This window comes from Mycobacterium sp. SMC-15 (assembly GCF_045310925.1).
GTDB lineage: Bacteria > Actinomycetota > Actinomycetes > Mycobacteriales > Mycobacteriaceae > Mycobacterium.
On sequence record NZ_JBJIAJ010000012.1, the window covers coordinates 1 to 57,671 of the forward strand.

Here is a 57,671-nt window from a genome sequence, read left to right on the forward strand (position 1 = left end):
AAGGTCACCGAACTGGTCAACGTGGGCCTGGCCTACGGCATCCATGTCGTGGTGACCACGCCGAGCTGGCTGGAAGTGCCGTTGGCGATGCGCGACGGTCTCGGACTGCGCCTGGAGCTGAAGTTGCATGATGCCCGCGACAGCAATGTGCGGGTGGCAGGGGCCCTGACGCGTCCGGCCGAAGCGGTGCCGGCCAACCAGCCGGGTCGTGGTCTGACGATGGCCGCCGAGCACTTCCTGATCGCGGCACCGGATCTGACCCAGATCGAGGCGATCAATGCCCGCCATCCCGGGTTGGCGGCGCCGCCGGTGCGGTTGTTGCCGACCAACCTGGCCCCCGAAGAAGTCGGTGTGGCCTATCCCGCCATCGATCATGTGGTGATCGGGGTGCGCGAAGAAGACCTGGCCCCGGTACAGGTGGACTTCACCGCCAACCCGCTGCTGCTGGTGCTCGGGGACGCCAAATCCGGCAAGACCACCTTGCTGCGGCACATCATCCGCACCGTGCGGGATCACTCCACGGCCGATCAGGTGGCGTTCACCGTGCTCGACCGGCGCCTGCACCTCGTCGACGAACCCCTGTATCCCGATAATGAGTACACCGCGAATGTGGATCGGGTCATCCCGGCCATGCTCGGGCTCTCAGCGTTGATCGGCTCACGCCGGCCCCCGGCAGGATTGTCGGCCGCTGATCTGGCCAGCTGGAGCTATGAAGGGCACACCCATTACCTGATCATCGACGATGTTGATGCCATCCCCGACACCCCGGCCCTGACCGGCCCCTATGCCGGGCAGCGGCCGTGGACCACCCTGATCGAACTGCTCTCCCAAGCAGGCGATCTCGGATTGCGGGTCATCGTCACCGGACGGGCCACCGGCTCAGCGCACGCGTTGATGACCAACCCACTACTGCGCCGGCTCAACGACCTACAAGCCACCACCCTGATGCTCTCAGGCAACCCCGCCGACAGCGGCAAAATCCGCGGCCAACGCTTCGGACGCCTCCCGGCAGGACGCGCAATCCTACTAGCCGACAACGACGAACCCACCTACCTACAACTAGTCAACCCAACATTCAGCGAAACCTTGACGCGCTAGGAGAAGAACCCATGTCCCTTCTGAAGTTGAGGACCCCGTGATGGCCAACGCTGTGATACCGATCGTGCGGATTGCTGTGCTGGCCGAGAGCCGGCTGACGGAGATCGCTCTGCCCGCGGACCTACCGCTGCGCGAAATCCTGCCCACCGTCCAGCGTTTGGTTGTGCCAACCGCTGCCGACGAGGCTCAAGACAGTGCCGGTAGCACGGACCGGCTCAGCCTTGCGCCGATCGGCGGCGCACCGTTCAGCCTGGATGCCAGCCTGGACACCGTCGGCGTGGTCGACGGGGACCTGCTGGCCCTGCAGCCGGTGCCTTCCGGGCCCTCGGCGCCCGGCATCGTCGAGGACGTCGCGGATGCCGCGGTGATCTTCTCGGCCTCCCGGCGCAAGCCTTGGGGGCCGCGGCACATCGGGACCGGGGCACTCGCGGCCGCCGCCGGATTGATCCTGGCGGCAACGGGTCTGGCCGTCACCTACCGGGTGGTCACCGGAGCGCCGGCAGGCCTGTTCGCGGCCGGCGCGATCGCCGTACTTGCCGTGCTCGCCGCGTTGGTCGCGCGCCCACCGTATGACGGGGCGTTGTCCATCGCGGCGCTGGCGCCGATCGGCGCGGCACTGGCGTTGGTGGTGCCGGGGCAGTTCGGACCGGCGCAGGTCACGTTGGGCGCCGCCGGCATTGCTGCGTGGTCGTTGATTCGCGTCATCGGCTCGCGCCGCGACCTCGGATTCTTCACGGCGACAACCGCGTTCGGCAGCGGCGTTGCCCTGGCGGCTGCGGTCGAGGCGCTGTGGCCGCTGCCGCTGCGCAGCATCGGCGGTGGGCTGGTCGTGCTGGCCCTGTTGCTCACCGTCTCGGCTCCCCAACTGTCTGCGTTGTGGGCACGGTTGCCGTTACCGGTGATCCCCGCGCCCGGAGATCCGACCCCGGCCGCACCATCACTGCGGGTGTTGGAGGACCTGCCGCGTCGGGTACAGGCCGGCGAACAGTACCAAACCGGATTCGTCGCCGGTGGTGTGCTGCTCGGCGCCCTGGGTTCGTTTGCGATTGCCGCGCAGCCCGAATCGGTTCCGGCGTGGGGATGGTATGTGGTGGTGGCCAATGCGGTCGCGGCTGCGTTGCGTGCACGGGTGTGGGACTCGGCCGCCAGCAAATTCTGGCTGCTGGCCCAGCCTTACCTGGTGACGGTGGCGCTGCTGGTGTTCTACGGCGCGACGAACCGCTACCTTGCCGCGCTCCTCGCGGTAGCGGTGCTTGCCGTGCTGGTATCAGCATGGATGTTGGCCTCCGCGTTTCCGGCAGTCGCCGATCCGCACAGCTATTCGTTGCCGGTGCGCCGGCTGGTCGGTTTCCTTGCCTCGGGACTGGACGCATCGCTGATACCGGTAATCGCCTACCTGGTCGGCATTTTCGCCTGGGTCCTCGATCGATGAGCCGTTCTCGAATCGGCTCGGCACCGGAGTTCTCCAGGGCGATCCGGCTCGGCGCTGCGGCCGTGGTCCTGGCCGCGGCGCTGGGGACATCCCCGCCGGTCTTGGCGATCACCCCGCCGAGCGTTGAGCTGGGGGCCGTGCCGCCCAGCGGGACTCCGGGGCCGGTGCAAGCTACCCAGCAGAACGGCGAGTGCAGCATCACCGGGCTCATCGGCGGGGCGGATGTGTTGGCTCCCGCTCCCGGGCAGCGACAGCTTGATCTGCCCGCGGCGTGGCAGTTCTCCCGCGGCGACGGCCAAACGGTGGCCGTCATCGACACCGGGGTGCGGCCCGGCCCGCGCCTGCCTGCCGTCGAGCCCGCCGGCGATTACATCGGCACCACCGACGGCCTCACCGACTGCGACGGGCACGGAACGCTGATCGCCGGGCTCATCGCCGGTCAACCCGGCGAGGACGGATTCGCCGGCGTCGCACCGGCGGCACGGCTGCTGTCGCTGCGCGCCACGTCCGCCAAGATCACACCGGCAACCTCCAACCGTGATCCGGAGTTGGCGCAGGCGGCCTTCAACGTGACGGCCCTGAGCCGGGCGATCGTGCATGCCGCGGATCTCGGTGCGCGAGTGATCGCTGTCTCGGCAGTGCACTGCCTGCCCGCAGACCGCAACGTCGACCAGTCCGAACTCGGTGCGGCCATTCGCCATGCGGCGGTCGACAAGGACGCCGTTGTGATCGCCGCCGCCGGTGACAGCGGCGCCACCGGGCCGGCCGGCGGCGGAACCGGTTGCCAGTCCAACCCGCTGACCGATCTGAGCCGCCCCGACGACCCCCGCGGGTGGGGGACCGTTGCATCGGTGTCGATCCCGTCGTCCTGGCAGCCCTATGTGCTGTCCGTGGCATCGCTGGCGCCCAACGGTCAGCCGTCGAAATTCACGATGGCCGGGCCTTGGGTGGGGGTCGCCGCGCCGGGCGAGAACATCGTGTCGGTGAGTAACCGCGACGATGGTGGCCTCGCTAACGGGCTTCCGGGTGCTCGCCAACAGTTGGTGCCACTGGCCGGCACCGGCTACGCGTCCGGGTACGTGGCCGGTCTGGCAGCCTTGGTCCGGAGCCGATATCCGGAACTGAACGCGGCGCAGGTGATTCACCGGATCACTGCCACCGCGCACAACACGGCGCGGGCACCATCGAATATCTTGGGCGCCGGATCCGTTGACCTCGTCGCTGCCCTGACATGGCAGCTACCCACCGAATCTGTCCCGGGCTCGCAGCCGGCGAAGCGGGTAGCCCCGCCGCCGCAACCGGCACCGAAGGACTACACGCCGCAGCTCGTCGCATTGGGCGGCACCACGGCGCTGGCACTGGCCGTCGGGGGCGCCGCAATCGTGACGCGCCGTAGAAAGGAGAGCACCCTGTGAGTACCTACCGATCAGCATTGCCCGGTACGGGGCGAATCACCCTGGTGCTGTTGGCCGTTGTGGCAGCGGCCACGGCCTACCCCTGGCAGTCGGCGCGCGAGCGCTGGATGTTGGGCATTGGCGTCGTCATCGTGGTCGCTTTGTCGGCGCAGTGGCGTGGACTGCCCTTGACAACGATTCTGCGACGCCGGGCAACGATCAACAGCCCCAAACACGGCGAGCGCCGGACAGGCACCAGGCCCGTCGCCGACCCGCGGGTCACCGCGCTGCTGAGTGTCGCAGCGCCGCAGGAAGAACCCGACCTGCTTCCACTGCCGCTTATCGCCCGCTACCTGGACCGTTACGGACTGCAGGCCGACGCGGTCCGGGTCACCAGTCGAGACGTCGGTGATCATGCCGGTGCGCGTGAGCGCACAACGTGGATCGGCTTGACGTTCGCCGCTGTCGACAATCTCGCGGCGCTGCAGGCGCGTTCTCCAGAGCTTCCGCTGCACCAGACCGCCCTGGTCGTGGCACGCCGCCTTGCCGATCATCTCCGCGAATCCGGCTGGGTGGCCATCGCGGTCGAGCCCGACGACATCCCAAGGCTGGACGTTGGAGAGTCCCGCGAGACCTGGCACGGGTTGGCGCAGGAGGGCGGGGATTACCTTGCCGCATATCGGCTTGCACCCGGACACGACTTGCCGGACGTGCTCGCGAAGGTCTGGTCCTATCCGGCACCAGAAACCTGGACGGCCCTGGAGGTCGCCGGCTCCGGCGACCATCAGACGCTGGCGTTCGCGACCGCATTCCGCAGCGGCGCCCAGCCCGCGGGTGTCCCGGTAACCGGTCTGAGCCCGCAACCGGGGAATCAGCGGGTGTCGTTGGCGGTGCTGCACCCGTCGTCGGTACAGCGGCTCGACGGCCATGCCGTCGCACAACGCGACGTATTGACTCGGCTCCGGTGGCCGAGCAGCACCGGGCGTTCGCCGGCTGATGCCACCGTGGGCTGAACAGCAGCTGGTCTTGAGTGGGCCGTGTCGAATGCATTGGCGACTCTGTCCATTCAATCCGAATGCAGAGGCCGAAATACCGCGAAGGTTCACTAGTCGCTACGGCTGGCCACCACGCAAGCGGGCCAACGAATCACTTGCCCTGGTCTGAAGGCAATCGGGGGTGGCTATTCTTTGCCGATGGACAGCCAAACATCCGGCAGCCAAGGGCCATTCTTCGAGGAACCGCCAGAGCAGCCGGCAAGTGACGCTGCCACCCCGCCCGCACGCCCATGGCTTCCAGTGGCCATTGCTGCCGCCGCTCTCGTTATGGCCATTGCCCTGATCGCCGCTGCGCTGGTCGCCGCTGCGCTGATTGTGAATCGCCGCGGCCATGAGGCCGAGTCATCTCATCCCTCAATGAGCGGAGGGTCTGACAGCTCGTTGTCGAGCAGATGCAGCCCGAGCGCGGTGCCGCTCGCCAACCTCGACCACCGCACTGCCGACGAGCCCAGGCTGGCGCTGCCCCAACCGCCCGGCTGGCGCTTCGACCCCACGCCGAGGCCGCCAGCAGTTCGGACGGTGATGCAAGGACCGGGAATTGAGGCCAACCGTAACCAGCCTAACGCCGTTGTGACACTGGAGAACCTGACCGGAACCGTCGGAACTCCGCAAGAAGCACTCGATTGGGAAATCCAGGGGTTATCAAAGGTTGGCGTCCTTGTTGACCGCATCCCCAGCACAGTTTGCGGCTACCCCGCCGTGACGCTTACCTACGACATGGGCCTGGCCAATCACCAGGCAACCTGCCTGATCGTTGCGGGTCGGGACAGCGACGGCAAACTCTGGGCGGCCATGGTTACCGTTCAGGCTTTCGATACCAGTAACCCGGCCTACGTGAGTGAAAAACACGCCATCCTCAGTGGCTTCCAATTCGCCTTCGCCGGTGACTAATCGGATTGCAGGGCGATGCGCAACGCGTCGATCTGGTCGAGCTCGGCTTGCCCGGCCTGTACGTGGACCGCATGCAGAGCGCCATTCCAGGGGAACGGGGGCTGGTAGTCATCGGCAACCGGCAGGCCGCGGTCGTAGCCGAGGGTGAGGTGTGTGCCCCCGTGCTGCCAGATGAACGGAAGCGCATGGTCGGTCGCGGCGGTCGCGACTACGGAGTCGTCGACCACCGCGTCGATGGCGACGCCGCCGGACTCCAGCCGTAGCACGCAACCGACGAGGTGGCGCCCCGCAGGCAGTTGCTGTTCGGACCGCAGCTGCAGGGGGCCACTGGGCAAGGCCACGGCGACGTGGAGCCTGCCGTCGACGACGTAGCCGGCCAGGCCTCCGTTGCGGTCGCCGATGGCGAACAACACCCCACTGGGCGGCTCCTCCGGCGACACCTCCACATCGGCGAGGATGTGACCTCCGCCGGCCAACATCGGCAGCGCCTCGTCGAGCACTGGGCCGGCTTGTGGATAGAGCGTGACCTTGAGGCCGACCGGATACTGCGGCTGGGCTGCGGCCGTCAGCCGCCCGATCAGTGAGTCAAGCAGCGGCAGAACATTGTTCGCGGCAGCTTCGTTGGACCACTGTTCGGACAGTTGTGCGACGACCTCGGGATGTTGGTCTGCGAGATCGTGGAACTCCGAGAAGTCCTCGTCGAGGCGGAACAGCGACCACCGGTCGGTGTCGAAGTCGCGGCTACCGGTCAGCAGCAGGTCCTCGTCCATCACGCCGACCGGAACGTGGTCGGTGGTGGCTTTCCAGCCGTCGGCGAAGATCGCCCGCGAACCCATCATCTCGAAGTACTGCACCGAACGCGGGTTGGGTGCCGCAGGATCGGTGAACGAGGGCAGCAGGCTGGCCCCCTGAACGGGCTGCTGTGCGATCCCGTCGACGGTCTCCGGGACGGCTACTCCGCACGCATCGAGGACGGTCGGAAGGACGTCGATCGCATGGGCGAACTGCCCACGAACGCCACCGCCCTCGCCAATCCCCTTGGGCCAGTGCGCGATGAACGGAACCCGGGTACCGCCCAGCCACGTGTAGCGCTTCCACAACCGAAACGGCGTATTGCCGGCCCATGCCCAGCCCCACGCGTAGTGCGGATAGGTCAGCGGTCCGCCCCAGTCATCGAGCTGCGCGAGGTTCTCGGCGAGATCGTCGCGCACCCGATGGGTGAACCGATGCTCGTTGACGGTTCCGGACACGCCGCCCTCGGCGCTGGCGCCGTTGTCGGACATCAACAGAATCAAGGTGTTGTCAAGCACCCCAATGCGTTCGAGGATGTCGACCACCCGGCCGATCTGTGCGTCGGTGTGGCTGAGGAATCCGGCGTAAACCTCGTGCATGCGGGCATACAGTCGACGCTCGTCCACGCCGAGGTCATCCCAGGCCGGCACCCAGGGCGGCCGGGGAGTCAGGGCCGTAGTAGCCGGGACGACGCCGGACTCCACTTGACGAGCGAACAGTTGGTCGCGCCATCGATCCCATCCGACGTCGAACTTGCCGGCGTAGGCGTCGGCCCATGAGCGCTCCACGTGGTGCGGTGAGTGCATCGCTCCCGGGGTGAAGTACAGGAAGAACGGCTTGCCGGGGGCGCTGGCCTGTTGACTGAGCACCATCCGAATCGCTTCGTCGGCCAGGTCTTCGGTCAGGTGGTAGCCCTCGTCGGGCCGGGCTGGTGCCTCGACGAACGAGTTGTCGCGCACCAGTTCCGGCGCCCATTGGTTGGCGTCGCCCCGGAGGAATCCGTAGTAGCGCTCGAACCCCTGCCCCAGCGGCCATTGGTTGTAAGGTCCTGCTCCGCCACGTTCGCCGCGCGGCACCAGATGCCATTTGCCGGTCGCCAGCGTGCTCCATCCCGCGTCGCGCAGGATTCGTGGCAGGGTGGCCGCCGAGCGAGGAATGTGCGCGGTGTAGCCGGGATGAGTGGTGGGCAGATCGGCGAGGAACCCCATGCCGACTGCGTGGTGGTTGCGACCGGTCAGCAGTGCCGCCCGAGTCGGCGAGCACAGGGCAGTCACGTGAAAGCGGTTGTAGCGCAGTCCTCCGGCGGCCAGCCGGTCGATGTGCGGTGTCGAGATATCGGAGCCGTAGCAGCCGAATTGAGCGAAACCGAGGTCGTCGAGCAGGATCACCACGACATTGGGCGCGTCCTGTGGCGGGCGCTGGGGCTGGCTCATCTCGGTGTCGCCTTTCGCTATGACCTGCATGTAGTCAAGTGACTACATCTGTTGAGAACATTATTGAGCGATCTTGTGGATCGCAAGGTGCAGAGGGAAATTCGCCTGATCAAGGGGTGATCACGGCTCGCTGCGGCGGCCTAGCCGGCCACCGCTTGGCCGGCTACGGCCGTAGCGCCGGACCGGCGGTCCGAGCGGTAGGCGGGGTCGAAGCGGCGGACTGTCACGACGAGCAGCAGGGCGATAACGGGCGCGATGACGCCGTACAGCGCCGGCACAGTGCCGATTTCGGCGCTGTCGAGGAGTTGCGGACTCAGGGCTATCGCGGTGGCCACCATCGCGTTGTGCATCCCGATTTCGAGGCTGATGGCAATCGCCTGCCGCGGAGCGAGTTTCATCCACCGGGGCACGAGGTAGCCGACGGTCAAGCTGACAGTGGCGAAGGACGCGACGGCTCCGGTGAGCGTGCCGAGGTTGTTGAGCAGTGTCGATTGCCCCCCGACGATCGCCGCGATGGAGATCGCGACCAGCAGCGTGGCCGCGGCGACCCGCACCGGCCGTTTCAGGCGACGGGCCAGCTCGGGGACGCGTTCGCGAATGGCGACACCGATTGCGGTGGGAATGAGGACCAGTCCGACTACTGCGACGAACTTGTCCAGCTGCAGCGGGATGCTCCTGCCTTCGCCGGTGAACCAGCTGATTGAGAACGCCAGGATCGCCGGTAGGGAGGCGATCGAGATCACGGCATTGACACCGGTCAGCGTGAGGTTGAGGGCCAGGTCGCCATTGACCAAGTGGCTGAATACGTTGGCCAACAGGCCACCGGGTACCGCCGATATCAACATGAGACCGACCGCCAGCTTCGGCGGGAGGTCGAATGCTTCGGCGATCAGCAGGCAGAACGACGGCAGCACGATCGCCTGGCAGATCAGGGCGACCGCCAGCGGGCGCCTCAGCGCAGCGGCTCGCCGGAAGTCGGCGACGGTGAGGGTCATTCCCAGGGCGAGCATGGCCGTCACAACGACCAACGGGAAGAACCGGTTATCCATGATTGCTCCGCGGTGTTCGTGCGCAGATGCCATGACGACTAAGGAGTTCCGGGCGCCGGCGCGATGATGCAGTGATTGCTCAGCTTGCCGCAATCCATCGAGATTCGGCCCGCGCACCGACGCCTCCGCGGGGCTGTGCACACCGCCGGATCGACGCGCCGAGCAAACGGATTCAGGGCTGCGCCCAGCCCTTGGGTGCCGATACGCGTCGCCTCGATTTGCTTACGGCGGCCCCCTGGCCGACAGTCACCGCGTTGCCGTATGTCATGGCTACGGATCGTCGCCGAGACCGCGCCTCGTGTGGAATCGCTCGCTTGCGGGTCAGCGTAATCCGCGGCGGTGCAAGATAATTCCGGAATGTAACCCCCGGGATGCTGGGTAGGGTGTCGCATGGCATGTCGGCGCGGACACGCGGCCGGGCGTGCGCCCGATAGTCTCGCCGACCCGAAGTGGCGGCTCCAGATCGACGATCGCGGCGGCCGGAGGACGCTGGCATCCCGGCGCTGCGGAACATCGGCTGGCTACACCCCTCCGGACCGCGTCAGCGGGCTGGAATCTATTTGAGCCGAATCAGTGCCGAGTCGCCTAGGTGGGCCGCCTGAGTCCAGGGGCGAGAGCCCGCAGCGGTTTTCCCGACATTGTGCGCGGGTATTTCCCCAGGGCCCGCGTAGACTCACCGCGCGAACTTTTCATCAGAAACAGTGAGGTAGGGCATCCGATGAGCGGCCATTCCAAGTGGGCTACCACGAAGCACAAGAAGGCCGTCATTGACGCTCGTCGTGGCAAGAACTTTGCGCGGTTGATCAAGAATATCGAGGTCGCGGCGCGGGTTGGCGGCGGGGATCCGTCGGGCAATCCGACGTTGTACGACGCCATTCAGAAGGCGAAGAAGAGCTCGGTTCCCAACGACAATATTGAGCGGGCGCGTAAGCGTGGTGCTGGTGAGGAAGCCGGCGGGGCTGATTATCAGACCATCACCTACGAGGGTTACGGGCCCAACGGGGTGGCGGTGCTGATCGAGTGTTTGACCGATAACCGTAATCGTGCTGCGAGTGAGGTGCGGGTGGCGATGACGCGTAACGGCGGGACGATGGCTGATCCGGGTTCGGTGGCGTATCTGTTCAGTCGCAAGGGGATGGTGACCTTGGACAAGAATGGGTTGACCGAGGACGACGTGTTGGTGGCGGTGCTGGATGCCGGTGCTGAGGATGTCAATGACTTGGGGGAGAGCTTCGAGGTGATTTCGGAGCCTGGGGATTTGGTTGCGGTGCGTAGTGCGTTGGTGGATGCCGGTATCGATTACGACTCTGCCGAGGCGAGTTTTCAGCCTTCGGTGAGTGTGGCTGTTGATGTTGAAGGTGCTCGCAAGGTGTTCAAACTCGTCGAGGCTCTAGAGGACAACGACGACGTGCAGAATGTGTGGACCAACGTGGACCTGTCCGACGAAGTACTGGCCGTCCTCGAAGCCGAATAGGAGCCACGTCGTTGTCGACCATCCATTTCATCTCCGGTCTGCCGCGCTCAGGTTCGACCCTGCTGGCCGCGCTACTGCGGCAGAACCCGCGCTTTGAGGCCGGGATGTCGGGTCCATTGGCAGGGCTGTTCGGCGCGCTGCTCGGCGAGATGAGTGCCCGCAATGAGTTCTCGGTGTTCATCGACGACGCGAAGCGGGAACGGATCTTGCGCGGCCTGTTCGACAGTTTTTATGCCGATTGCGACGCCGAGGTCACCTTCGACACCAATCGGGCGTGGTGCGGCTGGATGCCCGCGGTCTCGCGACTGTTCCCGAGCGCCAAGATCATCGCCTGCGTACGCGAGCTGCAGTGGGTGGTCGACAGCATCGAACGATTGATCCAGCGCAACGTGTTCACCCCGTCGTCGATCTTCGGCTTCAACCCCGGCGGCACTGTCTACACCCGCGCCAACGAGATCGTGGCGCAGGACGGAATGGTCGGGGCCCCATACGACATGCTCAAACAGGCTTGTTACGGCGCGGAGCGGGACCGGCTGCTGGTCGTGCAGTACGAGACGTTGACGACCGACCCGGCGACCACCATGCGGGCCATCTACGACTTCATCGGCGAGCCGATGTTCGACCACGACTTCGCCCATGTCGATTACGACGTCACCGACTTCGATGAACGGGCCGGCACGCCGGGCCTGCACACCGTGCACGGCGAGGTCCGGGCCACGCCCCGGGAGTCGATACTGCCGCCGGACTTGTTCAACCGGTTTATCCACGACGCGTTCTGGCGCGACCCGCGGGCCGTGCCCGCTGGTTTGCGGGTGGTCTAGCCGAACAACGGTTCTAAACTGACGCCGTGTCGGCGAGCGAGCGGCAAGAGTTCGGCAGGTCCCGACGGAAGGCGCTGCCGCGGTCCGGGCTCGGGGAGTATGTGCCGTCGCCGCGACGCCTGGACCCGGTAGCGCTGCTGGAATCGCAATCCAGGACTCGAGTACCGGAGCTGGTGCCGATCCGATACGCCCGCATGTTGGCGTCGCCGTATGCCTTCTTCAGGGGCTCGGCGGTGATCATGGCCGCCGACCTCGCCGCCGGCCCGCACACTGGACTACAGGCACAGTTGTGCGGGGATGCGCACCTGTCGAACTTCGGGATGTTCGCCTCCCCGGAGCGGCAGCTGATGTTCGACCTCAATGATTTCGATGAGACGCTGCCCGGACCGTGGGAGTGGGACGTTAAGCGGTTGGTGGCCAGTGCCGCGGTCCTATGCCACAGCAGGGGATTCGGCCGCGCCAAGCAAGAATCGGTTGTATCGGCCTGCGCCGAGGCTTACCGCACTCAGATGCGTGAACTGGCCCGGCTCGGCGAGCTCGATGTCTGGTACGCGCAATCGGTCATCGACTCCGAACTGCTGGCCGCCGTGGAACCGGTCTACGCCAAGGCGATCCGGCGTACCGCGGTCGGTGCGCTTTCCCGCGGACGGCAGCAGGCCGTCGACAAACTCACCTGGTCGCACAACGGCCGCCTGCGCCTGATCAGCGATCCGCCCCTGATCGTGCCGGCCGGTGACTTGGTCAGTGACACCGTGGCGCAGCTCTACAACAAGTACATGCGGAAACTGATCAAGGACTACGTTTCCAGCCTTCCCGACGACCGGCGGGTGCTTGCACGGCGATACCGGTACGTGGAGGTGGCCCGCAAGGTGGTCGGTGTCGGCAGCGTCGGAACCCGCACCTGGATCGTGCTGCTTGAGGGCGTCGGCCGCGGAGACCCGCTGCTCATGCAAGTCAAAGAGGCACGCACCTCGGTGTTGGAGGCCCACCTCAAGCGCAGCCGATACGCCAACGCCGGTGAGCGCGTCGTGGCAGGGCAGCGGCTGATGCAAGCCACCAGCGACGTCCTGCTGGGCTGGCTGCACGCCATCGGCCCCGACGGGCACCATGGCGACTACTACGTGCGTCAACTCTGGGACATGAAGGGATCCGCCGACGTCGAATCGATGAGCCCCAAAGTGCTGACCGCCTATGTGCAGGCATGCGGGCATGCGCTTGCCCGGGCGCACAGTCGTTCTGGCGACCGGGTCGCGATCGCGGCCTATCTCGGCAAGGGAGATAACGCCGACCGGGCACTGACCCGGTTCGCCTTGGCGTACGCCGAACAGAACCAGTGCGACTACCAGGCGCTGCAGACCGCCGCGGACAGCGGCCGGATCACCGTCGCGTGATGATCGGGCCGGGGGACAGGGCGCGGCGGCAGCGTGTCGCGCCCGCCGGTGTCGCCTGTCCCCTCTAGACTGTCGAACAGTTGTTCGGTACTGGAGAGGATTCCGATGCGGGTGATGGGCGTCGACCCTGGACTGACGCGGTGCGGTCTGTCGGTGGTCGAAGGCGGGCAGGGGCGTCAGGTCACCGCTTTGGATGTCGACGTGGTGCGCACCCCGGCCGATCAGCCGCTGCCGCAACGGCTGCTGACCATCAGTGACACCGCCGAGCACTGGCTCGACACCCACCGCCCCGACGTGATCGCGATCGAGCGCGTATTCGCCCAGCAGAACGTCTCCACCGTGATGGGCACCGCGCAGGCCGGCGGCGTGATTGCGCTGCAGGCCGCCCGGCGCGGCATCACCGTGCATTTCCACACCCCCAGCGAGGTCAAAGCGGCGGTGACCGGCAACGGTTCGGCTGACAAGGCGCAGGTGACGACGATGATCACCCGCATCCTGGGGCTGCAGCAGAAGCCGACTCCCGCCGACGCCGCAGATGCGCTGGCGCTCGCGATCTGTCATTGCTGGCGGGCCCCGATGATCGCCCGAATGGCCGCAGCCGAGGCACTGGCGGCCGAACAGCGGCGCAAGTACACCGCCAAGCTCAAGGCGGCCCGGGCATGATCGCGTCGGTACGTGGCGAGGTCATCGATATCGCGTTGGACCATGCCGTGGTCGAGGCGGCCGGGGTCGGCTACAAGCTGATGGCCACGCCGGCGACCCTGTCGACGCTGCGCCGCGGCAGCGAATCCCGGTTGATCACCGCGATGATCGTGCGTGAAGACTCGATGACCCTCTACGGATTCCCCGACGGTGAGGCACGCGATCTGTTCCTCACGCTGATCGGGGTCTCGGGCATCGGACCCAAGATCGCCCTGGCGACTCTGGCGGTCTATGACGCGGCCACCCTGCGCCGGGCGCTCGGCGACGGGGACGTCACCGCATTGACCCGGGTGCCCGGGATCGGCAAGCGCGGGGCCGAGCGGCTGGTGCTGGAACTGCGCGACAAGATTGGTGCGGCGACCGCATCCGACGGCGCCGTGTTCGGCGGCCACGCGGTGCGCGCTCCAGTGATCGAAGCCTTGATCGGTCTCGGTTTTGCCGCCAAGCAGGCCGAAGAGACCACCGACAAGGTGTTGGCCGACGCTCCCGACGCGACCACCTCCGAAGTGCTGCGTACCGCGCTGAGCCGACTGGGGAAGACCAAGTGAGCCAATCCGGTGAGCCCGGCGATCGTGAAGACCGTGAGGTGTCGCCGGCCCTGACGGTCGGCGAGGGAGACATCGACGCCGGGCTGCGTCCACGCAGTCTGGCCGAGTTCATCGGGCAGCCGCGGGTACGCGAGCAGTTGCAGCTGGTGATCGAGGGCGCCAAGAACCGCGGCGGCACACCCGATCACATCTTGCTGTCCGGCCCCCCAGGGCTGGGCAAGACGTCGCTGGCGATGATCATCGCCAGCGAACTGGGCAGCTCGTTGCGGGTCACCTCCGGGCCGGCGCTCGAACGTGCGGGGGACCTGGCCGCGATGTTGTCGAATCTGGTCGAGCACGACGTGCTGTTCATCGACGAGATCCACCGTATCGCCCGGCCGGCCGAGGAGATGCTCTACCTGGCGATGGAGGACTTCCGGGTCGACGTGGTCGTCGGGAAAGGCCCTGGGGCGACGTCGATTCCGCTGGAGGTGGCACCGTTCACCCTAGTCGGAGCCACGACCCGTTCCGGTGCGCTGACCGGCCCGCTGCGCGACCGGTTCGGCTTCACCGCGCACATGGACTTCTACGAGCCGGCCGAACTGCAGCGGGTGCTGGCACGCTCGGCGAAGATCCTCGGGATCGAACTGGGGACCGAAGCAGCGGCAGAGGTCGCGCGGCGCTCCCGCGGTACGCCGCGTATCGCCAACCGATTGCTGCGCCGGGTGCGTGACTACGCCGAGGTCCGTGCCGACGGGGTGATCACCCGCGACGTTGCGAAAGCCGCACTGGCGGTCTATGACGTCGATGAGCTGGGCCTGGACAGGCTGGACCGCGCGGTGCTCTCGGCGCTTACCCGAAGCTTCGGCGGCGGCCCGGTCGGGGTCTCCACGCTGGCGGTTGCGGTGGGGGAGGAAGCTGCCACCGTCGAAGAGGTCTGCGAGCCGTTCCTGGTACGCGCCGGGATGGTCGCGCGCACTCCTCGGGGGCGCGTCGCGACGCCGGCAGCATGGACGCACCTGGGCATGGTGCCGCCGGCGGGGGCCGGGGGATTGGGCCAACAGGGGTTGTTCGAGTAGGTCGGGCTACAGCTTGCCCAACTCGGCAGCCAGCACGTCCAAACCTTCCGAGAGCAGCGCGTCGCTGATGGTCAACGGCGGCAACAGCCGCACCACATTGCCGAACGTTCCGCAGGTCAACACAATCACACCCGCCCGATGACATGCCGCCGCCAGGGCGCTGGTCAGGGCCGGGTCGGGCTCGCTCGTGTCGGGCCGCACCAGCTCGACGGCGATCATGGCGCCGCGGCCTCGCACATCGCCGATGCGGTCGTCGTCGGCCTGCAGCCGGCCCAGCCGTTCGAAGACCAGTCGCTCGATCTGCCGGGCCCGGCCCACCAGGTCGTCCGCCTCGACGGCGGCCAATGCCCCCAACGCTGCGGCGCAGGCCACCGGGTTGCCACCGAAGGTGCCGCCCAGCCCGCTGACATGCGGGGCGTCCATGATGTCGGCGCGCCCCGTCACCGCCGCCAACGGCAGGCCCCCGCCGATGCCCTTGGCGGTGCAGATCAGATCCGGTGCCATCCCGGTCGGGCCCTCATGGTCACAGGCGAACATCGCCCCCGTTCGCGCGAAGCCCGTCTGTACCTCGTCGGCGACGAAAACCACGTCGTTGTCGCGGCACCAGGCCAGCAATGCGGGCAGAAAGCCGGGTGCCGGGACGATGAATCCGCCTTCGCCCTGGATCGGTTCGATCACCAGCGCGGCCAGATTGTGGGCGCCGATCTGGTTCTCCAGGATGCCGATCGCCCGATCGGCGGCCCGTTCCCCGTCGCTGCCCAGCTCTTTGTCGATCAGACTGTCGCGGTAGGGGTAGGACGCCGGCGCGCGATAGATGTCGGGGGCGAACGGGCCGAATCCGCTCTTGTAGGGCATGGACTTAGCGGTGAGCGCCATCGTCAGATTGGTACGGCCGTGGTAGCCGTGGTCGAACGCCGCCACCGCGGTTTTGTGCGTGTAGGACCGGGCGATCTTGACGGCGTTCTCCAGGGCCTCGGCGCCGGAGTTGAGCAGCACCGACCGCTTCTCGAACTGACCCGGGGTGATCCGGTTCAGTGCTTCAGCGACGGCCACATAGCCCTCGTAGGGCGTCACCATGAAACAGGTGTGGGTGAACTCGGCGACCTGCTGCTGCACCGCGTCCACCACCCGGGGCGCGGCGTTGCCCACGGTGGTCACCGCGATCCCCGAGCCCAGGTCGATCAGTCGATTGCCGTCGACGTCTTCCACGATGCCGCCGCCGGCCCGAGCCGCGTACACCGGCAGCGTGCTGCCCACCCCGCGTGCCACGGCGGTCGCGCGCCGGTGTGCCAGCTGAACCGAGCCGGGCCCGGGAATCTCGGTGGCCAAGTGACGGCTCTGAAGTAGCGGCGGCACTGACATGTGGGGTGGGCCTCCTTAGCGGTGCTTTCCGCGGCTCAGATCTGGCCGAGTGGCCGGCACGCGTTGCCGAAGGGTTGCCAATATTCGCCGGGCGGGCAGTCCAGCGGCGTCGGGCCTTGGCCGAGCGGCATGCAGGTGTTGGTGCTCGGCTCCCAGTACTGGCCGCCGGGGCAGGCGAGCGGCGTCGGGCCTTGGCCGAGCGGCATGCAGCTGTTGGTGCTCGGCTCCCAGTACTGGCCGCCGGGGCAGGCGAGCGGCTCCGCGGATCCGATGGCGGGCATGGCGATCGCTCCCACCGCCAGGGGAGCCGCTGCCAAGGCAACGGCGGTCGCCAGACCACACGCGAAATTTTTCATCGGCCAACTTTCCCTTGAGAATCCTGACCCCCTGTCACCGATAGCCTAGGGGGTGGACGGCGGTACCGAAGCACGGTCGCCGGACTCAGTGGCACACTGTTGTCATCACAGTGGCCCGCCACACCTCAAGTGGTCCGGTGCCGAAGACTCATTCGAACAAGTCGAAAGATCGGTTGTCGTCATGGAAAACATGGTTGCCTTCCTGCCGCTGCTCCTTGTCATGGGCGCGTTTATGTTCTTCGCCTCGCGGCGGCAGAAGCGTGCGATGCAGGCCACCATCGACCTGCATGAATCGTTGCAGGTGGGCGACCGGGTGCACACCACCTCGGGGCTGCAGGGCACCATCACCCGCATCACTGACGACGACGTCGACCTGGAGATCGCGGACGGTGTGGTGACCACCTGGATGAAGCTGGCCGTGCGCGACAAGATCGAGCCCGAAGAGCTGACGGCCGAGGCCGCAGTCGAAGAGGCCGTCGAAGGCGCATAGCGGCTCGCCGCCTTCGGGCTGGCCGGCTGACACGCCCGACGCGCGGAACGCCCGCCCAACGATCGTCCCGGCCAGCCGGGCACGTACCCTTTTGCGGGTGCAGTGGTACTGATCGCTGCGGGCGGCCCGCGCACGGGCCAGCCTCGACGATCACGAGAGCGCATTGCGCAATGAGCGAAGGAGACTCAACAACGTGGCATCGCCTTCGGCGCCGGTGCACCCTGCCCGCAACCTGGCGGTGTTCCTGGCATTGCTCATCGGCGTCTACCTGCTGGTATTCCTGACCGGAAACAAGCTCGCCGAACCCAAACTTGGTATCGACCTGCAGGGCGGCACTCGTGTGACGCTCACCGCGCGCACCCCGGACGGCTCCACGCCGACCCGTGACGCGCTCAATCAGGCGCAACAGATCATCAGCGCCCGGGTCAACGGACTCGGTGTGTCGGGCTCTGAAGTGATCATCGACGGCAACAACCTGGTCATCACGGTGCCGGGCAGCGACGGCAACGAGGCCCGCACCCTCGGCCAGACGGCCCGGCTCTACATCCGCCCGGTGATCAACGGTGTGTCGGTGCAGGAAGCTCAGGCAGCTGCCCGGATGCCCGGCCTCGGTGGTGGCGGTATGCCCGGCGTCCCAGGCTTGCCGCCCGGCGCCGGTGGTGGTGCTCCCGGTCTGCCGCCGGGTCTTGGCGGTGGCGGCGTTCCCGGCTTGCCTCCCGGTCTTGGCGGTGGCGGCGTTCCCGGTCTGCCTCCGGGTCTTGGCGGTGGCGGTGTTCCCGGTCTGCCTCCCGGTCTTGGTGGCGGCGGTGTTCCTGGTATGCCCCCGGGCGCCGGCGGGTCCGTCCCGCAGCAGCCGCTGACTCCGCCGGCCCAGCCGCGGCCCTTCCCGCAGGAGCCGACCCCGACCCCGGGGACCACCTCTTCGAGCCCCGGCTCCGAAAACACCAGCGAGACCGCCACTCCCGGCACCTCGACTGTTCCGGCGCCAGGATCGCCTGCCGAGGCGCCCGGCGCCGGTCCCCAGATGCCCGCCTTACCGGGGCTGCCTGGCCTGCCGGGTCTGCCCGGGATGCCTGGCCAGGGTGATCAGGCCCAGGGCTTGGCGGCCCGCATCGCCGCCGAGAAGCGGTTGCGCCAGAGCGACAACAAGGTGGTCCAGGCGCTGGCCCTGCAGATCCAGGCCGGACGGTGCGACAAGGAAGACATCCTCGCCGGCAACGACGACCCGGACCTGCCACTGGTGACCTGTTCGCAGGACCAGCAGACGGCCTACCTGTTGGCGCCGTCGATCATCAGCGGCGACCAGATCGCCGACGCCAGCTCGGGCATGGACCAGCGCAGCGGCGCCAACATCGTCCAGGTGCAGTTCAAGAGCGGCGCGGCCGACGTCTGGGCCGACTACACCGCCGCCCACATCGGCACCCAGACCGCGTTCACGCTGGACTCGCAGGTGGTCAGTGCCCCGCAGATCCAGGAAGCCATCCCCGGTGGCCGCACCCAGATCACCGGTGGCTCGCCGGGGTTCACTCAAGACGGTGCCCGCCAGCTGGCCAACGTCTTGAAGTACGGATCGCTGCCGCTGTCGTTTGAGGCCTCCGAAGCCGAAACCGTCTCGGCCACACTGGGAATGACTTCGCTGAAGGCGGGTCTGATCGCCGGTGCGATCGGTCTGGCACTGGTGCTGGTCTACTCGCTGCTCTACTACCGCGTCCTGGGCGTGCTGACCGCGCTGTCACTGGTGGTGGCCGGAGCCATGGTGTACGCGATCCTGGTGTTGCTGGGCCGGTACATCAACTACACGCTCGACCTGGCCGGTATCGCCGGTCTGATCATCGGTATCGGAACCACCGCCGACTCGTTCGTGGTGTTCTTCGAACGCATCAAGGACGAGATCCGCGAGGGCAAGTCGTTCCGCTCGGCGGTGCCGCGCGGGTGGGCGCGCGCCCGCAAGACCATCGTCTCCGGCAACGCGGTCACCTTCCTTGCTGCGGCGGTGCTCTACTTCCTGGCGGTCGGCCAGGTCAAGGGCTTCGCGTTCACCCTGGGGCTGACCACGATCCTGGACCTGGTGGTGGTGTTCCTGGTGACCTGGCCACTGGTCTACCTGGCGTCGAAGTCTCCGACGCTGGCCAAGCCGTCCTACAACGGCCTCGGCGCCGTTCAGCAGGTCGCGCGCGAACGGCGGGCGGTCGCCAAATCGGGAGGCACAACGGGCGGCAAGTCCGGGGCCAAAGCGCGCACGCGGGTAACCGCCCAGTCGACGGAACAGGGATAGCCAGATGGCCAAACCGAGCACCAGTAGCGGTACGAAAGCCGCGAAAAACGACGCCGCCGCGGGCGAACTCACCAAGGGCCGCAGTGCCGTGGAGGCGAAGCCTCGCAAGACCGCGGGAAGCACCAAGGCGCCCAAGCACAGTTTCCTGTCACGGCTCTACACCGGTACCGGCGCGTTCGAGGTCATCGGTAAGCGGCGGATGTGGTACGCGGTCAGCGGTGCCATGGTGGCCATCGCCATCGTCAGCATCCTGATCCGCGGATTCACCTTCGGAATCGACTTCGCCGGCGGCACCAAGGTGTCGTTCCCGCGCGGCGACACCAGCGTCACCCAGGTCGAAGAGGTGTTCCGCAAGAGCGTCGGCAGCAGCCCCGAGTCGGTGGTGGTGGTCGGCAACGGCAACTCGGCGACGGTGCAGATCCGTGCCGAGACGCTCACCAACGAGCAGACCGAGAAGCTGCGCGACGACCTGTTCGACGCGTTCCAGCCCGTCGGCCCGAACGGTGAGGCGAGCAAACAGGCGATCAGTGACTCGGCGGTCTCGGAGACCTGGGGCGGGCAGATCACCCAGAAGGCCGTGATCGCGCTGGTGGTGTTCCTGCTCCTGGCGTCGCTGTACATCACCGTGCGCTACGAGTGGTACATGACCATCTCTGCGATGATCTCGATGGTCTTCGACATCCTCGTCACCGCTGGGGTGTATTCGCTGGTCGGATTCGAGGTCACGCCGGCCACTGTCATCGGCCTGTTGACCATTCTCGGGTTCTCCATCTATGACACCGTCATCGTGTTCGACAAGGTGGAGGAGAACACCAGCGGCTTCGAGCACAAACCCAAGCTGACTTACGCCGAACAGGCCAACCTGGCCATCAACCAGACTTTCATGCGATCGATCAACACCAGCCTGATCTCGGCGTTGCCGATCATGTCGCTGATGGTGGTCGCCGTGTGGCTGCTCGGTGTGGGAACGCTGCAGGACCTCGCGCTGGTCCAGTTGGTCGGTGTTGTGGTCGGCACCTATTCGTCGATCTACCTGGCCACTCCGCTGCTGGTCAGCCTGCGGGAGCGCACTGAGCTGGTGCAGAACCACACTCGCCGGGTGATGCGGCGGCGCAACGCCGCGGCCGGTTCGAAAGCGGCAGCGGCCGGCACGGACGTCGCGGAGGACCTCGACGGCACCGAAGACACCGTTGCCGGCGCAGACGCGGGCGCGGCGGCGACCGCGTCGGGCGCCCCGGCTCCCGGCGCAAAGCCGGTCCGCCCCACCAGCCGGCGCAGCCAGCGTCCGACCGGCAAGCCGGGCGCCGGTCGGTAACCGGCGATGGCGGCCCGCTGTCGGCACGCCGCGGCGTGGGTGGTGGCGATCATCACCGGCCTCGGCGCCTGGTCGGTGTCGGCGTGCACCAGTGCCACCGTCGATCAGATCGACTACGCCGTCGACGGCGGTCTGATCACCTACAACAGCACCACCGTGGCCGGTGCGGCGTCGGCAGGACCGCAGGCGTTCTCCCGCACCCTGATCGGCTTCGGCTACCACGGTCCGGATGGCCAGATCGTCACCGACCACGACTTCGGCAGTATCTCCGTGGTGGGCCGCGCCCCGCTGGTGCTGGACTATCAGATCGCCGACGCGGCGGTGTACTCCGACGGCAAACCCATCACCTGTGACGACCTGGTGCTGGCCTGGGCGGCCCAGTCGGGCCGCTTCCCGGGTTTCGACGCCGCAAGCCGAGCCGGTTACCTCGACATCGAGAACATCGAGTGCCAGCCCGGTGAGAAGAAGGCGCGGGTGTCGTTCTTCGCCGACCGCAACATCGTCGACTACGAGGAACTGTTCACCGCGACCTCGATGATGCCGTCGCACATCATCGCCGACAAGCTCGGTGTGAACACCACCGACGCTGTGCTGGGCAAGCTCGGGCCCGCCGATGAGGTCATCGCCAAGATCGCGCAGGCCTGGAACACCACCTGGCAGCTCGGCCGCGACGTTGACCTGCGGCACTTCCCGTCGTCGGGGCCCTACAAGATCGACTCGGTGCTCGAAGGTGGCGCCGTGGTGCTGGTGGCCAACGACCTGTGGTGGGGTGCCAAGCCGGTCACCAAGAGGATCACGGTGTGGCCGCAGACCGCCGACATCGCCGACCGGGTCAACAAACGCGTCATCGAGGTCGTCGACGTGGCGACCGGATCCGCGGGGTCGCTGATCACCCCGGACGACTACCAGAGCAGTGACAGTCCCTCGGGTGGGATCGAGCAGCTCATCTTCGCCCCGTCCGGCCCACTGTCGGAGACGCCCGCGCGCCGAGCGGTGGCCTGGTGCACCCCGCGCGACATCATCGCCCGCGATGCGGGGGTTCCGGTGGTCAATTCCCGGCTCAACACCGCCATGGACGACGCATTCGACCAGGCCGAGAACGTGCCCGAGGCCGAACAGTTCGCTCGGGCAAACCCCGATGCCGCCCGCGACGCGCTGGGCGGGAAGCCATTGACGGTGCGCATCGGCTACCGCGGTCCCAACACTCGGCTGGCCGCGGTGATCGGGGCGATCACCAGCTCATGCGCGCCTGCCGGCATCACCGTCACCGAGGTGGCCTCCGACAGCATCGGCCCGCTGGCACTGCGGGAAGGACAGATCGACGTGTTGCTCGCCAGCACCGGGGGATCCACCGGTAGCGGGTCGAGCGGATCGTCGGTGGTGGACGCCTACGAGTTGTTCAGCGGCAACGGCAACAACCTGTCCGGTTACCACAACGACCAGATCGACGGCGTCGTCTCCGCGTTGGCCATCACCGCCGATCCCGCCGAGATGGTCCGGCTGCTCGGCGAGAGCGCTCCGGTGTTGTGGGCCGATATGCCCACCCTGCCGCTGTATCGCCAGCAACGGACCCTGCTGTCGTCGAAGAAGACCTACGGTGTTGCTGCCAACCCCACCCGGTGGGGTGCGGGCTGGAACATGGACCGCTGGGAGCTGCAACAGTGAATCAGGCCGGGCCCGCGGCAGGCGCCGGTGAGATCATCGCGTCGCTCATTCGCGAGGTCGCGGACTTTCCCACGCCGGGAATCGCTTTCAAAGACCTGACCCCGGTCTTCGCCGACGCGGCCGGGCTGGCCGCGGTCACCGATGCGCTGGCTCGGGCCGCCGCCGGTGCGGATCTGGTGGCCGGTATTGACGCGCGGGGATTTCTGCTGGCCGGGGCGGTCGCCGACCGGCTCGGGGTTGGTGCGCTGGCGGTCCGCAAAGGCGGCAAACTGCCACCGCCGGTGCTCTCGGAGCGTTATCAGCTCGAGTACGGAACCGCGGTGCTGGAGATACCGGCCGACGGACTCGAGTTGGCCGGGCGCCGCGTGGTGATCCTCGACGACGTGCTGGCCACCGGCGGTACCCTGGCCGCGACGCAGCGTTTGCTGTGTCGGGCAGGAGCCGAGGTGGTTGCGGCGGCAGTGGTGCTGGAGCTGGCGGGGCTGGGCGGACGCGCCGCCGTGGCACCGTTGCAGCTGGCCAGCCTGCACCTGATTTAGTCGATATTCTCGTGGTCGGAGGTGAACACAGTGGGCCCTGAACAAGGCTTAGCGCAGGGCTCCGATCAGGGTTCAGGCCCCGAGCGGTATAGCGCTGACGCCAGCCAGCCGGTGGCGGTGTCGGAGGGGGTTGCCCAGGACGCGCCCTCCGAGCGCACCGATCTGCTGAAGGTCCCGACCAGTGCCTCCCGGCGGGTGCGGGCCCGGATCGCCCGGCGTATCACCGCCCAACGCGGTGCGCTGAGCCCGGTGCTGGAGCCGCTGGTGGCGGTGCACCGGCAGTACTATCCGAAAGCCAACCTGGCACTGCTCCAACGTGCCTACGAGGTCGCCGAGCAGCGGCACGCCTCCCAGCTGCGTCATTCGGGGGATCCCTACATCACCCACCCGGTGGCTGTCGCCACCATCCTGGCCGAACTGGGCATGGACACCATCACGCTGGTGGCCGCGCTGCTGCACGACACCGTCGAGGACACCGGCTACACGCTGACCGCGCTGGCTGCCGAGTTCGGTGACGAGGTTGCTCACCTGGTCGACGGGGTGACCAAGCTGGACAAGGTGGTGCTGGGCACCGCCGCCGAGGCCGAGACCATCCGCAAGATGGTCATCGCGATGGCACGTGACCCCCGGGTGCTGGTGATCAAGGTCGCCGACCGGCTGCACAACATGCGCACCATCCGCTTCCTGGCGCCCGAAAAGCAGGCCCGCAAGGCGCGCGAGACACTGGAAGTCATTGCGCCGCTGGCACATCGGCTCGGGATGGCGAACGTCAAATGGGAGCTCGAGGATCTGTCGTTCGCGATTCTGCACCCCAAGCGCTACGAGGAGATCGTGCGCCTGGTGGCAGACCGCGCGCCGTCCCGCGACACCTACCTGGCCAAGGTGCGCGCCGAGATCGTCAACACGCTGGCGAAGTCGAAGATCACCGCGACCGTCGAGGGCCGCCCCAAGCACTACTGGTCGATCTATCAGAAGATGATCGTGCGCGGCCGCGACTTCGACGACATCTACGACCTGGTGGGACTGCGGATCCTGTGCGACGAGATCCGGGACTGCTACGCCGCGGTCGGCGTCGTGCACTCGCTGTGGCAGCCGATGGCCGGCCGGTTCAAGGACTACATCGCCCAGCCGCGCTACGGGGTCTACCAGTCGCTGCACACCACGGTGATCGGCCCGGAGGGCAAGCCGCTGGAGATCCAAATCCGCACCCGGGAGATGCACCGCACCGCCGAATACGGCATCGCCGCACACTGGCGTTACAAAGAGGCCAAGGGCCGCAACGGTGTTCCGCACCTGAACACCGCCGCCGAGATCGACGACATGGCCTGGATGCGCCAGCTGCTGGACTGGCAGCGGGAAGCCGCCGACCCGGGTGAATTCCTCGAATCGCTGCGCTACGACCTGGCCGTCAAAGAGATCTTCGTGTTCACCCCCAAGGGCGACGTGATCACGCTGCCCACCGGCTCCACGCCGGTGGACTTCGCCTACGCCGTGCACACCGAGGTCGGTCACCGCTGTATCGGTGCCCGGGTCAACGGCCGGCTGGTGGCGCTGGAGCGCAAGCTCGAGAACGGGGAAGTGGTCGAGGTTTTCACCTCGAAGGCACAGAACGCCGGGCCGTCGCGGGACTGGCAACAGTTCGTGGTGTCGCCGCGCGCCAAGGCCAAGATCCGCCAGTGGTTCGCCAAGGAGCGGCGCGAGGAGGCCCTGGAGTCCGGCAAGGACGCGATGGCCCGCGAAGTGCGCCGGGCGGGTTTACCGCTGCAACGCCTGGTCAACGGCGAGTCGATGGCGGCGGTGGCCCGCGAACTGCACTACAGCGATGTGTCCGCGCTCTACACCGCCGTCGGCGAGAACCACATCTCGGCGCATCACGTCGTGCAACGGCTGGTGGCCCAGCTCGGTGGCGTGGACCAGGCCGAGGACGACCTGGCCGAGCGCTCGACGCCGCTGACCATCCCGCGCCGCGAGCGTCACACCGACGATGTCGGCGTCGCGGTCCCCGGCGCCACCGGGGTGCTGACCAAACTGGCCAAGTGCTGCACCCCGGTGCCCGGCGACGAGATCATGGGTTTCGTCACCCGCGGCGGCGGGGTGTCGGTACACCGCACCGACTGCACCAATGCCGACGCGCTGCGCCAACAGGACGAACGGATCATCGAGGTCAAATGGGCGCCGTCGCCCTCCTCGGTGTTCTTGGTCGCCATCCAGGTCGAGGCACTGGACCGACACCGCCTGCTGTCGGACATCACCAAGGTGCTCGCCGACGAGAAGGTCAACATCTTGTCGGCCTCGGTCACCACCTCACGCGACCGGGTGGCGATCAGCCGGTTCACCTTCGAGATGGGCGACCCCAAGCACCTGGGCCACCTGCTCAATGTGGTCCGCAACGTCGAGGGCGTCTACGACGTCTACCGGGTGACATCAGCGGCCTGACCGGGCTTCAACCCGCCGCGAGCGTGCGCAGTCGTACACGTGACGACGGCGTGTCGCCGTGCAGACGCGCACGCTCGCGCGAAAGGGCGCGCTAGTCGGCCCGCACCGACTTGACGGTCACCTTGGTGGCCGGTGGGCCGTCTTCGCCGCCGCCCTGCACGCCGGCCGCAGCGATCTTGTCCAAGGTGGCCAGGCCGTCGTCCTGGATCTTGCCGAACACCGTGTACTGCGGCGGCAGCATCGAGTCCTTGTAGACCAGGAAGAACTGGCTGCCGTTGGTGCCGGGCCCGGCGTTGGCCATCGCCACCGTGCCGCGGGGGTAGGTGACCGGCTGCTGAGCGGCGCGGTCGCCCAGGGAGTACTGGTCGGTGGGATATTCGTTATCGAACTCATAGCCCGGGCCGCCGGTGCCGTCGCCGGCGGGATCCCCGCATTGCAGCACGCTCAGCATCGGCGACGTGGTGAGCCGGTGGCACTGAGTGTCGGAGAAGAAGTCCTTGGCCGCCAGGCTGATGAAGCTGTTGACGGTGCAAGGGGATTGGGCGTTGGTGAGCATCAACCCGATGGGGCCCTGGTCGGTCATCATCGAGACGCTGACCTCGGCCGGGTCGGTCGGGACTTTGCCGGACCGCGGCGGGTCGACGGGCTTGGTGGCCGGACGCGCCTTCGGGTACTGGCAGTCGGCGCCCAGCTGAGGCGATGCGGTGAACTTCGGCAGCTGCCCGGCGCTGCCGGTCGGTGCTCCGGAAGCGTCGGAGGAGTCCGCGGACTCCGAGGTGCTCGATTCTGTCGAGCCGCTCGCGTTGACGTTGCCCGGATCGTTGTCGCGCAGCACGACGAACACCACCCCGGCGATCAGCAGCACCGCCGCCACGGCGCCGACGATCATCAGCAGTCGGCGCTGCTTGCGGGCTGCCTCGGCACGTTGCTGCACCTGTTGGTCCAGATTGCGCTTGGCGGCGGCACGCCGCTCTGAATTCGTGGGCACCGGCGGGAACCTCCTGGCTCGCTGACTGAGTCGGCCCTCAAGTCTGCCAGAGCGCGCCTGTGCCGCCCGCGTCACCGCCGACCGGGCATGCAATGGGAAACTGGTCGGCGTGTTGGTCACCGGATTCCCCGCTGGGATGCTGGCGTGCAACTGCTATGTGTTGGCGCAGCGGCAGGGCTCGGACGCGATCGTCGTCGACCCCGGGCAGCGTGCGATGACCCGGCTGCGTCGTGTTCTCGACGAGAACCGGCTGACGCCGTCGGCGGTGCTGCTCACGCACGGGCACATCGACCACATCTGGTCGGCACAGAAGGTCTCCGACACCTACGGCTGTCCTACCTACATTCATCCCGAGGACCGATTCATGCTCACTGACCCGCTGCGCTCGCTTGGCACGGTGCCCGGACAGGCGCTGTTCGGTGTGCTGAGCAAGGCGATGTTCTCCGAGCCCAGGCAGCTGATCGAACTGGATCGCGACGGTGACAAAATCGGCCTGGGCGACACCACCATCACCGTCGACCACACACCCGGGCATACCCGCGGTTCGGTGGTCTTCCGGGTCGAAGGTGATGCGGCCGAGGTGGTGTTCAGCGGCGACACCCTGTTTCAGAATTCGGTCGGCCGCACCGACCTGCCTGGCGGCAGCGGCCGCGATCTGTTGACCTCGATCGTCGATAAGCTGCTGTGTCTTGACGACGGATGCGTGGTGCTGCCCGGCCACGGACCCAAGACCACCATCGGCGCGGAGCGCCGTTACAACCCGTTCCTAGAAGGGCTCAGTGCGTGAGCACGTTTGCTGCACCCAAAGGGGTGCCCGACTACATTCCGCCGGCCTCGGCGGGCTTCATCGCGGTGCGTGACGGACTGCTGGCGGTCGCTCGCCGCGCCGGTTACGGCGACATCGAGCTGCCGATCTTTGAAGACACCGCACTGTTCGCCCGTGGGGTGGGGGAGTCCACCGACGTGGTCTCCAAAGAGATGTACACGTTTGCCGATCGCGGCGACCGTTCGGTGACCCTGCGGCCCGAGGGCACCGCGGGCGTGATGCGTGCGGTGATCGAGCACGGTCTGGACCGCGGTCAGCTGCCGGCCAAGCTCTGCTATTCGGGGCCGTTCTTCCGCTATGAGCGCCCGCAGGCCGGCCGTTATCGGCAGCTGCAACAGGTCGGGGTCGAAGCGATCGGGGTGGACGATCCGGCGCTGGACGCCGAGGTGATCGCCGTCGCCGATGCGGGCTTCCGCTCCCTGGGCCTCGATGGTTTCCGGCTGGAGATCACGTCCCTGGGCGACGACACCTGCCGCCCCGCGTATCGAGAGCTGCTGCAGCAGTTCCTGTTCGGGCTCGACCTCGACGAGGACACCCGCCAGCGCGCGCAGCTCAATCCGTTGCGGGTGCTCGACGACAAGCGCCCGCAGGTGCGTGAGATGACCGCTGACGCCCCGGTCATGCTCGACCATCTCTCGGACGCCGCCCGGACGCACTTCGACACCGTGCTGGCACACCTGGATGCGCTCGGGGTGCCGTATGTGGTCAACCCGCGGATGGTGCGCGGCCTGGACTACTACACCAAGACCACTTTCGAATTCGTGCACGACGGGTTGGGCGCGCAGTCGGGGATCGGTGGTGGCGGACGCTACGACGGGCTGATGCGCCAGCTCGGTGGACAGGACCTGTCCGGGATCGGCTTCGGCCTCGGGGTGGACCGCACCCTGCTCGCGCTGGCCGCCGAGGGCAAGACCGTCGGGCAGAGAGCCCGGTGCGAGGTGTTCGGGGTGGGTCTGTCCGAGTCGGCCAAGCTGCGGCTGGCGGTGATCGGCGCGCAGTTGCGGGCCGCCGGGGTGCGAGTGGACCTGGCCTACGGGGACCGTGGCCTCAAGGGCGCGATGCGCGCCGCCGACCGCTCCGGGGCGGTCATCGCGCTGGTCGCCGGGGACCGCGACCTGGAGGCAGGCACCGTCGGCGTCAAGAACCTGGCCACCGGGGAACAGGTCGACGTGCCGATCGACGACGTTGTCGCCGACGTACTGCGCCGAATGTCGCCTTAATGCACGGTTATCCACAGAACGGGTGACAGAAGTCGACACTCGGCACTCGGATGACGGCCCGAGGCGGCACTGTGACTGCCATGCCGATCCTCATACCGGATTCCACGTGGCCCTTCCTCGGCACTGAGGCGTTGGCGGCAGGTAGCGTGACGCGGCGGACGTTACGCAGTCGGTATCGGTCGATCTACCGCAACGTCTATCTGCCGAACGGCCAAGAGCTCACGCCGGTTACGCGTGCGGTGGCAGGCTGGCTGTGGTCGGGACGGACGGCGACCGTGGCCGGCTTGTCCGCGGCGGCCCTGCACCGATCACGGTGGCTCGATGCGCGGTTGCCGGCGGAACTGAACCGGAAGGCCGCCTCTGACGCCGAGGGGATTCTCATCCATCGTGAGCGGCTGGAACCCGACGAGACATGTCTGATCCGAGGGATACCGACCACCACAGCCGCACGGACCGCTTTCGACCTGGGCCGCAACAAAGGGCTGACCGGTGCCGTCATCCGCCTCGATGCCCTGGCGAATGCGACGAGGCTGGTCGCGGACGACATTTCCGCGCTGGCGCAACGCCACAGGGGTGCTCGCGGCCTGTTGCAGTTACGGCGCGCGATCACGCTGATGGACGGCGGCGCGGAATCCCCGCAGGAAACCCGGACGCGGCTGTTGCTGATACGCGGCGGACTCCCTCGCCCGATGACCCAAATCGTCGTGCGAGACGGCTTCGGCCGTCCCTGCGCTCGCATTGATATGGGCTGGCCCGAATACCAGGTCGGTGTGGAATTTGACGGCGCCCAGCACTGGACCGACCCCCGTCAGCGGACCGCTGACATCGATCGCTACGCGGAGTTGTCCGCACGCGGCTGGGTGATCGTCCGGGTCAGCAGCGACCTCCTTCGGTATCGACCGGGTGTGGTGCTTGCGCGGGTCAGGGCTGCGCTCCGGGCTGCCGGTTATACCGGGACGGATTTGAACGTCGACTTATTGCACACTCAGCACCTCGGGGCGTGACGCAAACCGACACTCTGCAACGCAGACCAGCCACTTGTGCCCCTCCGGTAGCGTGGCGCGGTATGACGATCATGCGGAACGTGACAGTCAAGTTCGGGACGGTGCTGCTGATGGCCGCCGCCGGAGTGGCAGCCAGCCACGCGACGTCACTTGCGGACCCGGAGACCAGCCCAGCCTCGCCCACCGAGAACCCGGCGGCATCGCCCACCGAGAATGCGGCACCCTCGCCGACGCCCACCCCGACGGAGAACGCGACCGAACCGTCGGCTGACGCCCCGAAGAAGAGCGCGACCGGCGGCCACGAGGTCACCTACACCATCACCGCCACCAGCGACCTGACCGGCAACATCTCCTACATCAAGACCGACCCGCCCAGCATGGCTGCCTACAACGCCAACTCCTCGGAATACCTCGAGACGGTTCGGGTGCCGATCGGCGGGGGATCACCGGTGGTCTACACCACCACGCTGGCCGACCCGAGTCAGTGGGCGCTGGTCACCGCCAGCGGTGGCTTGCGGATCAACCCGGAGTTCCACTGCGAGATCGCCGTCGACGGCGAAGTGGTGGTGTCGCAGCAGGGCGGCAGCGGAGTGTCCTGCTCTACCCGACCCTGGTGACGGATCCGGCTCAGCCGGCGAACACGTACACCCAGGCTTGCACGCCCGAACGCAGCGGCACCGAGATCCGCCGGTAGGCGTCGACTTCGTACTCGTCGGCGGCCGCCAGGTCGGCGGCGCTGATCGCGAAGACCATGCCGGGGACCGACGCGTCATGCGCGTCTGACGGACGCAGGATCGGATGACGGTCGCTGCCACTGACGGCCACCACGTGCGGATCGGTGATCGTCACGTAGTCCAGTTCGTAGCCGACGATCGCGTCGGGCCGGCCGTCGACTTCGCGCCCGAACGTGCTGCGTTGCACCTCCGGTAGCTGCAGGGTGCCGTAGGAGAACAGCAGTTCGGTGCTCACTGCGCTTCGGTTTCGGCGATGACGAGCACCTCGGCGGGATGCGGTCCGACCGTGCGGATGCGGTGGCTGATCGCAGCGTCGAAGTAGGCGCTGTCACCGGCCGTCAAAGTCCAGGTCGCATCGCCGTATTCCAGGTGGATCGTCCCGGCATGGACGAACACGAACTCCTGACCGTCATGCAGCGCGTGCAGGGGCTGAGCGTCATGGGTGGGGCGAACCATGAACGGGGACATCGATTTTCCCAGCATGTTCACGGCCATCGCCCGGTAGCGCTGCCGATCCTCGCTGCGGTCCGCGGCCCGGTCCACGGCGATCTTGTCTTCGTCGCCGCGCTCGGAGAACAGCTGCGCCACATCGACGTCCAGGGCCTGCGCCACCTTGATGGCCACCGCGATGGACGGTGTGCTGCGACTGCGTTCGATCTTGGACAGGTAGCTCTTGGTCAGCCCGGTCCGCTCGGCGAGGCCTTCGAGGGTGAGGCCTCGCTGCTTGCGGACGGCGCGCAGCAGTTGCGTCATGCATCCATGATGACACAGGAGATGACACAAAGTGTCCTATCGGCTATGGTCGTGTCATCCACTTCCGTCACCGAGGAGCTGCCATGGGCACCACGTTCGACGATTCCAAATCCGATCTCATGCATCGCGCGGAGCAACGCTTCGCGGAGAACTTCACCGGAGGTCAGTGGTCCACGCGCCAGAAACTGGCGCTGACCTGCCGCGCGCTGTCCGACCGCGGTCATGACTCCGGCCTGGCCGGACAGATCACCGCCCGTGCCGAGGCACCCGGGACCTACTACACCCAACGGCTCGGCCTGGGATTCGACGAGATCACCGACGCCAATCTTCTGCTCGTCGACGAAGACCTCAACGTGATCGAGGGCGAGGGGATGGCCAACCCCGCCAACCGATTCCACAGCTGGATCTACCGGGCTCGTCCCGATGTCCAGTGCATCGTGCATACCCACCCGTTTCATGTCGCGGCGCTGTCCATGCTGGAAACCCCGTTGATCGTCTCGCACATGGACACCACGCCGCTCTACGACGACTGTGCCTTCCTGCCGCTGTGGCCGGGGGTCCCGGTCGGAAACGAGGAGGGCGAGATCATCTCCGAGGCCATCGGTGACAAGAAGGCGATCCTGCTGGCGCACCACGGCCAGATCGTGGCCGGCGCCAGCGTGGAGGAGGCCTGTTCGCTGGCGGTGCTGATCGAGCGGGCCGCCGCACTGCAGCTGGCGGCCATGGCCGCCGGGACCGTCAAAGAACTCCCAGAGAAGCTGGCCCGCGAAGCCCACGACTGGACGTTGCTGCCCAAGCGCAGCCAGGCCAACTTCGCCTACTACGCCCGCCGGGCTCTGGCCGGCCACCCCGACGCGATCACCGGATAGAAGGAGTCCCACGTGGCAGCACAGTTATATGGAGTCATCGGCTACCCGGTGACGCCGTTCCGCGACGGCGGAATCGATACCGCGCTCCTGACCACCGTCATCGACCGTCTCGTCAAGGCCGGGGTGCATGCCATCGCCCCGCTGGGCAGCACCGGCGAGCTCGCCTACCTCGATGAGGACGAGTTCGACACCTGCGTCGACGCGTCGATCGCCGCGGTCGCCGGGCGCCTGCCGGTGCTGGTCGGGGTGTCGGATCTGACCACCGCGCGTACCGTGCGCCGCGCCCGCTATGCCGCGCAGGCCGGCGCCGACGCGGTGATGGTCTCGCCGGTGTCGTATTGGAAACTGTCCGAGCGCGAGATCACCGCGCACTACGCGGCCGTCTCGGACGCCATCGACATCGACATCGTGGCCTACAACAATCCGGCCACCTCCGGGATCGACATGAGGCCAGAGCTGCTGGTGGCCATGTTCGAGGGCATCGAACACGTGACCATGGTCAAGGAATCCACCGGCGATCTGAGCCGGATGCTGCGGATCGCCACGCTGTCCGACGGGCGCCTGCCGTTCTTCAACGGCAGCAATCCGCTGGTGCTCGATGCGCTGCGTGCCGGGGCGGCCGGCTGGTGCACCGCGGCACCCAACCTGCGCCCGCAGCCTTGCCTGGACCTCTACACCGCGGTCACCGCCGGTGAACTGGACAAGGCCCAGGCGTGCTACGACGACCTCAAGCCGCTGCTGGAGTTCATCGTGGCCGGCGGGCTGCCCACCACGGTCAAGGCCGGTCTGGAGATGCTCGGGGTGCCGGCCGGGGACCCGCGTCGCCCGCTGCTGCCGCTCGACGAAGCGGGCCGGGCCGAGCTGCGCGGGCTGCTTTCGCTGTGACCGGGGGCTAACCCAGGTCAGCGGCGGCGAAGGTGTCGCACTGGTTGGGGTCGCCGGTCTGATAGCCGACGGTGAACCAGTGCTGGCGCTGAGCCGACGCACCGTGGGTCCAGGACTCCGGATTGACCCGGCCGGTGGCGGCCTGCTGGATGCGGTCGTCACCCACCGAAGACGCCGCGGACAGGGCATCGCGGATGTCCTGGTCGGTCAGCGGCTGCAGGAACGGAACTCCGGTGCTCTCCTGCTTGGTCACCGACGCATAGTGCGCCCATACCCCGGCATAGCAGTCGGCCTGCAATTCGGTGCGGACCCCCGCACCGGTCGCGCCCTGCGCGCCGGTCTGGGCTCGGCCGAGCACGCCGAGCAGGTTCTGCACGTGGTGGCCGAACTCGTGGGCGACCACGTACTCCTGCGCGAGTGGCCCGCTACTGGAGCCGAACCGGTCGACGAGCACCGTGAAGAAGTCGGTGTCGAAGTAGGCCGTCTTGTCCGCGGGGCAGTAAAACGGTCCGACCGCGCTGCTGGCCGCGCCGCAGGCGGTGGACGTCTGTCCGCTGAACAGTTCTACGCGCGGACGCGTATAGCCGCGCAGCAGGTCCGACCACACCGCATCCACCGAGTTGGCCGTGGCAACCACCCGGCACTGCACGTAGGTGTTGGCGTCCTTGCCGGTACGGCATTTGTCGAGGTCGAAGCCCGGTGCCGTGTACTGGCCCGCATCGACGGGCTGCTGGCTGAGCACTTCGCCGGGGTCGGCCCCCAGCAACAGCGCCACCACCAGGATCACCAGTCCGGCAACGCCGCCGCCGATCGCAATCCCACGCCCGCCACCGCCCGAGGAGGTGGTGCTGGTATCGATCTGCATACCTTCGTTGAAGGTCATTGCACACTCCGTGGGGTTGTCCGTAGTTGCTGTGGCCCGCCGACCGATGGGGCACCTTAGCTTCGCATACCGGCAGCCGCCTCGATGCCGGGTTGAGCCCGGTTGAACGCGACAAATCCCACGTCTTGGCTAAGTGAAGACAGCGTTGTCTGACCAGATCCCAAACCTTTACTGAATGTTTGTTGCGCCGCTGTACCGCGAGGTCGCGGCGGTGTTACGTTCTGCATCCGGCCGCAATGGGACGCTTCCTACGACGGCCGCCGCAGCTATCTGCCCTACATTCCAGAGAGGTCGTCTGCTCGGTGAACGTTTCAACTCGCGCCCGCAGGGCTCGCCGGTGCGCCGGCGACGAGTTGTCGTTCGCCTCGGGCGCCCCAGCTTTATCAGACCGTTATTACAACTGTCCGCTAGAGTGACGCACGTCAAATATTGACGCAGACTTCGAATGCCCAACAGTTCACCGAGACGCTTGCAGGCCCCCCAGGAGGAACAATGTCGTTCGTAACCGCTCAGCCAGAGATTCTGACGGCGGCCGCCGGAAGCCTTTCCGGAATCGGCGACTCGATGACCGCCGGGGTTACCGCCGCTGCTATTCCCACCACGGGTGTGACCGCGCCTGCCGCCGACTTGGTGTCGGCGATGACTGCTGCCCAGTTCTCGGCCCACGGATCCCTGTTCCAGGAGGTCAGCGCGCAGGCGGCGGCGGTGCACCAGCAGATCGTGGCCACCTTGGGTGGCAACGCGAACGCTTACGCCTTCACCGAGGCTGTCAACGCCACGGCTGCTGGCTGAAGCGGGGCGCATCGATGAGCTTCAGCGTCTTTCCGCCCGAGATCAACTCCGGGCTTATCTATACCGGGCCCGGCTCGGGTCCGTTACTGGAAGCCGCGGCGGCGTGGTCCCAGCTTTCCAGCGAGTTGATGACGTCGGCGACCGCGACGCACTCGGTGATCGCCAACCTGGACTCGACCTGGACGGGAGCCGGCTCGGCTGCGGCGACGGCTTCGACCGCGCCGTATGTGGCCTGGCTGGAGCAGGCCTCGGCCACCGCCGCCACCAACGCTGCGCTGGCCACTCAGGCGGCCGGCCTGTTCGAGGCGGCGCGGGCCGCGTCGGTGCCCCCCGCGGTGATCGCGGCCAACCGGGCGATGCTGCTGGCACTGATCTCGACCAATTTCTTCGGTCAGAACACGCCGCTGATCCAGGCCACCGAGCACCAGTATGAAGTGATGTGGGCGACCGACGGCGCCGCGATGGACACTTACAGCGGGTCTGCGGAGGCCAATAACAACGCGCTGCAGCAGGTATCGAACCCACCGCAGTCCGCGAAGGCTTCGGCGACGCCGGGATCTGCCGAGGGCGGTCCCAACCCTGGCACCGGTACCGGCACCCCCACCACGCCCGGCTACGACTTCGCCACCGTCGGTGGGTTGCTCGACGCGATGGGTCTCCCGACGACGCTGCTCGGCGAGAAGGCCGCGGCCACCACGATCAACTCGGTGATGTCGCCCATCAGCTCGGCGAGTATGCCGATGATGATGTTGGTGAGGTTGCTGCCGATGCTGATGCAGTTCGCCCGAATGGGTGGTGCGGCCGGAGCGACGGGCGCGCTGGCCGGACAGACGGCCGCCGGGGGCGCCGGCACCCTGATGACCCAGATCGGCGACTTCGTCAACGACAAGCTCCAGGGCGCTGTCGGCGTGCTCGCCGGCCACTTCAGCTCGGCCACCAACGCCATCTCCGCCAAGCTCGGCCAAGCCGCCTCGATGGGCGCGCTGAAGGTGCCGGGAGCCTGGGCGTCGGCCGCCGACGGTATGGTCCGCGCCGCGCCGGTACTGCCTGCCACCACGGTCAGTGCCCCGATCCAGACCATGTCGGGAGGACTGCCGGGCGGCCCGTTCGGCCACGCCATGATGGGCGCGATGGCCGGCCGTGGAATGGGCGCGATCGCCGCCAAGGCCCCCAAGGTTATGCCCCGTTCGCCGGCTGGCGGGTAGCGGAAGGGGCCTGAACACACACGTGTCCGCCGGGTCGGCGCCCGGCTACCACAACGAATTGAAGAGCAAGAGGGAGAAGACCATGGCAACACGTTTTATGACTGATCCGGACGCGATGCGTTCGATGGCGGGCCGTTTTGATGTGCACGCGCAGACGGTGGAGGACGAGGCTCGTCGGATGTGGGCGTCCTCGACGAACATCTCCGGTGCGGGCTGGGGTGGTCTGGCGGAGCGGACCTCGATGGACACCATGGGTCAGATGCAGACCGCGTTTCGCAACATTGTGACCATGCTGCACGGTGTGCGTGATGGGCTGATTCGGGACGCGAACCACTACGAGCAGCAGGAAGCTGCGTCGCAGCAGATCCTGTCGGGCAGCTAGGCAGAGGGAGATACACGAACATGTCGATCAATTACCAGTTCGGTGATGTGGATGCCCACGGTGCGTTGATTCGTGCGCAGGCTGCTTCGTTGGAGGCTGAGCATCAGGCGATCGTTCACGATGTGCTGGCTGCCGGTGATTTTTGGGGTGGTGCTGGTTCGGTGGCGTGCCAGGAGTTTGTGGCGCAGTTGGGTCGCAACTTCGCGGTGATCTACGAGCAGGCCAACAGCCACGGTCAGAAGGTGCAGTCGGCCGGCAACAACATGGCCAACACCGACGCCTCGGTGGGCTCCAGCTGGGCCTGACCCAAGCCAATCTCAGTCAAGAAACCGGCGCAGCCTGCAGGCTGCGCCGGTTTCTTGCGTTCTACCGGGAGTGCGAACGGCGCTGGCGGGTGTCGGGCCGGTGTGCAGGGCGGCCTGGGCGTAACCGGAAGCGGCCGGGGCGAGTGTCCGCCCCGGCCGTCGCCGGCTTGGCTACCGCGTTGTGGTCAGCCCGTGATCGCTGCCGACGAGCATGCGCCCAGCACCGTGGTGGACAGGAACGTCGCGGCATTGGCCAGATAGTTGTCGTTCGGGTCGTAGGTCGGCAGCGCCAACACGAACGCCCGCCGGTACTGCGCGGACAGCTCCGCGAAGTCCTGCAGGGTGGGGTTGTTGCTGCGGCGACCCAGCTGCTGCATCTTGTTGGCCAGGCTGATCATGATGGGCCCGACGGCCAGGTTGACCGCCTTCTGCTGCGGGTTCCAGTAGGTCCCCGGGATGCTGGGGTCGATCCCGTGCCATTCGGCGGCGTCGACACCGAACTTATCCAGCGTGGCCTTCCAGTCCGCGCATACCGGATTAGATCCGGTCAAATAGCGCTGCGGGTTGGCGGGGTTGCCCGGCGAGGCCGTCTTGGTGGGTGAGGTCTGCGATTCGACGAGCGGCGCGCGGGTTGCTGCCGATCCGTTGTTGGCGGCCGCGCAGATCGCGGCCAGGGCCGAAGCGGCGCTGTGCGCGGTGCCGGCCAACGCGGCGTCCCGCTCGGTGTAGGTGGGAATGTGCTCGACGAAGGTCCGGGCATAGGCGATGAACTGCTCATAGAGCTCGCGCATCACCCGGTGTGGAGTCAGCTTCACTAGGCCGACGGTCTGGGCGGCGGCGTTGCGGACCACCTGGCCGGCGGCCAGGTACTGCTTCTTCTGCTCGTCACTCCACGCCGAAGCCGGAATCGACTGATCGCGCTCATTCCACTTGCCCTGGCCCAGCATCGACAACGTGCTGGACAAGTTGCCGCTGATCGATGTCCACGCGGTGCAACTGGGGTCATCCATGATGATCGAGACCGGACCGGTGTCGTCCGCGCTGGCGATGCCCGAGGTCGCCGCGCTGCGGCTGGAGGCCGAGCCGTCCAGCGAACCCTTGCCGGGGTCGCCGCCCAGCAGCACCACCGCTACCAACACCAGAGCGACCACGGCCAGCACGACTACCGCGGCCAACCCCCATTTGAGGTTCTTGTTCTGTTTGGGGGCAGCGGCTTCGTCGTAGTCCTCGTCTTCGTCCTCGTCGTCGTAGTCAAAGTCGAGGTCATCGGTGCCGTCAGTCACAGTGAGCCAGCTTAAAGCACCGACCGGCGCGGGGCAGTGTCACGAGGGGGCTCTAGACTTGGCGACGGTCGAACCGTTACCGAACAATCCGTCACCAAGGGGGTATTCGTGCTGCGCAGCCACGACGCCGGCTCACTGCGGGCCACCGACGCCGGGCGCAGTGTCACGCTTGCCGGTTGGGTGGCGCGCCGACGTGACCATGGCGGCGTCATCTTCATTGACCTGCGCGATGCTTCCGGGGTGGCGCAGGTGGTGTTCCGCGACCCCGCCGTGCTGGAACAGGCACACCGCTTGCGGGCCGAGTTCTGCGTCGCGGTCACCGGTGTCGTCGAGGTCCGCCCCGAGGGCAATGAGAATCCCGATCTGCCCACCGGGGCCATCGAGATCAACGCGACCGGACTGACGGTTCTCAACGAGTCTGCCGCCCTGCCGTTTCAGCTCGACGAGTCCGCCGGCGAGGAAGCCCGGCTCAAGCACCGTTACCTGGATCTGCGCCGGGAAGACGGACCCGGCGCGGCGTTGCGCCTTCGTTCGGCGGCCAACGCGGCAGCCCGTTCGGTGCTGGCCGAGCAGAAGTTCGTCGAGATAGAAACGCCCACGCTGACCCGCTCGACCCCGGAGGGCGCCCGCGACTTCCTGGTTCCGGCGCGGCTGCAGCCCGGCTCGTTCTACGCGCTGCCACAGAGCCCGCAGCTGTTCAAGCAGCTGCTGATGGTGGCCGGCATGGAGCGCTACTACCAGATCGCGCGCTGCTACCGCGACGAGGACTTCCGCGCTGATCGCCAGCCGGAGTTCACTCAGCTGGACCTGGAGATGAGCTTCGTCGACTCCGAAGATGTGATGGGCATCGCCGAACAGGTACTCAAGGCGCTGTGGGCCCTGATCGGCTACGACCTGCCGCTGCCGCTGCCCCGGATGACCTACGCCGACGCGATGCGCCGGTTCGGCTCCGACAAGCCCGATCTGCGATTCGGCCTGGAACTGGTGGAGTGCACTGAGTTCTTCTCTGACACCACCTTCCGGGTCTTCCAGGCCCCCTACGTGGGCGCTGTCGTCATGCCGGGCGGGGCGTCGCAGCCGCGTCGCACGCTGGACGGCTGGCAGGAGTGGGCCAAGCAGCGCGGGGCCAAGGGCCTGGCGTACGTGCTGGTGGGCGAGGATGGCGAGCTGTCCGGTCCGGTGGCCAAGAACCTGACCGACGCTGAGCGCGCCGGGCTGGCCGGGCACGTCGGAGCCGCCCCGGGGGATTGCATCTTCTTTGCGGCCGGGCCGGCCAAGGGATCCCGGGCATTGCTGGGGGCGGCTCGTGGTGAGATCGCCCGCCGCCTGGACCTGATCGACCCGGATGCCTGGGCGTTCACCTGGGTGGTCGACCCGCCGCTGTTCGAGCCCGCCGGCGACGCCACTGCCGCCGGTGACGTAGCGGTCGGTACCGGAGCCTGGACCGCGGTGCACCACGCCTTCACCTCGCCCAAGCCGGAGTACGCCGGCAGCGTGGAGACCGACCCCGGTGCGGTGCTCGCGGACGCCTACGACGTGGTGTGCAACGGCAACGAGATCGGCGGCGGTTCGATCCGTATCCACCGCCGCGACATTCAGCAGCAGGTCTTCCAGGTGATGGGGATCGACGAGGCGGCGGCGCAGGAGAAGTTCGGCTTCCTGCTTGACGCGTTCAGCTTCGGCGCACCACCGCACGGTGGGCTGGCGTTCGGCTGGGACCGGGTGGTGGCATTGCTGGCCGGGGTGGAGTCCATCCGCGAGGTCATCGCCTTCCCGAAGTCCGGCGGCGGCATCGACCCGCTGACCGACGCGCCGGCGCCGATCACCGCGGCGCAGCGCAAGGAAGCCGGGATCGACGCAGTGCCTCAGCAGCGCTGAGGCGGGCGCCTAGACAGCGGCGCGACTGTCGGCGAGGCTGACAGGCATGGATTCGGCTGAGTTCGCCCGATTGGTCGTTGCCAACATGCCCTTCGCGGCGGCGCTGGAGATCGAGATCGCTGAACTGTCACCGCAAGAGGTGCGCGCGACCATGGCATGGGCCCCGGAGCGCTGCACCACCGGCGGGATGTTGCACGGGGGAGCGCTGATGGCGTTCGCCGACACCGCCGGAGCGGTATGCGCGGTGGTCAATCTGCCGCAGGGTGCGAGCACCTCGACCATAGAGTCGAAGACCAACTTCTTCCGCGCGGTGCGCGATGGCGCGGTGACTGCGACCAGCATTCCGCTGCATGTAGGGCGGACGACGATCGTCGTGCAGACCGACTTGAGCGACGACAACGGCAAGCTGGTCGCCCGGGTCACCCAGACCCAGGCGGTGTTGTCGCCGAAGCCGCAGTAGGGCTCACCAGAACGGTTTGAGCAGCTGGCGCATGGCCGGCGGCACCCAGCCTTTCACCGACGACGGGAATACGCGTCCCGGTCCGCATTTCGGCCAGGCATACGGGCCCTGCTCATCGAGCACCCGAGTGGCGACGGCAATCTGTTCTTCCCGCGATGCCTTCGCCGGAGATCCCACACCGCCGAATGCGCGCCACGTCGATGGCTTGAACTGCAGGCCACCGTAGAAACCGTTGCCGGTATCGGCGGCCCAGTTGCCGCCCGATTCGCATTGTGCGACCGCATCCCAGCCCATCGCCATGTTGTCCGCATGGGCCACTCCTGCCGAGGACAGCAGCGTGCCCACAATCCCCCCGGTGATCAGCCCGGACGTGGCCCAAGTCAGTTGCCGCCGTCCAAGCTGCACGACACGCCGTGCCGTGTTCCGGTACATATCACAACCTCCGTGATAGGTGTCTATCAGTGAGGTTTCCGAGCATAACGCGATAAATGATGAAATTGCACATTTTGGTCACCTAAAGATGCAAATGAGGTTGCTGTTATAAATTGAGGCAAAAGTAAACAACAGTTGTTTGAGTTAACGAAGTTGTGATTGTTACGTATGTTGCGAGAGATCTCTTAGAAATTAAGAGAATTTTGAGTTACCAATGTTTCTGAAGTGACTGTTGGGACTGCAGTGGTGGTTGGTACTCGCGGAGTGCGCGCCCTCTGCCGCGGCGCTAGCCGAGAAAAAATTGACGGAATCGCGCGCCCGGTTCCCCGGCGGCACGGCCGGACGCCCCTAGGCTGCCTCGGGTGGCCGACCGCTATGGAACCGACATCCTCGCCGAGAACCCGCACAGCGCCCGCAAAGTCCGCTCGGTCGAGGTGCCGGTGGAACGCGGCATGGTGGTCGAAGACGCCCAAACCGGCTATGTCGGTGCCGTCGTGCGGGTCGCCTACGGACGGATGGACCTTGAGGACCGGCACGGCCGCACCCGCGGATTCCCCGTCGGCCCCGGCTACCTGATCGACGGCAAACCGGTGATTCTGACCGAGCCGCGCCCGACCGCACCTACGGGCCCGGCCCGGACGGCGTCGGGTTCGGTGGCGGTGCGCGGCGCGCGCGCGAAGGTCGCGCTGGCCAGCCGGATCTACGTCGAGGGTCGCCACGACGCCGAACTCGTCGAGCAGGTCTGGGGCGAGGATCTGCGCATCGAAGGTGTGGTGGTCGAATACCTCGGCGGCATCGACGACCTGGCCGGCATCGTCGCCGAATTCCAGCCCGGGCCTGGCCGACGACTCGGGGTACTGGTCGACCACCTGGTGGACGGATCCAAGGAGACCCGCATCGCCGAGGCCGTGCGCCGCGGGCCAGGAGGTGCCCACACCCTGATCGTCGGGCATCCCTACGTCGACATCTGGCAGGCGGTGAAGCCGGGCCGGCTCGGCTTGCAGACGTGGCCGAAGATCCCGCGCAACGTGGAGTGGAAGCACGGGATCTGCGCCGCGCTGGGCTGGCCGCACGCCGGACAGGCCGACATCGCCGCCGCCTGGCAGCGCATCCGGGGCCGGGTGCGGGACTGGACCGACCTGGAACCGGAGCTGATCGGCCGGGTCGAGGAGTTGATCGACTTCGTGACGCAACCCGGCGGTTAGCGAGCGTCGACGCAGGAGAGGCGAAGCTGGACCGGCGTGGCAATTTGGCGGTTAGCAATCCGGTTGAATCGGGCCACCGTGGCCGCCTGAGCCGGTTGGATGGCAGGCATGAAAACAATTGCCGCCGTGGCGCATGCGCCCAACCAGCCCTTCGAGATCATGGAGCTGGACCTGGACGGGCCCGGTCCGGGCGAGGTGCTGATCAAGTTCACCGCGGCCGGACTGTGTCATTCGGACCTGCACCTGGCCGACGGTGACTGGCCGTCGCGGTTCCCGATCGTCGGCGGGCACGAGGGCTCCGGGATCATCGAGGACGTCGGCCCCGGGGTCACCAAGGTCAAGCCCGGGGATCACGTGGTGTGCTGCTTCATCCCCAGCTGCGGGTCCTGTCGCTACTGCTCGACCGGACGGCAGAACCTGTGCGACATGGGGGCCACCATCCTGGAGGGCTGTATGCCCGACGGCACGTTCCGATTCCACGCGGGCGGGACCGATTACGGCGGGTTCTGCATGCTGGGCACCTTCGCCGAGCGGGCGACGGTCTCGCAGCACTCGGTGGTCAAGGTCGATGATTGGCTGCCGTTGGAGACCGCGGTGCTGGCCGGCTGCGGGGTGCCCACCGGCTGGGCGACGGCCAACTATGACGGCGGGGTGCGTGCCGGGGACACCGTGGTCGTCTACGGCATCGGCGGCGTAGGCATCAATGCCGTGCAGGGCGCCGCGCATGCCGGCGCCAAGTACGTAGTGGCGGTCGATCCGGTGGAGTTCAAACGCGAGACCGCCTTGAAGCTGGGCGCCACGCACGCGTTCGCCACCGCGGATGAGGCGATGGCCAAGATCGCCGAGCTGACCTGGGGTCAGATGGCCGACCAGGCGCTGATCACCGTCGGCGACCTCGGTGAGGCCGTCACGACCGCCGCGATCAACACCGTCGGCAAGGGCGGCACCGTCGTGATCGCGGCGATGGCTCGGTTGGAGGACCTCGACGTGCAGGTGTCGGGCACCATGTTGGCGCTGTTCGGCAAGACGATCAAAGGGACGCTGTTCGGAGGGGCGAACCCGCAGTACGACATCGTGCGACTGCTGCGCCTCTACGACGCCGGCCAGCTCAAGCTCGACGAGCTGGTGACCCGGCGCTACACCCTGGAGCAGGTCAACGAGGGTTACCAGGATCTGCGTGACGGCAAGAACATCCGGGGGGTGATCGTGCACCGCTGACGTGGCGGCGCCGCCGGGGCGGGTGACAGCGGGCGGCGGGTGCGCGTGGTATGCCTGAAGTCGTGTCCGATGGACTGTTCGACCTCAGCGGTGCGCCGGCGCCCGAACCGAATGGGCCCGGCGCGGCCGCCACGCCGTTGGCGGTGCGGATGCGGCCCGCGTCCCTGGACGAGGTGGTCGGCCAGGATCACCTGCTGGGGCAGGGCTCTCCGCTGCGCCGGCTGGTCGACGGTTCCGGGGCGGCCTCGGTCATCCTCTACGGTCCGCCCGGCACCGGAAAGACCACGCTGGCCTCGCTGATCTCCGGCGCCACCGGCCGCCGGTTCGAGGCGCTCTCGGCGCTGAGTGCCGGGGTCAAAGAGGTGCGGGCCGTGATCGACACCGCGCGGCGCGCGGCCGCTTACGGCGAGCAGACCGTGTTGTTCATCGATGAGGTGCACCGGTTCTCCAAAACCCAGCAGGACGCGTTGCTGGCCGCGGTGGAAAACCGGGTGGTGCTGCTGGTGGCGGCCACCACCGAGAACCCGTCGTTCTCGGTGGTGGCGCCGCTGCTGAGCCGGTCGCTGATCCTGCAGCTGAGGCCGCTGGAGCCCGAGGACATCGCCAGAGTGGTGCGTCGCGCCATCGACGACGAACGCGGCCTGGCCGGACGTATCGAGGTGGCGCCCGACGCCGTCGACCTACTGGTCCGGCTGGCCGCCGGCGACGCCCGCCGGGCCTTGACCGCGCTGGAAGTGGCCGCTGAGGCGGGCAAGCGGGTAACCGTCGAGATCGTCGAGGGATCGCTGGATCAGGCCGCGGTGCGTTATGACCGGGACGGCGATCAGCACTACGACGTCATCAGTGCGTTCATCAAGTCGGTGCGCGGCTCCGACGTCGACGCCGCGCTGCACTACCTGGCGCGGATGCTGGTCGCGGGGGAGGACCCGCGGTTCATCGCCCGCCGGCTGATGATTCTGGCCAGCGAGGACATCGGGATGGGCGACCCGACCGCGCTGCAGACCGCGGTAGCCGCCGCGCAGACCGTCGCACTGATCGGCATGCCCGAGGCGCAACTGACCCTGGCCCACGCCACCGTGCACCTGGCGACCGCGCCGAAGTCCAACGCGGTGACCACCGCGTTGGGCGCGGCGATGGCCGACATCAGGGCAGGCAAAGCCGGGGCGGTTCCGGCGCACCTGCGCGACGGGCACTACGCCGGAGCGCAGTCACTGGGCAATGCGGTCGGCTATCGATACGCCCACGATCATCCGGACGGCGTTGTGCCGCAACAATATCCACCCGACGATCTGGTCGGGGTGGACTACTACCAGCCGACCGGCAGGGGAGCCGAACGCGAGATCGCCGGGCGGTTGGCGCGGTTGCGGGCGATCATCCGGCGCCGCTAGCTCACCAGGTGCCGGCGGCGAGGTCGGCGAACAGGTTGTTCAGCGTGTCCGGAAGTGCTTCCAGCGCCGTGGAGATGCCGGTCAGGCCGTCCTGGAATGCCGCGGTGAGCGCCGTCGAGTCACCCGAGATCAGGGCGTCGACAACGTGATCGACTGCCACCTGCGGAGGCAGCACCAGGTCGCGCCAGATCAGGAACGCATCGCCCAGCACGCCCGGATTCTCCGGGACCTCTTGCCCGGCCCAACTGAGCAGCGTCCAGCCGTCCTCGGGGTTGCCCGCGAGCTGGATCAGCCCGGCGTTCGGGACCAGCCCGGGCGATCCGCCGTTCTGTAACGACGAGATCAGCTCGTTGACCAGCGCCATCGGATCGGGGTTCTTCACGTTGAGCATGGTCCAGATCATCATCGACGCTTCGCTGGTGTAGCCCACGGCGGTGATGTTGCCGTCGTCGCCGACCACCGGATTGGCCAGCGCGCCGGCATACATCGCGTTGATGGCCTCGGTGTAGTTGTCGTTGACCACCACCCCGTTGTACTCGTCGGCGCCGGGAATCTGAAAGGCGTTGACCAGGCCCAACATCCACAGCACTACGGCCAGGTCGTAGTAGATGCCGCCGAGGCTCAGCACCGGTTGGTTGGCGAAGATCCCGCCGTCGACCTCGACCAGCCCGTTGAGGATCTGCGGGTCCATGCCCTGAAGCGTGGCGAATGGCACCGCGGTGTCCTGGGCGTCGGTGTCCGGTCCGGAGAACAGTCCGGCGACGTGGCCGGGACCGCCGACCTGGCCGAAGATCAGGTTGGCGGTGTCGATCGCCTGCTGCTTGCCCAGATCGCTGATCCCCGCCCCGGGGAACTCCGGGGAGAACGGGATCCGTGAGTTGGCGGGCGCCATGTCCTCGGCGTGCCGGACGATGTCGATGACGATGTCTTGGGCGGTCAGCGCGATGTCTGCGACGACATGCGCCGGCAGCGGCGGCGGAGCGGCTATCGGCGTGATCAGGCTGGCGCCCAGCAGCGTGATCCCGGCGGTGGTGCAGCAGTAGGACTTGTTGACCATCTCAAGCCTCCAACATCGCTGTAAGCAGTGTCACGGAGTTCGCTCATGAAAAACCCAGGCGAGGGTAGCAATCCGGGTCGGCGACGATCGAGGCTTTCAGTGGCTGCGGCGGCTATTGCCAGCAAACGCGCAGAGTCAGCCCGCCGAGCCGGCCTGGCTCAGCCAATCGGCCAGCGAGCGTCCGGCGTCGAGGACGTGTTGCTCGGCGATGGCGCGCGACGCCTCCGCGTCCCCGGCGGCCAGCGCCGCGACCAGCTTGCGATGGTCTTCCAGTGAATGGTGCTCGTGTTCGGGGAACACCGTCAGGAAGTTCGTCGGTACCACCCGCGCCGCGTGCCGGATCTGGATGAGCAGCTGCGGCGAATGCGCGGCCCGATGAATCTCCTGGTGGAACTCCCAGTTGGCGTCGCCGATGGCGTCCGAGCCACGCAGCTCCTCGACTTCGGCGACCAGCGTGCGCAGACGCTCGACGTCGGCGGGGGTGATCCGCTCGGCGGCCCAGGCCGCGGCCTGGCCGGTCAGCACGCCCAGGATGGTGAAGCTGTCCAGCACGTCCTCGGGGCGGATGCCGATCACCGTGACGCCGCTGCGCGGCGCAACCTCCACTAGGCCCTCGTAGGACAACTCCAGCAGGGCCTCGCGGACGGGCGTGCGGCTGGTGGCGAATTCCGTGGTGATGGCGTCGAGGTCGAGGCGGGTTCCGGGCGCCAGTTCACCGGTGAGGATGCGATTGCGCAGCTCGCGGGCCGCGCGCTCGCGCACGGTGCCCCCGATGTCGACATTGTTGGCCGCCACAGGCCGAAGCGTACACGTTTTGAAATCCAATAGTTGATATCTGATATATCAGATGGTAGGTATGGGGCATGATGAAACGGACCGATCGGATGGCGCTGGTCGCCTTCATGCAAGCCGGCAACGCCTCGGTGTACGCCGGCTCGTGGCGCCATCCCGCCACCGAGCACGGCTACCTCGACGCCTCGTACTACGCCAAGATCGGTCGGCAGCTCGAAGAGGGCTGCTTCGACCTGATGTTCTTCGACGACCGACTCGCCATGCCGGGCATCTACGGCGGCTCGGTCGCCGACGCGGTCCGCTACGGCGCGCGGCCGGTGAAGCTGGATCTGTCCGTCGTGCTCGGCGTCCTCGCCCAGGCGACCTCGAAGATCGGCCTGGGCGCCACGTACTCCACCACCTATTACCCGCCGTTCCACGTGGCCCGCACGTTCGCCAGCCTCGACCACCTCTCGGGCGGCCGGGCGGCGTGGAACGTGGTGACCTCGGTCAATGACAGTGAGGCCCACAACTACGGCCTGGAAAGCCATCTGAGCCACGACGAACGCTACGACCGCGCCGACGAGTTCCTCGACGTCGTCGCCGGGCTCTGGGACACCTGGGAAGACGGCGCGATCGTGGCCGATCGCGGGGCCGGCATCTTCGCCGACCCGGCCAAGGTTCACGAGCTCAACCACATCGGTGAGTACTTCTCCTCGCGTGGCCCCTTGACCGTGCCGCGCACCCCGCAGGGCCGCCCGGTGATCCTGCAGGCCGGATCGTCAGGCCGGGGCCGTGATTTCGCGTCCCGCTGGGCGGATCTGATCTTCACCGGCGACCCGGGCATCGAGGTGGCGCGCAGTCACTACGCCGATCAGAAGGAACGGATCGGTGAGTCGGGGCGTGACCCGGCCACGGTGAAGCTCTGCCCGATGGCCTACGCGGTGGTCGGCGAGACCGAGGCGCAGGCCAAAGACCGCGAGCAGATCCTGCTCAACGACCTGGTGCACCCGATGGCGTCGCTCACGCTGCTTTCCGAGCTGATGAACTACGACTTCGCGCAGCACAACCTCGACGATCCGATCACCGACGAGTTGATCGCCTCGGTCTCGGGAATCCGCGGCCTGGTGCAGAATCTGCGCACCCACATCGGCGGTGACATCACACTGCGCGACCTGGCCGGGCATCGGGCCACGCTGCTGCAGGGACCGCGTTTCGTCGGTACCGGAGTCCAGGTCGCCGATCAGATGGAGGAGTGGTTCCACGGCGGAGCCTGTGACGGATTCGTCTTGGCCGCAACGCATTCGCCGGGATCCTACGAGGACGTGGTCCGGATGGTGGTTCCTGAGCTGCAGCGTCGTGGACTGTTCCGCACCCGCTATGAAGGCAATACCCTGCGCGAGCATTTGGGCCTGCCCCGGCCCGCAGCGGCCGCCGTACCGGCATGACGGGGGCGATGCTGCACGGCATCCGGGTGCTCGACCTGGCCAGCTTGGCGGCGGCGCCGCTGGTGGCCACCTACCTCGGTGAGTTCGGTGCCGATGTCATCAAGGTCGAGCAACCCGGCTCCGGGGACCCCATTCGCAGCTGGGGCAACCAGCGTGACGGGGTCGGGCTGATGTGGAAGTCGGTGTCGCGCAACAAGCGCTCGATCACCTGCAACCTGCGGGTGCCCGAAGGCCAGGAGTTGGTGCGCAAACTGGTGGCCGGCGCCGACGTGGTGATCGCGAACACCCGGCCACAGACCCTGCGCGGTTGGAGGTTGGACTACGAGGCGTTGCGGGCGGTCAACGACCGCATCGTGATGCTGCACATCACCGGGTTCGGGCTTTCGGGTCCGAAGAGTGAACGGCCTGGCTTCGGGACCCTCGGTGAGGCGATGAGTGGATTCGCCAACATCACCGGTGAAGCTGACGGGCCGCCCACTCTGCCGCCGTTCATGCTGGCCGACGGTGTCGCGTCGCTCAACGCCGCCTACGCGGTGATGATGGCGCTGTATCACCGTGACGTGCACGGCGGACCGGGGCAGCTGATCGACGTCAACCTCGTCGACCCGCTGGCCCGCCTGCTGGAGCAGACACTGCTCGGCTACGACCAACTCGGGCTGGTGCCGACCCGGGCCGGCAACCGTTGGGACATCTCGGCGCCGCGCAACACCTACCGCACGGCCGACGGCCGCTGGCTGGCCATGTCGGGCAGTTCACCGGCGTTGGCGCTGCGGGTGTTTCGGGCGATCGGGCGCACCGACCTGGTCGACGACACGGACTTCAGCGACCCGCAGCGCCGGCTGGCCCGTGCCCGAGAAGTCGACCAGGTGGTCGCCGATTGGGTGGCGACCAGGACCCTGGATGAGGCCATGGCGGTGTTCGACGCCGAACAGGTCGCGGCCGCCGCGGTGTACGACATCACCGACCTGGTCGCCGACGAGCAGCTGACGCACCGCGGGGTCTTCGTCCAGATCGATGACGACGAACTGGGCGCCATGACCGTCCAGGCTCCGGTGCCGCGCTTCTCCGACGCGACCGGACGCGTTGAACACCTGGGCCCGCGCCTGGGAGAGCACAACGCCGAGGTTTATCGCGAACTGCTCGACCTGACCTCATCCGACATCGACGACCTGCACGCCCGCGGCGTGTTGTGACCCCGAACCTCAAGGAGATCGCCCCATGCTTTTGCGCCGTTCCGAGTTGGCCGTACCTGCCGCCAACGACAACATGTTCGCCAAGGCGGCTGCCTCACAGGCCGACCTTGTCTTCCTCGACCTGGAGGATGCGACCGCGCCCGCCGAGAAAGTCGGCGCCCGCGCCAAGGTCATCACCGCGCTGAACGAACTGGACTGGGGGCGCACCGCGCGGGCCATCCGGATCAACGGACTGGACACCCAGTGGTGCCACGACGACATCATCGAGGTAGTCACCGCCGCGGGCCGCAACCTGGACACCATCGTGGTCCCCAAGGCCTGCACCGCCCGCGACGTCTGGTGGGTGGACCTGCTGCTCACCCAGCTGGAGGCCAAACTCGGTCTGAATCGCCAGATCCGCCTCGAGGTGCTCATCGAGGAGGTCGAGGGGTTGGCCAATGCCGAGGAGATCGCCAAGGCCAGCCCGCGGATCGACGCGCTGATCTTCGGGGTCGGCGACTTCTCGCTGTCGCAGGGGGCGCGGGTGGACACCAACTTCGTCCCGATCTGGGACTACCCGGGCGACTTCTGGCACTACGCCCGCAACAAGGTGATGGTCGCGGCTCGCATCGCCGGTATCGACGCCATCGACTCGCCCTACCCCGACTACGGCGACCTGGGCGGCTACGAGTCCGAGGCCCGCAGGTCTTCGCTGTACGGCTTCACCGGCAAGTGGGCGATCCATCCCACCCAGATACCGGTCGCCAACAGGGTGTTCTCGCCGACCGCCCAGGAGGTCGCACTTGCCGAACGCAACATGGCCGCCTACCGCGACGGGGAGGCGAAGGGGCTAGGGGCAGTCGGGGTCGACGGCGTGCTGGTCGACGCCGCGCACGTGAAGATGGCGCAGCGCACCCTGGCGCGGGTGGCGATGATCAACGGGAAGTGCTGATCGGGTAGCTCCTACCCTGGAACTCGTGAACACCCAAGTGCTCGACATCGACACCGCCCGGCGTCGCACCGTCGACCTCACCGATCAGGTGCGGTCGTTCTGCGCCGGCCACGGTGACGGGCTGTGCAACGTCTTCGTACCGCATGCGACAGCTGGGGTCGCGATCATCGAGACCGGCGCCGGATCCGACTCCGACCTGGTCGACACGCTGGAGCGGCTGCTGCCGCGCGATGACCGATACCGGCACGCGCACGGATCGCCGGGACACGGCGCCGATCACGTGCTGCCGGCGATCGTCGCACCGTCGATCACGGTTCCGGTGGCCGACGGTGAACCGCTACTGGGCATCTGGCAGTCGGTGGTCCTGGTCGACCTGAACCGCGACAACCCTCGCCGAAGTGTGCGATTGAGCTTTGTCGGCGGCGGCGCCACCTGAGGATCCTTGCCTGCTGAGAACACGATCGGCAGCCCGGTACTGTAGTGCCGTCTAAATGGGCGAGACGGCGGGAAGCGATAGATAGTGCAGACACACGAGATCAGGAAACGCTTCCTCGATCACTTCGTGAAAGCGGGCCACACCGAGGTGCCGAGCGCTTCGGTGATCCTGGATGACCCCAACTTGTTGTTCATCAACGCCGGCATGGTGCAGTTCGTGCCGTTCTTCCTGGGCCAGCGCACCCCGCCGTATGCCACCGCCACCAGCATCCAGAAGTGCATCCGGACCCCGGATATCGACGAGGTGGGCATCACCACCCGGCACAACACCTTCTTCCAGATGGCCGGCAACTTCTCGTTCGGCGACTACTTCAAGCGCGGGGCGATCGAGCTGGCCTGGACGTTGCTGACGGGCAGCGTCTCCGACGGCGGTTACGGACTGGACCCCGAACGGATATGGGCCACGGTCTATCTCGACGACGACGAGGCCATCGCGCTGTGGCAGGAGATCGCCGGAATGCCGCTCGAGCGGATTCAGCGCCGCGGTATGGCCGACAACTACTGGTCGATGGGCATCCCCGGGCCGTGTGGTCCGTCATCGGAGATCTACTACGACCGCGGCCCGGAGTTCGGTGTCGACGGCGGCCCGGTCGCCAACGAGGATCGCTACATCGAGATCTGGAACCTCGTGTTCATGCAGAACGAGCGCGGCGAGGGCACCTCCAAGGAGGACTTCGAGATCCTCGGGCCGCTGCCGCGGCAGAACATCGACACCGGGATGGGCATCGAGCGGGTCGCGTTCCTGCTCCAGGGCGTGCACAACGTCTACGAGACCGACCTGGTTCGCCCGGTCATCGATCTGGTAGCCACCCGCGCGCCGCGTGGCTATAACACCGGCAACGACGCCGACGACGTGCGTTACCGGATCATCGCCGACCACTCCCGCACCGCGGCCATCCTGATCGGCGACGGGGTGAGCCCCGGCAACGACGGCCGCGGCTACGTGCTGCGCCGGCTGCTGCGCCGGGTGATCCGCTCGGCCAAGCTGTTGGGCATCGACGACGCAATCGTCGGTGATCTGATGGCGACGGTGCGCGACGCGATGGGCCCGTCGTATCCGGAACTGGTCACCGACTTCGACCGGATCAACCGGATCGCGGTCGCCGAGGAGACCGCGTTCAACCGCACCCTGGCCTCAGGCTCGAAGCTGTTCGAGGACGCCGCGGCGGCCACTCGGTCCGCCGGGGTCACGGTGCTGTCGGGCAGCGACGCCTTCGCCTTGCACGACACCTACGGTTTCCCGATCGAACTCACCCTGGAAATGGCCTCTGAGGCCGGCCTGCAGGTCGACGAGGCCGGGTTCCGCAGCTTGATGGCCGAGCAGCGCCAGCGCGCCAAAGCCGACGCCGCCGCGCGCAAGCACGCCCACGCCGACCTGAGCGCCTACCGGGAACTGATCGACGCCGGCCCCACCGAGTTCACCGGCTTCAACGAGCTCACCACCGAAGCGCGCATCCTGGGCATCTTCGTCGACGGCAAGCGTGTACCGGTGGTGTCGCACGAGGACCAGAAGGGCATGGCCGCGGACAACGTCGAGCTGGTGCTGGACCGCACGCCGCTCTACGCCGAGGCCGGCGGGCAGATCGCCGACGCCGGCACCATCAGCGCCGGAACGGCCCGAGCGGCCGTCACCGACGTGCAGAAGATCGCCCAGACGCTGTTCGTGCACCGGGTCAACGTCACCTCCGGTGAATTCGTAGAAGGTGACACCGTCACCGCGGCGGTGGACCAGGCCTGGCGAAAGGGCGCCACGCAGGGCCACTCGGGTACACATATGGTGCACGCCGCGCTGCGACAAGTATTGGGCCCCAACGCCGTTCAGGCAGGATCGCTGAACCGGCCGGGCTATCTGCGATTCGACTTCAACTGGCAGGGCGCGCTCACCGACGACCAGCGTCAGCAAGTCGAGGAAGTCACCAACGAGGCGGTCCAGGCCGACTTCGAGGTGCACACCTTCACCGAAGACCTGGAGAAGGCCAAGAGTATGGGCGCCATGGCGATGTTCGGTGAGAAGTATCCCGAGAAGGTGCGAGTCGTCGAGATCGGCGGGCCGTTCTCACTGGAACTGTGTGGCGGCACCCATGTGCACAATTCGGCGCAGATCGGTCCGGTCACCATCCTGGGTGAATCGTCGGTGGGCTCCGGGGTGCGCCGCGTCGAGGCCTACGTCGGGCTGGAGTCGTTCCGGCATCTGGCCAAGGAGCGGGCGCTGATGGCCGGGCTGGCCTCCTCGCTCAAGGTGCCGTCGGAGGAGGTGCCGGCCCGGGTGGCAAACCTGGTCGAGCGTCTCAAGGCCGCCGAGAAGGAACTTGACCGCGCCCGGCTGGCAAATGCCCGCGCCGCTGCGTCGAATGCCGCCGCCAGCGCCGAACAAATCGGTAACGTGCGCCTGGTGGCGCAGCGGATGACGGGTGGGATCGGCGGTGGCGACCTGCGTTCGCTGGTCGGCGACATCCGCGGCAAGCTGGGCGAGGAGCCCGCAGTGGTGGCGTTGATCGCCGACGGTTCGGATTCGCAAGGCAGCGTTCCGTATGTCGTCGCCGCCAACGCTGCCGCACAAGAGCTCGGGTTGCGCGCTGACGACCTGGTCAAAGACCTGGCGGCGGCGGTATCAGGCCGCGGCGGCGGCAAAGCCGACCTGGCACAGGGCTCCGGAAAGGACTCCACCGGGATCGATGCCGCGCTGGCGGCGGTCCGCGCGGCGGTCGCCCGGAGCACGCCGGCGTGACCTCACCCCACCATCGCACCCCGGACCGGCCCGGCGGGCCGGACGATCCCGGCCGCGGACGACGGCTCGGGGTGGATGTGGGCAGTGTGCGTATCGGGGTGTCGTGCAGCGACCCCGACGGACTGTTGGCGACGCCGGTGGAAACCGTGCGCCGACACGCATCCGGTTCGCACCTGCGTCGGCTGGCCGACCTGGCCGACGAATACGACGTCGTCGAAGTGGTGGTGGGGTTGCCCCGCACCCTGGCCGACCGAGCTGGCTCGGCCGCCGAGGACGCCATCGCGGTGGCAGACGACCTGGTCCGGGTCCTGGCCGGGCGCCGTCGGCTCGCCCCGGTGCGGCTGGCCGACGAACGCCTGAGCACCGTCAGCGCGGCCCGGTCACTGCATGAGGCCGGGGTGCGCTCCAAACATCAGCGTTCGGTGATCGACCAGGCCGCCGCGGTGACGATCCTGCAGAGCTGGCTCGACCAGCGCCGGGCCCTGTGCTCACCGGCCCCGGCTGCGCCGACGGAGGACAACGGTGTCTGATCAACGACCCGGGACGGCTCACGACAAGCCCGGGAACAAGGCCCAACCGGTAGCGGTCGGACCCCCGAGGCGCCGGATGAGCCGCACCGAGCGGGCCCGTGAGAACCGCCGGCGGCGCCAGCACAACCGGCACCGCCGGCTGGCCCGCGGACTTGGTGTCGCCCTGGTCGTCCTGGTCGGAATCGCCGGCGTTTTCCTGGCCTCCAAGCTCTGGCACTCCAGCGGTCCCGTCGTCGACTTCACCGGCGAGGGCGGCCAGCAGGTACTGATCGAGGTGCACGAGGGCGACTTCACCACCGCGATCGCGGAAACGATGCTCGATGCCGGGGTGATCGCCAACGTCGGAACGTTCCTCACTGCCGCGCAGGGCAACGCCGCCATCGCGGCGATCCAGCCTGGCTTCTACCGGCTGCGGGCGGAGATCCCGGCCGCCACAGCGGTACAGCAGCTCACCGACCCGAAGAATCGGGTGGGCAAGCTGGTGATTCCGGAGGGTCGTCAGCTCGACGACACCACCGACATGAAGACCGACCGGGTGACCCCGGGGGTGTTCACCCTGATCGCCGAGGCCAGCTGCCTGGACCTCAACGACGATCATCACTGTCTCAAGGCCCAGGACCTGCGTCGCGCTGCGGAGACCGAGACACCGCAGTCGCTGTCCGTGCCGGAGTGGGCGCTCGGTCCGGTCAGCAAGATGGGCCGCGATCACCGCCGCATCGAGGGCCTGATCACGGCGGGCACCTGGAACGTCGACCCGACCGCGCCGGCACCGACCGTGCTGGCGAAACTGATCAGCCAGAGCAGTGCGGAGCTGGATAGGTCCGGCCTTTCCGGCACCGCCGAGCAGTTGGGCATGACTCCCTACGAGATGCTGGTGGTGGCATCGCTGGTGCAACGCGAAGCCCTGCCGCACGACTTCGCCAAAGTCGCCAGGGTGATCGACAACCGGCTGGGGGAGCCGCAGCGGCTGGAGTTCGACTCGACGGTCAACTATCCGCTGGACCGCCAGGAGGTGGCTACCACCGACGCCGATCGGGCCAAGGTGACGCCGTGGAACACCTACGCCTCCGATGGTCTGCCCGCCACCCCGATCTGCTCACCGGGAGTGGACGCGCTGCATGCCGCCGAGCATCCCGAGCCCGGCGACTGGCTGTACTTCGTGACGATCGACAAGGACGGCACCACTCTGTTCACCCACAACTATCAGCAGCATCTGAACAACATCGAGATGGCGCTGGACAACGGTGTCCTCGACAGCTCCCGCTGACCTCGGGCCACGCCGGGCCGCGGTGCTGGGTTCGCCGATCGCCCACTCGCGGTCACCTCAGCTGCATCTGGCGGCCTACCGGGCGCTCGGCCTGCAGGGCTGGACCTATGAGCGCATTGAGTGCGGGGCCGAGGAGTTGCCGGCGCTGGTTGCCGGCTTCGGACCGGAATGGGTCGGCGTCTCGGTCACCATGCCGGGCAAATTCGCGGCCCTGGCGTTTGCCGACGAACGCACCCGGCGCGCCGAGCGCATCGGCTCGGCGAACACGCTGGTTCGCACGGCAACCGGATGGTTGGCCGACAACACCGACGCCGACGGGGTGAGTGGGGCGCTCGCTTCGGCCGGTCCGGTGTCGGGCGCAGCGATCGTGCTGGGCTCTGGCGGCACCGCCCCGGCCGCGGTGGTGGCACTGGCCGAACTGGGTGCCGACCACATCACGGTGGCCGCCCGCAACGCCGACAACGCCGCCAGGGTGGTGGCCTTGGCCACCGAAGCCGGTGTGTCGGCTCGCGTCTGCGCACTCGATGGCCCCGACCTGGCCGCGGCGGCCACCGATGCCTCGGTGCTGGTCAGCACACTTCCGGCCGACGTCGCCGCCCGGTGTGCGCCGGTCCTGGCCGGGGTGCCGGTGCTGCTGGACGCCATCTACGACCCGTGGCCGACGCCGCTGGCAGCGGCGGTGGCGACCGCCGGCGGCACCGTGATCAGCGGCCTGCAGATGCTGTTGCACCAGGCGTTCACTCAGGTCGAGCTGTTCACCGGTCGGCCCGCGCCCCGCGCGGAGATGACTTGCGCGGTGGCCGACCTCGCCTGAGCATGGCGCCATGGACGGGATGGAGGCGGTGGGGGCGGCTTCAGTGCTGGTGTGGCTGACCCTGCTGAGTGGCTACGACATCCGGCAGCGGCGGCTGCCGAATTGGTTGACGCTGCCCGCGGCGGTGCTGGTGCCGGCGGTGGCGGCCGCGGTCGGCAGAGGGCCCGCGGCGCTGGTCGGCGCGGCGGCTCTGACCGGGGTCTACCTGGTCGTCCACCTGATCGCCCCGGCAGGATTGGGTGCCGGCGACGTCAAGCTGGCCGTCGCGCTCGGCGCGCTGACCGGCTCCTTCGGTGCCGACGTGTGGCTGCTGGCCGCGGTGTCCGCGCCCCTGCTGACCGCGCTGTGCGGGCTGGGCGTGGCCATGGCGGGCCGCGGGCGGACGGTGCCGCACGGACCGTCGATGTGCCTGGCCAGCGCGGCGGCAGCGGCACTGGGGATGGCCTGAACCGGGTGTGTGCCGACGGCCATTCGCGGGATAAAGCTCAGGGAACGCAAATTAACGTCGACTGTGACCTTGCCAGGAAACGTTTGCCGCTCAGCCCATTATTAGGTAGCATCGACCGTATTGAACTGCTGCTGACCGGTGCGTAGCCAGAGGGGGTGACCGTGAAGCGAGCTGTAGTTGGGGGCGTGGCAGCTGCTGTGGTTGCCGTCGGTGGGGGCATCGTTCTTGCCAGCAACATGGCATCACCGTCGCTGCCTGACGTGCAGGTTCCGGCGATTCAGCTGTCCAGCGCCGAAGGAAACGACGCCACCGTGCAGTGGCTGGACCTGTTTGCGCAGACCTCAGCCGCTAACGCGGACTCCTTCGGCGGCTACCTGCTGGACCCGAGTTCCGCTGTCCCGCCGGGTGAATCGCCGTTAGTGCTGATCGACCCGGAGACCTCCGCGGAGGACTTCGACCAGATCCTCGACGGGGTGGTCGGCAATGCGGGTAGTCAGCTCAACGCGGTGACCTCACCCAGCAACGGCCCCGACGCCGTCACCTACCTGATCCTCAAAAACGGTTCCTGAACCCGGCTAACGGGTCGCGAACCGGATCGAATCCCGGTTGTCGCTGCGCTGAGCAGCGTGTGTGGGCAACCGTAAACTCCTCCAAGCCCGGGCGGGCCTGACCGGCATGGGAAGATGGGACACGTGTTGCGTTGGATAACCGCCGGGGAATCGCACGGTCGCGCGTTGGTGGCCATGGTCGAGGGCATGGTCGCCGGAGTGGCCGTCACCTCGGCTGACATCGCCGATCAGCTGGCTCGCCGCCGGCTGGGGTACGGCCGCGGGGCCCGGATGAAGTTCGAGGCCGACGCGGTCACCGTGCTGTCCGGGGTGCGCCACGGCATCACCCTGGGCGGTCCGATCGCCGTCGAGATCGGCAACACCGAGTGGCCCAAGTGGGAAACGGTGATGGCGACCGATCCGGTCGACCCGGCAGTGCTGGACAGCGAGGGTGGCGCCCGCAACGCGCCGCTGACCCGGCCACGGCCCGGCCACGCCGACTTCGCCGGCATGCTCAAGTACGGCTTCGACGACGCTCGCCCGGTACTCGAACGTGCCAGCGCACGCGAGACGGCCGCCCGCGTCACCGCGGGCACCATTGCGCGGGCATTCCTGGACCAGGCCCTGGGCGTCCAGGTGATCTCCCACGTGATCTCGATCGGCGCCTCCGATCCCTACGACGGTCCGGTGCCGCAACCGGCCGACCTGGCCGCTATCGATGCCAGCCCGGTGCGGGCCTTCGGCGCGGGCGCTCAGGAATCCATGATCGCCGAGATCGAGGCGGCCAAGGCCGACGGCGACACCCTGGGCGGTGTCGTCGAGGTGGTCGTGTCGGGCCTGCCGATCGGCCTGGGCTCATTCATCAGCGGTGATGACCGCCTCGACAGTCAACTGGCTGCGGCGATCATGGGCATCCAGGCCATCAAGGGTGTCGAGATCGGTGACGGTTTCACCACCGCCCGCCGGCGCGGCAGTGCGGCCCATGACGAGATGTACCCCGGCCCCGATGGAGTGGTGCGCTCCACCAACCGGGCCGGCGGGCTGGAGGGCGGTATGACCAACGGGCTGCCGCTGCGGGTGCGTGCGGCGATGAAGCCGATCTCCACGGTGCCGCGGGCACTGGCCACCGTCGACATGGCCACCGGCGAGGAAGCG

Annotated in this window: 55 protein-coding genes (1 of these 55 running past the window's edge); 43 read left to right on the plus strand and 12 right to left on the minus strand. The window is 67.5% G+C overall.

Annotated features, from left to right (window positions below; genetic code table 11):
• The 5 genes from ACJH71_RS17320 to ACJH71_RS17340 form a co-directional block, all read left to right on the plus strand.
• On the plus strand, nt 1-1,098 hold a 1,098-nt coding region (locus ACJH71_RS17320), incomplete at its 5' end, for an FtsK/SpoIIIE domain-containing protein (protein ID WP_406759232.1).
• Nucleotides 1,099-1,138: 40 nt separating this feature from the next.
• Nucleotides 1,139-2,530 (plus strand): type VII secretion integral membrane protein EccD, encoded by a 1,392-nt coding sequence (gene eccD / locus ACJH71_RS17325; RefSeq protein WP_406759233.1) that lies wholly within the window; start codon nt 1,139-1,141, stop codon nt 2,528-2,530.
• A complete protein-coding gene (gene mycP / locus ACJH71_RS17330; protein WP_406759234.1) occupies nt 2,527-3,945 on the plus strand; it encodes a type VII secretion-associated serine protease mycosin in 1,419 nt (472 codons plus the stop codon). The genes eccD and mycP overlap by 4 nt, the downstream gene beginning before the upstream one ends.
• The gene (gene eccE, locus ACJH71_RS17335) at nt 3,942-4,937 is read left to right on the plus strand and encodes a type VII secretion protein EccE (protein WP_406759235.1); all 996 of its coding nucleotides are present in this window, start codon (nt 3,942-3,944) and stop codon (nt 4,935-4,937) included. Before mycP ends, eccE begins: the two co-directional genes overlap by 4 nt.
• A 180-nt stretch (nt 4,938-5,117) precedes the next feature.
• Nucleotides 5,118-5,870, plus strand: a complete 753-nt coding sequence (locus ACJH71_RS17340; protein ID WP_406759236.1) for an LpqN/LpqT family lipoprotein — start codon at nt 5,118-5,120, stop codon at nt 5,868-5,870.
• Here ACJH71_RS17340 and ACJH71_RS17345 read toward each other — a convergent pair.
• Nucleotides 5,867-8,095, minus strand: a complete 2,229-nt coding sequence (locus ACJH71_RS17345) for an arylsulfatase (RefSeq protein WP_406759237.1) — start codon at nt 8,093-8,095, stop codon at nt 5,867-5,869. The genes ACJH71_RS17340 and ACJH71_RS17345 overlap by 4 nt on opposite strands.
• A 140-nt stretch (nt 8,096-8,235) precedes the next feature.
• Nucleotides 8,236-9,177, minus strand: coding sequence for a bile acid:sodium symporter family protein (locus ACJH71_RS17350; protein ID WP_406759238.1), 942 nt, complete (start codon nt 9,175-9,177; stop codon nt 8,236-8,238).
• A gap of 685 nt (nt 9,178-9,862) precedes the next feature.
• Here ACJH71_RS17350 and ACJH71_RS17355 point away from each other — a divergent pair.
• The 6 genes from ACJH71_RS17355 (at nt 9,863) to ruvB (ending at nt 15,138) form a co-directional block, all read left to right on the plus strand.
• Nucleotides 9,863-10,618 carry a YebC/PmpR family DNA-binding transcriptional regulator gene (locus ACJH71_RS17355; protein ID WP_406759239.1) on the plus strand — a complete coding sequence of 252 codons (756 nt, stop codon included), beginning with the start codon at nt 9,863-9,865 and terminating at the stop codon, nt 10,616-10,618.
• An 11-nt stretch (nt 10,619-10,629) separates the two neighbouring features.
• On the plus strand, nt 10,630-11,439 hold the full coding sequence (locus ACJH71_RS17360; protein ID WP_406759240.1) for a sulfotransferase family protein: 810 nt from the start codon (nt 10,630-10,632) through the stop codon (nt 11,437-11,439).
• Between the two features lie 26 nt (nt 11,440-11,465).
• Complete coding sequence (locus tag ACJH71_RS17365) at nt 11,466-12,830, plus strand: DUF2252 domain-containing protein (protein WP_406759241.1); 1,365 nt, start codon at nt 11,466-11,468, stop codon at nt 12,828-12,830.
• Between the two features lie 105 nt (nt 12,831-12,935).
• Nucleotides 12,936-13,493, plus strand: a complete 558-nt coding sequence (gene ruvC / locus ACJH71_RS17370) for a crossover junction endodeoxyribonuclease RuvC (protein ID WP_406759242.1) — start codon at nt 12,936-12,938, stop codon at nt 13,491-13,493.
• A complete protein-coding gene (ruvA, locus tag ACJH71_RS17375) occupies nt 13,490-14,080 on the plus strand; it encodes a Holliday junction branch migration protein RuvA (protein ID WP_406759243.1) in 591 nt (196 codons plus the stop codon). Before ruvC ends, ruvA begins: the two co-directional genes overlap by 4 nt.
• Entirely contained in the window at nt 14,077-15,138 is a 1,062-nt protein-coding gene (gene ruvB / locus ACJH71_RS17380; protein ID WP_406759244.1) for a Holliday junction branch migration DNA helicase RuvB, read from the plus strand. The genes ruvA and ruvB overlap by 4 nt, the downstream gene beginning before the upstream one ends.
• Before the next feature lie 6 nt (nt 15,139-15,144).
• On the opposite strand, the gene gabT is transcribed toward ruvB, so the two are convergent.
• Entirely contained in the window at nt 15,145-16,494 is a 1,350-nt protein-coding gene (gene gabT, locus ACJH71_RS17385) for a 4-aminobutyrate--2-oxoglutarate transaminase (RefSeq protein WP_406759372.1), read from the minus strand.
• Nucleotides 16,495-16,535: 41 nt separating this feature from the next.
• Nucleotides 16,536-16,856 carry a hypothetical protein gene (locus ACJH71_RS17390; RefSeq protein ID WP_406759245.1) on the minus strand — a complete coding sequence of 107 codons (321 nt, stop codon included), beginning with the start codon at nt 16,854-16,856 and terminating at the stop codon, nt 16,536-16,538.
• A gap of 181 nt (nt 16,857-17,037) precedes the next feature.
• Between ACJH71_RS17390 and yajC the strand changes: the two genes are divergently transcribed.
• The 6 genes from yajC to ACJH71_RS17420 all read left to right on the plus strand — a co-directional run bounded on the left by yajC (nt 17,038) and on the right by ACJH71_RS17420 (nt 25,576).
• Nucleotides 17,038-17,346 (plus strand): preprotein translocase subunit YajC, encoded by a 309-nt coding sequence (gene yajC / locus ACJH71_RS17395; RefSeq protein WP_406759246.1) that lies wholly within the window; start codon nt 17,038-17,040, stop codon nt 17,344-17,346.
• A gap of 193 nt (nt 17,347-17,539) precedes the next feature.
• Nucleotides 17,540-19,621, plus strand: coding sequence for a protein translocase subunit SecD (secD, locus tag ACJH71_RS17400; protein ID WP_406759247.1), 2,082 nt, complete (start codon nt 17,540-17,542; stop codon nt 19,619-19,621).
• A 4-nt stretch (nt 19,622-19,625) separates the two neighbouring features.
• Entirely contained in the window at nt 19,626-20,936 is a 1,311-nt protein-coding gene (gene secF, locus ACJH71_RS17405; protein ID WP_406759248.1) for a protein translocase subunit SecF, read from the plus strand.
• Between the two features lie 6 nt (nt 20,937-20,942).
• Entirely contained in the window at nt 20,943-22,601 is a 1,659-nt protein-coding gene (locus ACJH71_RS17410; RefSeq protein ID WP_406759249.1) for an ABC transporter substrate-binding protein, read from the plus strand.
• Complete coding sequence (locus tag ACJH71_RS17415) at nt 22,598-23,140, plus strand: adenine phosphoribosyltransferase (RefSeq protein ID WP_406759250.1); 543 nt, start codon at nt 22,598-22,600, stop codon at nt 23,138-23,140. The genes ACJH71_RS17410 and ACJH71_RS17415 overlap by 4 nt, the downstream gene beginning before the upstream one ends.
• 111 nt (nt 23,141-23,251) lie before the next feature.
• Complete coding sequence (locus tag ACJH71_RS17420; protein WP_406759373.1) at nt 23,252-25,576, plus strand: RelA/SpoT family protein; 2,325 nt, start codon at nt 23,252-23,254, stop codon at nt 25,574-25,576.
• A gap of 91 nt (nt 25,577-25,667) precedes the next feature.
• Here ACJH71_RS17420 and ACJH71_RS17425 read toward each other — a convergent pair whose 3' ends face one another.
• The gene (locus tag ACJH71_RS17425; RefSeq protein WP_406759251.1) at nt 25,668-26,564 is read right to left on the minus strand and encodes a peptidylprolyl isomerase; all 897 of its coding nucleotides are present in this window, start codon (nt 26,562-26,564) and stop codon (nt 25,668-25,670) included.
• Between the two features lie 109 nt (nt 26,565-26,673).
• Between ACJH71_RS17425 and ACJH71_RS17430 the strand changes: the two genes are divergently transcribed.
• The 4 genes from ACJH71_RS17430 (at nt 26,674) to ACJH71_RS17445 (ending at nt 30,231) form a co-directional block, all read left to right on the plus strand.
• On the plus strand, nt 26,674-27,351 hold the full coding sequence (locus ACJH71_RS17430; protein ID WP_406759252.1) for an MBL fold metallo-hydrolase: 678 nt from the start codon (nt 26,674-26,676) through the stop codon (nt 27,349-27,351).
• Nucleotides 27,348-28,610, plus strand: coding sequence for a histidine--tRNA ligase (gene hisS / locus ACJH71_RS17435; RefSeq protein ID WP_406759253.1), 1,263 nt, complete (start codon nt 27,348-27,350; stop codon nt 28,608-28,610). The genes ACJH71_RS17430 and hisS overlap by 4 nt, the downstream gene beginning before the upstream one ends.
• Before the next feature lie 80 nt (nt 28,611-28,690).
• Nucleotides 28,691-29,614: an endonuclease domain-containing protein gene (locus ACJH71_RS17440; RefSeq protein WP_406759374.1), complete on the plus strand. Its 924-nt coding sequence runs from the start codon at nt 28,691-28,693 to the stop codon at nt 29,612-29,614.
• Nucleotides 29,615-29,676: 62 nt separating this feature from the next.
• On the plus strand, nt 29,677-30,231 hold the full coding sequence (locus tag ACJH71_RS17445; RefSeq protein WP_406759254.1) for a hypothetical protein: 555 nt from the start codon (nt 29,677-29,679) through the stop codon (nt 30,229-30,231).
• A gap of 10 nt (nt 30,232-30,241) precedes the next feature.
• Here the strand turns inward: ACJH71_RS17445 and ACJH71_RS17450 are convergent, their stop codons facing one another.
• Nucleotides 30,242-30,583: a gamma-glutamylcyclotransferase family protein gene (locus ACJH71_RS17450; protein WP_406759255.1), complete on the minus strand. Its 342-nt coding sequence runs from the start codon at nt 30,581-30,583 to the stop codon at nt 30,242-30,244.
• Nucleotides 30,580-31,101: a helix-turn-helix domain-containing protein gene (locus ACJH71_RS17455; RefSeq protein WP_406759256.1), complete on the minus strand. Its 522-nt coding sequence runs from the start codon at nt 31,099-31,101 to the stop codon at nt 30,580-30,582. Before ACJH71_RS17455 ends, ACJH71_RS17450 begins: the two co-directional genes overlap by 4 nt.
• Before the next feature lie 83 nt (nt 31,102-31,184).
• Here ACJH71_RS17455 and ACJH71_RS17460 point away from each other — a divergent pair, with 83 nt between their 5' ends.
• Complete coding sequence (locus ACJH71_RS17460; RefSeq protein WP_406759257.1) at nt 31,185-31,970, plus strand: aldolase; 786 nt, start codon at nt 31,185-31,187, stop codon at nt 31,968-31,970.
• A gap of 12 nt (nt 31,971-31,982) precedes the next feature.
• Nucleotides 31,983-32,855 (plus strand): dihydrodipicolinate synthase family protein, encoded by an 873-nt coding sequence (locus tag ACJH71_RS17465; RefSeq protein WP_406759258.1) that lies wholly within the window; start codon nt 31,983-31,985, stop codon nt 32,853-32,855.
• 7 nt (nt 32,856-32,862) lie between these two features.
• Here ACJH71_RS17465 and ACJH71_RS17470 read toward each other — a convergent pair whose 3' ends face one another.
• A complete protein-coding gene (locus ACJH71_RS17470) occupies nt 32,863-33,738 on the minus strand; it encodes a neutral zinc metallopeptidase (RefSeq protein WP_406759259.1) in 876 nt (291 codons plus the stop codon).
• 492 nt (nt 33,739-34,230) lie between these two features.
• Between ACJH71_RS17470 and ACJH71_RS17475 the strand changes: the two genes are divergently transcribed.
• The 4 genes from ACJH71_RS17475 to ACJH71_RS17490 all read left to right on the plus strand — a co-directional run bounded on the left by ACJH71_RS17475 (nt 34,231) and on the right by ACJH71_RS17490 (nt 36,422).
• Entirely contained in the window at nt 34,231-34,530 is a 300-nt protein-coding gene (locus ACJH71_RS17475; RefSeq protein ID WP_406759260.1) for a PE family protein, read from the plus strand.
• A gap of 14 nt (nt 34,531-34,544) precedes the next feature.
• Complete coding sequence (locus tag ACJH71_RS17480; RefSeq protein ID WP_406759261.1) at nt 34,545-35,735, plus strand: PPE family protein; 1,191 nt, start codon at nt 34,545-34,547, stop codon at nt 35,733-35,735.
• Nucleotides 35,736-35,817: 82 nt separating this feature from the next.
• Nucleotides 35,818-36,117 (plus strand): WXG100 family type VII secretion target, encoded by a 300-nt coding sequence (locus tag ACJH71_RS17485; RefSeq protein WP_406757185.1) that lies wholly within the window; start codon nt 35,818-35,820, stop codon nt 36,115-36,117.
• A 20-nt stretch (nt 36,118-36,137) separates the two neighbouring features.
• Nucleotides 36,138-36,422, plus strand: a complete 285-nt coding sequence (locus ACJH71_RS17490) for a WXG100 family type VII secretion target (RefSeq protein ID WP_047317298.1) — start codon at nt 36,138-36,140, stop codon at nt 36,420-36,422.
• Nucleotides 36,423-36,607: 185 nt separating this feature from the next.
• Here ACJH71_RS17490 and ACJH71_RS17495 read toward each other — a convergent pair whose 3' ends face one another.
• Nucleotides 36,608-37,705, minus strand: coding sequence for a hypothetical protein (locus tag ACJH71_RS17495; RefSeq protein WP_406759262.1), 1,098 nt, complete (start codon nt 37,703-37,705; stop codon nt 36,608-36,610).
• A 108-nt stretch (nt 37,706-37,813) separates the two neighbouring features.
• On the opposite strand from ACJH71_RS17495, the gene aspS reads away from it, so the two are divergent.
• Both aspS and ACJH71_RS17505 read left to right on the plus strand, forming a co-directional pair.
• The gene (gene aspS, locus ACJH71_RS17500; RefSeq protein ID WP_406759263.1) at nt 37,814-39,583 is read left to right on the plus strand and encodes an aspartate--tRNA ligase; all 1,770 of its coding nucleotides are present in this window, start codon (nt 37,814-37,816) and stop codon (nt 39,581-39,583) included.
• 46 nt (nt 39,584-39,629) lie between these two features.
• Nucleotides 39,630-40,043: a PaaI family thioesterase gene (locus ACJH71_RS17505; protein WP_406759264.1), complete on the plus strand. Its 414-nt coding sequence runs from the start codon at nt 39,630-39,632 to the stop codon at nt 40,041-40,043.
• A gap of 3 nt (nt 40,044-40,046) precedes the next feature.
• On the opposite strand, the gene ACJH71_RS17510 is transcribed toward ACJH71_RS17505, so the two are convergent.
• Entirely contained in the window at nt 40,047-40,475 is a 429-nt protein-coding gene (locus ACJH71_RS17510) for a transglycosylase family protein (protein ID WP_406759265.1), read from the minus strand.
• Between the two features lie 362 nt (nt 40,476-40,837).
• Between ACJH71_RS17510 and ACJH71_RS17515 the strand changes: the two genes are divergently transcribed.
• From ACJH71_RS17515 to ACJH71_RS17525, 3 genes are all read left to right on the plus strand, one after another.
• Nucleotides 40,838-41,680 (plus strand): DUF3097 domain-containing protein, encoded by an 843-nt coding sequence (locus ACJH71_RS17515; protein ID WP_406759266.1) that lies wholly within the window; start codon nt 40,838-40,840, stop codon nt 41,678-41,680.
• Between the two features lie 108 nt (nt 41,681-41,788).
• Nucleotides 41,789-42,898 (plus strand): NDMA-dependent alcohol dehydrogenase, encoded by a 1,110-nt coding sequence (locus ACJH71_RS17520; RefSeq protein ID WP_406759267.1) that lies wholly within the window; start codon nt 41,789-41,791, stop codon nt 42,896-42,898.
• 50 nt (nt 42,899-42,948) lie between these two features.
• Complete coding sequence (locus ACJH71_RS17525) at nt 42,949-44,286, plus strand: replication-associated recombination protein A (protein WP_406759268.1); 1,338 nt, start codon at nt 42,949-42,951, stop codon at nt 44,284-44,286.
• A 1-nt stretch (nt 44,287) separates the two neighbouring features.
• Here ACJH71_RS17525 and ACJH71_RS17530 read toward each other — a convergent pair whose 3' ends face one another.
• Both ACJH71_RS17530 and ACJH71_RS17535 read right to left on the minus strand, forming a co-directional pair.
• Complete coding sequence (locus ACJH71_RS17530; protein ID WP_406759269.1) at nt 44,288-45,343, minus strand: histidine phosphatase family protein; 1,056 nt, start codon at nt 45,341-45,343, stop codon at nt 44,288-44,290.
• Nucleotides 45,344-45,478: 135 nt separating this feature from the next.
• A complete protein-coding gene (locus ACJH71_RS17535; protein ID WP_406759270.1) occupies nt 45,479-46,138 on the minus strand; it encodes a GntR family transcriptional regulator in 660 nt (219 codons plus the stop codon).
• Between the two features lie 68 nt (nt 46,139-46,206).
• On the opposite strand from ACJH71_RS17535, the gene ACJH71_RS17540 reads away from it, so the two are divergent.
• The 11 genes from ACJH71_RS17540 to aroC all read left to right on the plus strand — a co-directional run.
• Nucleotides 46,207-47,562 carry an LLM class flavin-dependent oxidoreductase gene (locus tag ACJH71_RS17540; protein ID WP_406759271.1) on the plus strand — a complete coding sequence of 452 codons (1,356 nt, stop codon included), beginning with the start codon at nt 46,207-46,209 and terminating at the stop codon, nt 47,560-47,562.
• 8 nt (nt 47,563-47,570) lie between these two features.
• Nucleotides 47,571-48,755 (plus strand): CaiB/BaiF CoA transferase family protein, encoded by a 1,185-nt coding sequence (locus tag ACJH71_RS17545; RefSeq protein ID WP_406759375.1) that lies wholly within the window; start codon nt 47,571-47,573, stop codon nt 48,753-48,755.
• Between the two features lie 25 nt (nt 48,756-48,780).
• Nucleotides 48,781-49,686 (plus strand): HpcH/HpaI aldolase/citrate lyase family protein, encoded by a 906-nt coding sequence (locus tag ACJH71_RS17550; protein WP_406759272.1) that lies wholly within the window; start codon nt 48,781-48,783, stop codon nt 49,684-49,686.
• Nucleotides 49,687-49,723: 37 nt separating this feature from the next.
• Entirely contained in the window at nt 49,724-50,122 is a 399-nt protein-coding gene (locus ACJH71_RS17555) for a secondary thiamine-phosphate synthase enzyme YjbQ (protein ID WP_406759376.1), read from the plus strand.
• A gap of 84 nt (nt 50,123-50,206) precedes the next feature.
• On the plus strand, nt 50,207-52,909 hold the full coding sequence (alaS, locus tag ACJH71_RS17560; protein ID WP_406759273.1) for an alanine--tRNA ligase: 2,703 nt from the start codon (nt 50,207-50,209) through the stop codon (nt 52,907-52,909).
• Nucleotides 52,906-53,439 carry a Holliday junction resolvase RuvX gene (ruvX, locus tag ACJH71_RS17565; RefSeq protein WP_406759274.1) on the plus strand — a complete coding sequence of 178 codons (534 nt, stop codon included), beginning with the start codon at nt 52,906-52,908 and terminating at the stop codon, nt 53,437-53,439. Before alaS ends, ruvX begins: the two co-directional genes overlap by 4 nt.
• Nucleotides 53,440-53,515: 76 nt before the next feature.
• Nucleotides 53,516-54,706 (plus strand): endolytic transglycosylase MltG, encoded by a 1,191-nt coding sequence (gene mltG, locus ACJH71_RS17570; RefSeq protein WP_406759275.1) that lies wholly within the window; start codon nt 53,516-53,518, stop codon nt 54,704-54,706.
• Complete coding sequence (locus ACJH71_RS17575; RefSeq protein WP_406759276.1) at nt 54,684-55,520, plus strand: shikimate dehydrogenase; 837 nt, start codon at nt 54,684-54,686, stop codon at nt 55,518-55,520. Before mltG ends, ACJH71_RS17575 begins: the two co-directional genes overlap by 23 nt.
• 19 nt (nt 55,521-55,539) lie before the next feature.
• Complete coding sequence (locus ACJH71_RS17580; protein WP_406759377.1) at nt 55,540-55,968, plus strand: prepilin peptidase; 429 nt, start codon at nt 55,540-55,542, stop codon at nt 55,966-55,968.
• Nucleotides 55,969-56,153: 185 nt separating this feature from the next.
• Complete coding sequence (locus tag ACJH71_RS17585; protein ID WP_406759277.1) at nt 56,154-56,537, plus strand: hypothetical protein; 384 nt, start codon at nt 56,154-56,156, stop codon at nt 56,535-56,537.
• 123 nt (nt 56,538-56,660) lie between these two features.
• Nucleotides 56,661-57,671, plus strand: the 5' portion of a protein-coding gene (gene aroC, locus ACJH71_RS17590; protein WP_406759278.1) for a chorismate synthase. Its footprint extends 207 nt past the window's final position; only the first 1,011 of its 1,218 coding nucleotides appear in the window; its start codon is at nt 56,661-56,663; the stop codon falls past the right edge of the window.

Excerpts from the sequence above, each read along its gene's own strand:
- eccD (WP_406759233.1), top strand. The coding sequence starts at position 1,139 with ATGGCCAACGCTGTGATACCGATCGTGCGGATTGCTGTGCTGGCCGAG.
- mycP (WP_406759234.1), top strand. The coding sequence starts at position 2,527 with ATGAGCCGTTCTCGAATCGGCTCGGCACCGGAGTTCTCCAGGGCGATC.
- ACJH71_RS17340 (WP_406759236.1), top strand. The coding sequence starts at position 5,118 with ATGGACAGCCAAACATCCGGCAGCCAAGGGCCATTCTTCGAGGAACCG.
- ACJH71_RS17345 (WP_406759237.1), bottom strand. The coding sequence starts at position 8,095 with ATGAGCCAGCCCCAGCGCCCGCCACAGGACGCGCCCAATGTCGTGGTG.
- ACJH71_RS17350 (WP_406759238.1), bottom strand. The coding sequence starts at position 9,177 with ATGGCATCTGCGCACGAACACCGCGGAGCAATCATGGATAACCGGTTC.
- ACJH71_RS17355 (WP_406759239.1), top strand. The coding sequence starts at position 9,863 with ATGAGCGGCCATTCCAAGTGGGCTACCACGAAGCACAAGAAGGCCGTC.
- ruvC (WP_406759242.1), top strand. The coding sequence starts at position 12,936 with ATGCGGGTGATGGGCGTCGACCCTGGACTGACGCGGTGCGGTCTGTCG.
- ruvA (WP_406759243.1), top strand. The coding sequence starts at position 13,490 with ATGATCGCGTCGGTACGTGGCGAGGTCATCGATATCGCGTTGGACCAT.
- ACJH71_RS17390 (WP_406759245.1), bottom strand. The coding sequence starts at position 16,856 with ATGAAAAATTTCGCGTGTGGTCTGGCGACCGCCGTTGCCTTGGCAGCG.
- yajC (WP_406759246.1), top strand. The coding sequence starts at position 17,038 with ATGGAAAACATGGTTGCCTTCCTGCCGCTGCTCCTTGTCATGGGCGCG.
- secF (WP_406759248.1), top strand. The coding sequence starts at position 19,626 with ATGGCCAAACCGAGCACCAGTAGCGGTACGAAAGCCGCGAAAAACGAC.
- ACJH71_RS17410 (WP_406759249.1), top strand. The coding sequence starts at position 20,943 with ATGGCGGCCCGCTGTCGGCACGCCGCGGCGTGGGTGGTGGCGATCATC.
- ACJH71_RS17440 (WP_406759374.1), top strand. The coding sequence starts at position 28,691 with ATGCCGATCCTCATACCGGATTCCACGTGGCCCTTCCTCGGCACTGAG.
- ACJH71_RS17445 (WP_406759254.1), top strand. The coding sequence starts at position 29,677 with ATGACGATCATGCGGAACGTGACAGTCAAGTTCGGGACGGTGCTGCTG.
- ACJH71_RS17455 (WP_406759256.1), bottom strand. The coding sequence starts at position 31,101 with ATGACGCAACTGCTGCGCGCCGTCCGCAAGCAGCGAGGCCTCACCCTC.
- ACJH71_RS17460 (WP_406759257.1), top strand. The coding sequence starts at position 31,185 with ATGGGCACCACGTTCGACGATTCCAAATCCGATCTCATGCATCGCGCG.
- ACJH71_RS17470 (WP_406759259.1), bottom strand. The coding sequence starts at position 33,738 with ATGACCTTCAACGAAGGTATGCAGATCGATACCAGCACCACCTCCTCG.
- ACJH71_RS17475 (WP_406759260.1), top strand. The coding sequence starts at position 34,231 with ATGTCGTTCGTAACCGCTCAGCCAGAGATTCTGACGGCGGCCGCCGGA.
- ACJH71_RS17480 (WP_406759261.1), top strand. The coding sequence starts at position 34,545 with ATGAGCTTCAGCGTCTTTCCGCCCGAGATCAACTCCGGGCTTATCTAT.
- ACJH71_RS17485 (WP_406757185.1), top strand. The coding sequence starts at position 35,818 with ATGGCAACACGTTTTATGACTGATCCGGACGCGATGCGTTCGATGGCG.
- ACJH71_RS17490 (WP_047317298.1), top strand. The coding sequence starts at position 36,138 with ATGTCGATCAATTACCAGTTCGGTGATGTGGATGCCCACGGTGCGTTG.
- ACJH71_RS17505 (WP_406759264.1), top strand. The coding sequence starts at position 39,630 with ATGGATTCGGCTGAGTTCGCCCGATTGGTCGTTGCCAACATGCCCTTC.
- ACJH71_RS17510 (WP_406759265.1), bottom strand. The coding sequence starts at position 40,475 with ATGTACCGGAACACGGCACGGCGTGTCGTGCAGCTTGGACGGCGGCAA.
- ACJH71_RS17520 (WP_406759267.1), top strand. The coding sequence starts at position 41,789 with ATGAAAACAATTGCCGCCGTGGCGCATGCGCCCAACCAGCCCTTCGAG.
- ACJH71_RS17525 (WP_406759268.1), top strand. The coding sequence starts at position 42,949 with ATGCCTGAAGTCGTGTCCGATGGACTGTTCGACCTCAGCGGTGCGCCG.
- ACJH71_RS17530 (WP_406759269.1), bottom strand. The coding sequence starts at position 45,343 with ATGGTCAACAAGTCCTACTGCTGCACCACCGCCGGGATCACGCTGCTG.
- ACJH71_RS17540 (WP_406759271.1), top strand. The coding sequence starts at position 46,207 with ATGATGAAACGGACCGATCGGATGGCGCTGGTCGCCTTCATGCAAGCC.
- ACJH71_RS17545 (WP_406759375.1), top strand. The coding sequence starts at position 47,571 with ATGCTGCACGGCATCCGGGTGCTCGACCTGGCCAGCTTGGCGGCGGCG.
- ACJH71_RS17550 (WP_406759272.1), top strand. The coding sequence starts at position 48,781 with ATGCTTTTGCGCCGTTCCGAGTTGGCCGTACCTGCCGCCAACGACAAC.
- mltG (WP_406759275.1), top strand. The coding sequence starts at position 53,516 with ATGAGCCGCACCGAGCGGGCCCGTGAGAACCGCCGGCGGCGCCAGCAC.
- ACJH71_RS17580 (WP_406759377.1), top strand. The coding sequence starts at position 55,540 with ATGGAGGCGGTGGGGGCGGCTTCAGTGCTGGTGTGGCTGACCCTGCTG.